The sequence below is a fragment of the Salinivibrio sp. AR640 genome (assembly GCF_001995405.1).
Lineage (GTDB): Bacteria > Pseudomonadota > Gammaproteobacteria > Enterobacterales > Vibrionaceae > Salinivibrio > Salinivibrio costicola.
The window spans coordinates 1-57,671 of the sequence record NZ_MUFD01000009.1; the positions used below are offsets into that span (position 1 = coordinate 1).

Below are 57,671 nucleotides of genomic sequence, written 5' to 3' on the forward strand. Positions count from 1 at the left end.
GAATATATTGATGGCTTTGCTCGATATATTACAAAATTATCATCGGTGAGAGCTGGAACAAATTATCATCGAAAAGATCCTGTAAGTGTTATAAGTACTAATTGGGATATTTTGTTAGATAACTCTATTTATAACACAATTCAAGGTAACCCTACCTATGATGCTGTTGTAGATTATTGTTGTTATATCAGTTCGAAGGATGAAAGCGATACAACTGTAAAGCCAGGATTAGAAAAACTTGGTCAGGGTGGATTTAATGTTAAATTGCTAAAATTACATGGTTCTCTCAACTGGTTGCAATGTCCTCGATGCGCGAGGTTGTATGCAAGATTCTTAATAAAAGATACTATGCGAAATTTTGAAAATCCAGAATCTTGTCGCCATTGTGATAGTAACTTTGAAGAGGATGCTGAAAAGCACGTATTAATATCCAATTTGATTATGCCGACTTTTATTAAAGATTTATCTAATCCTCAGTATAGAATTATTTGGCAAAACGCAGGCATAGAATTATCAGAAGCATCAAAGTTGGTTTTTATCGGTTATTCATTACCTAGTGCAGATTTCGAATTGCGCCAGCTATTATCACGGATGACAAGAAAGAATGCAGAAATTGAAGTGGTTGATTTTTGCTCTGACCCAGAAAGGCAAGAGCAAATTAAAAAACATTGGCATAACTTCTTCGGCAAGAGAAATATTTCATATTATTTTTCTGGAGCAAAGAATTACATTGGTACTATTCAATCATAAAGTTAACAAGGCGAAGCAATTGACAAAATAAATGTCACGAATTTTGCTTCGCAAAATATAGTGCCAAATATTTTGCAACTGTTCTTAGCGTTAACTCTACTAAAAAGTTCATCATTTGAGGTTATATGAATTATATATTTCTTGATACTTGCGTATTTCTTGATATTTCAACGAAAAAGCAAGATCTTGCTTTGGTTTCAGCTTTGGAAGAGCTAGTCGAAACCGATGTGGTGAAACTGGTTGTTACAGACTTGGTTGCAGAAGAATACGAGAGAAATAAAGAAGATGTTGCAAACAAGACGGCAAGACGATTGTCTCAAGAGTTTAAACAAGTAAAAGCTGTCGTAAGTGAGTTTGCTAGCGCAAACCAAGAGCAAACGCTCGAAGTGCTAAATGACATAAATGCACGATTGCCTTTATTAACAGATGCCAATTACAGCACAATCAACAGAGTCGAAAAACTTATCCAGTCTGCGGAGCTAATTAATATTAGTGAGCGTTCAAAAGTTGCAGCGGTTCAACGTGGCTTAGATAAAAAAGCTCCATTTCATATCAGTAAAAACTCGGTTGCAGACGCTGTTATTATCGAGCAATTTTATGAGTTTTCGCTTGATGTTGATGCTACTAATAGCTGCTTCTTTATCACTCACAATCACAATGACTTTTCTGCCAAAGATCATCGAAACCCACATGAAGACTTCGACGATATTTTTAATCGTGAAAATGTCTATTATTTCAATAATCTTGCATCAGCTTTGAACATCATTGATGAGGATGTGTTGGCTGATATCGAGTTTGAGTACGATTACACTGAAGAAACTCGTGGCTTACGAGAAATTCTTGATGTAATGGACGAGTTGGTGGATAAAGTTTGGTACAACAGACACCAGAATAGGATGTGGCAGATCGAACATGGTGAAATTGAAGTTGTGCCGGAGGGTACCGAACGGTACGGAAGTGCTGTCATACATGAACATATCCTAGAGGGTGCAATTAAATCTGCGCAAAAAGTTGAAAGTAAGTATGAAGACACCGGTCCGTGGTCAGACTTTGAATGGGGTATGATCAATGGCAAATTATCAGCCTTACGTTGGGTTCTTGGCGACGAATGGGATATGTTAGACACCTAACCTAGCGTAGAGTTAACAAACCAATTAAAGGCGACCCAAATCGTCGCGCGGCTTTTGGTGATTGCCGCTTCGCGTCAGTGTATCACCAAAAAGCACCCAACAATTTGGGCGCGTGATTGGGGCGTTATACGGATTCTAATATCAAGGAGTTTCAATGAAAGTAGTGATCGGAAGTTTAAAAAGATTTTGGGAGCGTTATAAAGAAGAAAATCCTACTATTCAATTAAGTGTACCAATCGTAGGTGGCTTTGCTGCAAATATTCCCTTGAGTGAGAAAGGGAAAATAAAGCGAACAAGAATTGGCGTTAATACCCAAGATTCAAAAACTTCTTTTGTTGAATCTAAGACAGAAAAATTAATTCAATTTTATAATCAATATGAATTAGAAAAAGAGTATAAATTCAGTCGTTCACCATACGCAGAAACTGTGCCTCTTAAGAAAGGAAATAAGGGGTTTTCTTATGGGAAAGATGTCGATGAGTTAGAGGTGATTTTTATAGATGCTAAATACACACCTCCAGATTACTTGATCGAGCACTCAAAAAAGGCAGTAGATCTATTTAAAGATTTAAATAAAATTAGGTTTAATGAAAAGTCAGGTAAGTGGCAAAATGATTACTCAATTCGTGTCACTAAATTAGATCTAACTGAAAATAAGGTTTATATTCAACCCGCAAATTATTTTGACCAAATAGCTACTAACTTAACTTTAGATTGGGCTTCAGGGGTATTAGGAGAAGATGAATCATTAACGATTAGAAATAATTACGAAAAAGCTCATAATGGATTACTTCCTCCACTAATGTCATCAATACTTGCAAATACTTTGGGTGTGGCAGCTATTGTCGTTAACCCAAAGACAAAAGAAGTACTGATACCTATTAGAGGAAATGAACAAGCAATAATGGTTGAAGGTGCGGGTAAATTCCATTGTTCTGCATCCGGTGTTTTTGCATGGAATGAGTCTGAGAATATTAAGAATACACTATCATTTGATTTTTTCAGCCAAGGTATGGAGAAAGAAATAGAAAGTGAGATAGGGTTGAAACCAGAACAATATGACCTTATCCCGCTGGCTTTTACCAGAGAGCTTGTTCGAGGTGGAAAACCTCAATTATTTTTTATTGCGGAAACACTCTTAGATATTGAAACTATTAAATCTGAAATGAAAATGGCTGAAGAGAGTTGGGAGTTTATTAATATAGGTGATATTAATAAAAGCAATCCTATGTATGAATATATAGCTTCTCCTTTAAATGCACCTCAAGAAATGTTTACATATGAAGGTTGGATGGGGTTAAAAATAGCAATGGCATATTTTTATAGCACAGAGCCCCCCTTTAACGCATGTTAGCCATTACCATATAATTTGGCGTTATGCGATTGGAGAAAATTAACAATGAGAGCACCGTTTCAGGTATTGATATTTCCGTGTCAAATCGTTGATTGTAAGCCTAAATTTCTCATTGCGCGTCGAAGTGATAGTGGTATTTGGCAGGCATTCTCTGGAGGTGGAGAGGATAATGAGTCATGGCTTGAAGCTGCAAATCGTGAACTTGCTGAAGAAGCTCAATTAACAGGTTTTAACTGGCAAAAACTAGACGCGATGTGCATGCTTCCAAAAGTGTATTACAAAGGTCATGAAAGTTGGTCTAATCATTCCTATGTAGTTCCTGAATATTCTTTCTCGGTTCAAGTCTCTGATTCTCCAATATTATCGCTAGAGCATAGTGAATATCGCTGGTGCAGTTTTCAAGAAGCCAGCGAGTTATTGAAATTTGACTCAAATAGGGTAGCTTTGTGGGAGCTTAACGAAAGGCTTTAGGTCACGTTAAAAAATCGCATAATTTGGCGTTAGCTGTCTTGTGATGATGAAACTCAACTTAAAGGAAAGGATATCCGATGAGCAAAATAATTTGGGTAGCATTGATAATATTGATATTTTCAATGTCAGCGATATTTATAACTTTTCAGCATGGAGATGACGGGTACCTTGATTCATTGATCGTGTCAGTTGCTCTATCAATCCCATTATTCATAGCTTTTACTTTTTTGGTCATCATTTGTAGAACTTCGGTTAAAATAAGTCACGCAGTGATTGGAAAAATAGCAATTGGGGTATATCTTTCTATCGCGTTGCTGTACGTCTTTTGGAATGGCTTAATGCTTATTGATGTTTTACAAAAGGATGGGTTGGGTCTTACACAAGGTTATTCAGGTTTAATTTTGTGGTTTGGTAGTATTAAGGCTGCTGTAATTGGAATTTTTGCAGGAATTGTGTTTCACGTTCTCACCAAAATATATCAGAGAGTTGTTTCAACTGATTGATGTTTCATAATATATAGAGAAAACAGCTAACAAATAAGAATAAGTGTCGCGCAGCCGACACTTTATTTGGGTGTTGAACAAGCCCGTTGCTTTATTAAAAAAGCAGCTGTTGTCCAGTGCTACGCAGTGGCCGCAGATGAGCTAATAATTATAAAGTGAGGAGTAATGATCGAACAGAGAGAAATGCCTCGGTGTGCTCCGTGTTATTTTTCTACAAAGAATCGCGAAGTATTAAAAAACATATGAAAGTAGATATAAGACCAGCCAAGGATGACGAACTGGAATCTCTCCATTCTTTGGTTATTTCAAATAATGAATGGACGAAGTTTAATGGCCCTTACTGTCCTTACTCACATCCATCACTAGAACAGTTTGAGAAATCTTCATTTCAAAGATTATTGAATGGTTCAGACTTACAGGTAATCACTGTGGATGATGTACCTCTTGGGACAGTAAATTGTTACTGGGAGTGTGAAGAAACTCGCTGGCTTGAAGCTGGTATCATCATTTACGATTCTGCATATTGGGGGAAGGATGTCGCAGCACGAGCAATTCCTCTCTGGGTTTCACACTTATTTAACACTAGAGAAATTGAGCGTGTTGGTATGACAACTTGGTCGGGTAACCCTCGCATGATGTCGCTAGCATTGAAATTAGGCTTTCAACAAGAAGCTAGATTGCGAAAAGTGCGTTACTACGAGGGCAAGTACTACGATTCAGTTAAATATGGGATGCTGCGTTCAGAGTGGCTAGAACGCAACTGGCAATCAATTTAAGAGTAATTCTGGACTTGAACTGTTTTACTGGACACGGAGCAGAGGTTATCAAAAGTAGGATATTGTTTATTCTTACGTATTCAATGGATAAATCATTCACAAGAGAACACAATAAATATCCAGTATTATAAACATCCTTATGCCGAATTTATCCTTGGTTCGTATCAAGGTAAGCTTTGCTTGTGTGACTTCCGATATCGCAAGATGAGAAGTGCTGTTGATGAGCGCATTAAACGGATTCTTAACGCTGATTTTGTAGAAAAGAGCGATGATGTTTTAGTGGCTACTCAAGCTCAACTCGAGGAATATTTTTTGGGTGAGCGAAAAACTTTCGACCTTCCTTTACTTTTGGCGGGTACCGATTTTCAACGGTCGGTATGGAATGCATTAAGCAACATTCAATACGGTGACAGGGTGACGTATCAAGAGTTGGCAGTATCGATTGGTAATGAAGCCGCAGTACGTGCGGTTGGCAATGCCAACGGGGCAAATGCGTTGGCGATTATTATTCCTTGCCATAGGGTTATCGGCACCCAAGGGGAGCTTATTGGCTATGGTGGCGGTCTGTCACTGAAAAAGCGCCTTTTAGAATTAGAACAGAACTTATTCATTTAAGGATAGAAGTGGGCGCGTATGAGAGCGGAACTGAGAGCGAAAATCCTAGCGGTATGTGAGCAAAAAATCAAAGCGAAAGGTGAGAATGTCGGTGTGTCATTTTATGCGTTCTTCAAAAACAAAAATGACGATCCCGAGCAGTTGATGGAAGCTGCAACCTGGTGGATACAGACCCATCAGTTAGATCATTTTGTTAAGGCAAGAACCATCAAAGAGATGGTGGAAAATAATTTATGACGACTGCAAAAGTCATGGCCTATTTTGCCGACAAGGTGTAATTCAGGTTCACCAAGATGACAATGGATAGCGGGGCACGGGCCCAGATAGTCAGATTGGCTTAGGAACACGGATGTTAGAAATCCCGCCACGGTTGAGGTAGCATTGCCGACTTTTTCTGCGGTGAGAGGCATTTATGTATATCGGCTTTGACTATGGTACAGCCAATTGTTCGGTGGCGAAGATTGAAAACGGTCAGCCGACGCTGTTACGTCTAGAAGGGGACAGCACGTTTATTCCTTCCTCCCTTGCCGCACCTACGCGCGAATCAGTGTCTGAGTATTTGTTTCGTCATCGGGGCATCAAGCCGCTAGATGCGATTGGCGAGCAGATGTTGCGCCGCGCCATTCATGTAAACCGAGAGGAAAGCATTGAACTTGAGGCGGAGGACATGGCGTTTGGTCAAGCGGCGCTCGACCGCTATCTCGATGATCCGCGCGATATGTACTACGTGAAATCGCCTAAATCTTTCCTTGGTGCGTCAGGTTTGCGTGATGCTCAGCTTCGCTTTTTTGAAGACCTCGTATGCGCAATGATGGATAACATCAAAACGCAAGCCGAACACCAAACTCAACAGAGTATTCATGATACGGTGATCGGTCGGCCGATCAACTTTCAAGGCCGTGGAGGCGAGACGGCAAACCGCCAAGCCGAGGGTATTTTGCTCAATGCGGCTAAGCGGGCGGGCTTTAAACAGGTTGAATTTCAGTTTGAGCCAGTCGCTGCCGGCCTGGACTATGAAGCGACACTGAGCGAAGACCAAATCGTTCTTGTGGTCGATATCGGTGGGGGCACCACAGACTGTTCATTGATTGAGATGGGGCCATCATGGCGCGGTAGTAGCGATCGTAGTGCAAGTTTGTTAGCGCACAAAGGTCAGCGTATTGGCGGCAATGACCTAGATATTGCGTTGGCATTCAAACAAATGATGTTCCCGTTTGGGATGGGCAGTAAGATGGAATCTGGCATTGAGATGCCGATTACGCAGTTTTCCAACCCCATCGCGATTAACAACGTACAAGCGCAAAACGATTTCTATGCGTTTGAAAACTTGGCGGTGCTCAAAGGGCTGCACAAGCAAGCGCAAGAGCCACATAAACTGGCCCGTTTGCTTGAGGTATATCACGAGTCGTTGGGTCACAACATTGTCCGTCGTGCGGAAGAGGCAAAGATTGCGTTGTCGGATCAAGCGGCTTATCGAGCGGGCATTCAACTGTTCTCCGAGCGCGTGGACGTTGATGTAACGCGCGATAACATGATTGATGCGATTGAGGCGCCCAAACGTAAGATGATCGCCTTAGTGCACGATGTGGTCGCGCAGGCCGATGTAAAGCCTGACGTGATTTTTATGACAGGTGGCTCGGCGCGCTCGCCCTTCTTACGGGAGGCTGTACAAGCAGAGCTGCCGAACATTCCTGTAGTGAGTGGCGACTACTTTGGCTCAGTCACCGCGGGCTTAGCGCGTTGGGCGGAAGTCTGCTTTAAGTAACCGTCGCTTGACGAACTGGGTTTGACGCTTACTTGTAATACCTTGCGAAAGAAAAAAAGTTGTCAATAATAGGAACCCTACTTAGCGAAAACTTCCGTATTTTGATTAGAAATCATGCACCAAGGTGGGGGTGTTGGCGCGAAATAGCTTGGTTAGGGCAGATTTATATCGCCAACCCAGAGCCAGTAGCCGTTTCGCTAAGCTTTGATTTTGAATGGTGGCGACTTCAATGCCGCGATAGTGATGCGGATGCGCTTGAATGTAGTCGATAAACGCCGTCAGCACCCCTTGGCCGCGAACGCCGGGAGCAAATTGTAGCGAAACAATCGATAATCGCTGACTACCGATCGGACAGTGAACCAGACAATAGCCGAGTGGGTGCTTGATCGCGGTGGAGAGCTCTGGAAAAGCGCGCATCTGGTGACGTTGGGCCAATTGGTCATAGCCGAGGCATAGGTGGTCAAGCAATTGCCGAGCGTTATCATCCATCGAAGTGTCTCTGAAGAGGTCGAAACGTAGCCACCATATTAAGGACTTTATTTTTTCGAAAAACAGAAAAGCGTGAGCCACGTATTTACCCCTTTTGGGGCACAATAATTGCGCAAAAGCCGCGATTTCTACGCCAGACAACCAGCTAGTTTTTAAAACTGTGCGCGAGCTCATGCCGCACCATTGGTCGTTAGTGAATAACGAGTTTTTATAAATTTATCAATCATGTACATTATGTGCTGATTTTTTAACACGGACGTTTAACGATTACGACAATCAACAAGATTATTTCTGCGGTGGCGATGTATAAAGGATTGCACCGCAATATTTACTACGTTGCACTGGCCCGCATGATCCTCGGGATGGGCAACTTTATTATTCCTTTCCTCGTGCTTTTGTTTACCGATAAGCTCGGCTACTCCGCGTCGCTGGCGGGTACATTGGCGATGAGTATTACTGGCTTGTACCTGCTGGGGAGTTTTATTGGTGGCAAGCTTTCTGACTGGATAGGCCATAAAAACACTATGGTGGCGGGGGAAGGTGTCGGCGCTATCTTGCTGCTGGTGTGCGGGTTTGCACCCGATGCCCCGGTGATGGTGCCGGCGTTATTATTCGCCGCGTACTTTTTTATTGGTGTGGCGTTGCCGGCCAGTAATGCATTGGTGGCCGATTTATCTCACGCAGGCAATCGCGATGCGGTGATGTCGCTTAGTTACCTTGCCTATAACTTGGGTTCAGCGATTGGCCCCATCTTAGCGGGCTATTTGTTTTGGCAGCACACTGAGTGGATTTTCTTTGGTAACGGGCTTGCCGTCTTGGTGGGTATTCTTGTGGTTGCCTTTTTGGTCAATGTGACCGAGCAAGCCGTCCCCGAGTCTGAGTCTGACCTTGAGCGCGCGGTAGAAGGCAGTGTGTGGTCGGTGCTTAAATCACGTCCTTATCTCATTGTGTTCACTTTGTTTTGTGGCATGCTTTGGTTTGCATTGAATCAAATGACGATGGCTAGCCCGCTTTATCTGAGTCATTTATTTGGCCAAGAAGGGCCCGTGCGTTTTGGTCAACTGATGACGTATGCGTGCGTGTTGGTGGTGATCATAACGCCACTATTGCTCCGCGCGACGTCTGGACATACTGAGACGATAGGGTTGGCCTATGCAGGGCTTTTGTTTGTGTTGGGTTATGGTCTTGTGATGTTGGCACCTACGATTCCCGTTCACTTTTTAGCGTGGTTCTTCCTTTCCGCTGGCGAGGTGTTGGTCCTGACCAAAGAAGGCGTGTATCTTGCCAACAACTCACCGGCGAGTCATCGCGGTCGTATTCAAGGGGTATTGATCACGTTGCGTAGCTTATTGCTGATGCCAAGCTTTGTATTGATTGGCTATGTCATCGACACGTTCGGTTATTCGGTGACTTGGTCGCTTGTTATCGCTATGGCTATGTGTGCCAGCATTGGTATGTTTTTATTGTCGATGCGCAAGAAAACACGCCTCGCAGCGACGTCCTCATAAGATTGATGGCTTTGTGACCAAGGCGGAGTCATCATCCATGCGGTTAAGGTAGGTTAAAAGGTATACCATCAATACACCTGTGTGGAGGTGAATATGGCCTACTTAACCTTAACCCCAGCATCCTTGGATGATGCGCATATCTGCTGCGCGTTCTCGGATAAAAAGTGCCAGGCCAGCTATCAGGCGAAAAAGCAATGGCTAAAGCAGGAGTATCAGCATGGATATCGTTTTCGCCGTTTAGATGAACGCGCTAAAGTCTTTATCGAATATGGCCCAGCAGAGACAGCTTGGCAGCCCATACAAGCGGATGGTTATCTGGCATTGGGTTGCTTTTGGGTCTCTGGGAAATACAAAGGACATGGACACGGCAAGCAACTGTTAGCTGACGCCATTGAAGCGGCTAAACAGCAAAATAAGCAAGGCCTAGTCGCCGTGGTCGGTAAAAAGAAATACCACTTTATGAGCGATACAAAATGGTTAAAAGGCCAAGGCTTCAACGTGGCGGATGAGGCCCCTAATGGCTTTGTGCTGTTGTATTATCCGCTGAATGATGCAGCTGAAATACCGCAATTTCGGACATCGGTCCATACCGCCAATGTATCAACCGAAGGGTGTGTGGTGTATTACTCCCATCGTTGTCCTTATGCGGAATACCATGTGCTGAATTCGCTACAGCAGAGCTGTGCGCAGCGTGGCATCCCGCTTGAAGTGCATCATTTAGAGACATTGAGCCAAGCACAAGCATGTCCTTCACCGGCCACCATTTTCAGTTTGTATTATCAGGGGGAGTTTATCACCACCGATATCAGTGCCTGTATGGAGAGCCGCTTTGATAAGTTTATTCCTCCTCACCCTTAACCTGTGAAATAGATAGCCCGTATGTTAGAAATCATTACCGCGCCAGATCCAAGGCTGGCCATAAAAGCAGAGCCAGTCACGGATATTACCGCCGTACAGACGTTGATTGATGATATGCTTGAGACGTTGTATGCCACTGACAACGGTATTGGATTGGCTGCCACGCAAGTGGGTCGTAAAGAGGCGATTGTCGTCATCGACATTTCTGAACGCCGGGATGACCCTTTAGTGCTCATTAATCCGGTGGTTGTATCTGGCGTTGACAAAGCCATGGGGCAGGAGGGTTGTTTATCCGTGCCCGGCTATTATGCAGATGTCGAGCGATACTCGTCTGTTGTGGTGTCGGCCCTTGATCGCAATGGTCAATCGATCACGATAGAGCGCGATGATTTTCTTGCCATTGTTATGCAGCATGAAATCGACCACTTATCTGGAAACCTTTTTATCGATTATCTCTCGCCATTAAAACGACAAATGGCCTTAAAAAAGGTGAAGAAGTACTTAAAACAGAGCGCTTAGTAGAATCTTAAACTTACATGGATGTAAGAACAAACGATGAATATTGGTATTTATGTGTATGAGCACGCAGAGGTGCTTGATTTTGCTGGCCCCTTTGAGGTGTTTAGCACCGCAAAACGTTTGGGCGCGGACAGTTGGCAGGTTGGACTGATTGCTGAACAAGACTCACCTTTGCTCGCGCGCGGCGGTTTGCGTATCGTGCCGGATTATCATCTCGCCAACCATCCCACACTGGATGTGCTGCTGGTTGTCGGCGGCGTTCACCATGAGCAAGTCACCAACCCGTCGGTGATCGATTGGGTGAAGCAACAAGATGCGATCACTCAATGTACGGCCTCTGTCTGTACGGGGGCGTTCATACTGGCAGAGGCTGGGTTACTCGATGGTCGAAAAGTGATCACACATTGGGAAGATATGGACGACCTCAGCCGTGCTTATCCGCCATTAAGCGTGGTATCAGAAAAGCGCTGGGTGAGAGATGGAAAATATCTTACCTCCGCGGGCATATCTGCGGGTATTGATATGAGTTTGCAGCTGGTGGATGATCTGCACAGTGAAGCTCTCGCTTTGCGCGTTGCCAAGCAAATGGATTACCACTGGCAGCGAAACGCGTAATATGCTGTGAGGTTAGGTCGTTAAGCGCGATATCAATCAATGTATGCGCTGATAAAATAGGAATTGAACATGTTCCCAGCAACATGGCGGTCTGAACGCCTATGTTTTAGTGCGTTTGAGTACAGTGATGCAAAGCGCGTTAAAGCACTGTTTGAGCAAAATCAGCATCTGCAATATCAAGATCCCACGTTTAAGCCTTGGTCGTTATCCACCTATCAATCATTGATTGCCGACAGTGCGGAGAAAAAGGCGCCTGATGTGGAAGACGCCTTTTATCTTCGTCGCATTCAAACCCATGACGGTAAAGATATCGGCTACTTACAAATCTCGCTCAATGCGCCGGATGCACAGAGTGTTTGGCTGCCCATGCTCACTATTTCTCCAAGATATCAAAAGCATGGCTATGGCAGCGAAGCGGTTGCGAGCGTGATTGAAACCGTGCAAGATTATGGGGACTATCGACGTATGGGTGTGAATGTTTACGCCGAAAACATTCGCGCGTTTCGATTCTGGTATCAGCAAGGGTTTTGTCGTATTACCCATTTTGAACCCGAGCAAGATGAAGGACGAGACTACCACTGTTTGGTGCTCTATCGCGATTTAGACGTGAGGACACCATTACGATAGTAAACAAGGAAAGTGACTGAGTCATATAGGAAAGGAAAATGATAAAAACACCGAAAAAACGTCTGTTACTGACGCGTGTCGCACTGAGTGTTGTACTCGGTATGGGGCTCAGCGTTTCCTCAACCACGGTTCAGGCGACTGACGCTGCACAGGTTCAGGAGCAGCGAGCGTCTGGGCTGCATCTGCAAGATTTTGATCGTTCGGTTCGTCCACAAGATGACTTGTTCCGTCACGTGAACGGTACTTGGTACGACCAAACCCAAATCCCCAGTGATATGTCCAGCTATGGTGCGTTCCGTATCTTAGCCGAAGAGAATGAAAAGCGTCTGAAAGGCATCATTGATGAGCTGGTGGCGCGTGATGATCTCAAGCCTGGCTCCAACGAGCAAAAGCTGCGTGATTTTTATCTTAGCTATATGGACCAAGATAAAATTGATGCCCTAGGGGTCACGCCAATCAAACCTGAGCTTGATCGTATTGCGGCGATTTCCTCGAAGCCTGCGTTGATTTATGCGATGGCCGATTTGCGACAAGTTGGGGTTGGGATCCCGTTTAGTTTTTATGCGTGGGCCGATGCGAAAAATCCTGACTATAACGCCCTGTATCTGAGCCAAAGTGGTTTGGGCCTGCCCGATAGAGACTATTATTTCCGAGACACCGAGGACGCTGAGCGTATCCGCACCGCGTATAAAAGTTATCTCGAAGATATGCTGCGCTTAGCGGGCTACGATCAGGCCACGCAACGCGCGGATCGGATTTATCAGCTGGAAAAAACACTGGCAGAACACCATTGGACACGCGCTAAACGCCGTGACGCGCAAGCAACCTATAACAAAATGCCCATTGAGGCGCTCAACCAGTTGATGGGCGGGTTTGATTATGCACGCTTTGCCAAACGCGCGGGTATCGACAAAGCCGATGAGGTTGTGGTGCGTATGCCGTCTTATTTTGAGGCGCTAGGGCAGGTGTTTGAGCAAACCAGTCTGCAAGCGTGGCAAGATTATCTAACCATCCGTACGCTCAATGCGTTTGCACCGCGTCTAAATCATGAGTTGGTTGAACGTCAATTTGCGTTCTATTCCAAAACCCTTAACGGTATTCCTGAGCAGCGTGACCGCTGGAAGCGCGGCGTGCAAGCCACCGAAGGGGTATTGGGTGAAGCGCTTGGCCAAGAATATGTCGCCCGCTACTTCCCTCCGCAAGCCAAAGCACGTATGGAAACCATGATTGATAACCTGCGTGCCGCGTTTAAAGACTCGATTGAATCATTAGCGTGGATGAGCGATGAAACCAAAGCGAAAGCATTGGATAAGCTGAGTAAATTCACGCCTAAAATCGGCTATCCAGAGCAATGGGAAGATTACAGCGCGCTGACCATCAACGCCGATGACTTGATTGGTAACAGCAAACGTGCCGCACGCTGGGGCTATCAAGATATGCTGTCGCGGATTGGTGCGCCGGTTGATCGCAAAGAGTGGGGCATGACCCCGCAAACGGTCAACGCTTATTACAGCCCAACTGCCAACGAGATTGTGTTCCCCGCCGGGATCTTACAACCACCATTTTTTGATATGAATGCGGATGACGCCGTGAACTATGGCGGTATCGGTGCAGTGATTGGTCATGAAATGGGACACGGTTTTGATGATCAGGGCTCGCGTTATGATGGCGATGGCAACCTATCCAATTGGTGGACGGATGAGGACCGGGCGCGCTTCGATGCACGCACCCAAAAGCTGGCCGAGCAATTTAGCCAGTTTGAGCCATTGCCGGACTTGTTCATTGACGGCAAAGTGTCTTTGGGTGAGAACATTGGTGATTTAGTCGGCTTGACCACCGCCTTCCGCGCCTATCAAAAATCGTTGCAGGGTGAATCGTCTCCAGTGATGGACGGGTATACCGGCGAGCAGCGATTCTTCCTCAGCTGGGGGCAGATTTGGAAAATGAAGATGCGTGAAGATGCCCTGCGTGAGCGCGTGTCGCTGGGTCCGCATGCGCCACCGCAATATCGCGTGCTCGGTGCGCCGCGCAATGTCCCTGCATTCTATGAAGCCTTTGATATTAAGGAAGGTGATGGCATGTATTTACCCGAAGATCAGCGGGTGAATATCTGGTAATCTCTGATGCCGCCGCAAGGGCGGCATTTTTTGCGATAGATGTTGGTACTGTCCGTCGCGCGAACCGATGCAAGGAGGCTCCAAGTGCTAAGCACGCCAAGGACGAGACTGGTTTTACTTCCCCCAGAAAAAGCCGACATGATGGCGCAGTTTTATCAACGAAATCGTGCTCACCTTTCCCCATGGGAGCCCATACGTCCTGCCGCATTTTATCGCGAAGACTATTGGCATAGCGCGCTGCAAGAAGCGAACGATTTGTTTCAACAGCAACAAGCCTTCAAGTTTGTGATTTTGCATCATGAACGGGACGATGTGATAGGGGTGTGCAATTTTACTAATGTCATTCACGGCGCCTTTAAAGCGTGCCTGTTAGGTTATGCCGCTGACAAGCATTATCAAGGGCAGGGCTACATGCACGAAGCCATCCAAGCAAGCATCCGTTTTGTATTTGATCAGGTTGGGTTGCACCGTGTGATGGCCAACTATATTCCGGACAACACGCGCAGTGAGCGGCTACTTACCAAGCTGGGGTTTGAGCGCGAAGGCTATGCTCGCCGTTACCTAAAAATCAATGGCCGCTGGCAAGATCATGTCCTCACCGCCAAACTCAATCCTGCAATGGAAGAGTGAGTCGTGGAATCGCCAGTCGGACATTCCGTTTTATCCATTTAACTGTCAGGAGAAAAAATGAGCAAGTTTACCGAGTACAAAGTCGTTCATATTGTTGAAGGTGGTTGCGGCACCTTATTGCTGGGCTCAAGTGGCTTGCCGTTGCAACGCCTCGAAGCCGAACTCAATCAATACGCGCAAGATGGCTGGCAGGTTGTTTTTCAAGTCATTGAAAAGAAAAGATACATGCTGTTTTGGCAGCGTGAGGCAGTGATTGTCACCCTAGGTCGCTAATGCTCAAGTATTTGTCGCTTACGTTGATCCATCGTTACCAAGCTAAAGGTGGATCAAAGAAACGGTTCAATATTGCGTGTAATTTCGAGCCGAGCTGCTCGGAGTACACGCGCCAAGCGATCGAAAAGTACGGCGCACTTCGCGGCTGGCAACTCGGCTTAGCGCGCATTCGTCGTTGTAATGATCCCGATGCAGTAGAAATAATTCACGATGAGGTGCCTTAGATGCGGATAACGCAACCATGGCAAGAGCTGGAAACACAGGAAGCCTTGCTGCGTGATCAAGTGAATGGCTTAACCCCAAGCCAGAAAAAACGCTATTTTGCCGAGCAAACCAGACAACTGAAAGATCCAGACACCTATGCGGTACTCAATTGGGCTTTCTTAGGCGGATTCCATCATCTTTACTTGCGAAAGTACCGGTTGTTTATCGTAGAATGTACGTTATTGGTAATCGCCATTATTGGCTTAGTGATGAGCCAGCCATATTTCGCTTTGATTTTGGTTGGTTTAGTGCTATTTGAATTACCACAGCTTTTTTTGGCCCAGAAAATTGCCAGGCAGTACAACTACCATGTATCACGCTCAATTTATGAACACGTCCGCCACGGTGATTAATCCATGAAGCGCCGTCGGATCCGTAAACGCCACCAGCATCAATTCTTTTTATGTCAGAAGACATATCGTCGCGCCTTAATTGATTTAATTGAAGCAGATCCTATGAGGATGCGAGCATTACGATGTGTTCAGTCTCTCAATTTACCTCAGTGCTATATCGCCGCCGGGTTTGTGAGAAACCTTGTCTGGGATGCGATGCATAAATATCCGCCAAGTGCGCTGAATGATATCGATGTGATCTACTATGATCCGAGCGATACCAGTCGTGAGCGTGAGCAATATCTTCAAGGGTTACTACAAAAAACCATGCCAGAGATTACCTGGCAAGTCCGTAACCAAGCACGGATGCACGAAAAGCACCAAGACCCCGCGTATGCTGGCACCCTGGACGCCATGCGATTTTGGCCTGAAAAAGAAACGGCCATTGCGGTCCGTCTCGATATGAATCAGCGCTGTGAGATCATTGCCGCGTTTGGGGTTCAGTCGCTGTTCGAGTTGAAGCTGAGCCATAACCCGGCAAGGCCATGGGCGGTTTTTCAGCAGCGTATTGAAGAAAAACAATGGTTAACCCATTGGCCTAAACTGACCGTGACCACTCAGTGCTCAGTCGCTGCCAAGCCGATTGATGAAGAGTAAAGCCAAATAGAGTGCGCCTTGGCACAGATTGGCGAAAACACAAAGGGCATACTATCCCAATCTTCTGATTGGTAAGTAAATGGACGACAATGAAATACCGCATGGACGCAAGCCCGAGTGATGACGATATTACCGCTATCCGTCAGGGGCTAAAACAAAGCAACGCCCCCTTCTTGGCAGGTCTCCCTGAGGGCACGCTTGCCGGCTACGCCTATAATGACAATGATGAGCGCATCGGTGGCATTGTTGCCAATACCTGGGGCCAATGGCTATTGATTAAATACCTTTGGGTCGATGATGCTTTTCGCCACCGTCATGTCGGCAGCCATCTATTAGATAATCTGGAAGAATATGCCAAGGACATAGGCTGTAAAATGGCGTTTGTCGATACCTTCAGCTTTCAAGCCAAGCCCTTCTATGAAAAGCAGGGTTATCAGTGCCAAATGACATTGGCGGACTATCCTGTTGATCATGCACTGCACTTTATGACCAAAGTGCTTAACGAAGCTTAACGAAGCTTAACGAAGCTTAACGAAGCTTAACGGCCACGTTTGTCTTGTTCGTTATGTCAGTAGTAGAGAAATAATAGCTGATTCAATGAAGCAGGCCTAGTAAGTGCCCACTACAGGTGATTTCTACGCTCGCAAGGCTAAGTACGAAAACTTTATACGCATGCTTTACCTCGCAACAAACCACCGTTTCAAAAGGTGATCAACGGAAACGCGCCCTGGCCCATGCGCAATTAAAAAAAGCAAAACGGCCGCCCATACACCATGTGTCGCGTACGCATCTGGGTAGACAAATACCTGTATAACCGCTGTCATTCCAAGTAACGCCAATGCAGAAAACCGCGTAGCAAACCCCATTAAAATAAGCAGTGGAAATAAATGCTCGGCAAAAGCGGCCATGGGGGCGGCGATCTCCGGTGGAATGAGTGGCAATTGATATTCATAGCGGAATAGAGCAAGCAATGAATCAGAATAACGCGGCCACCCTAATTCAAACTCACCAGCAATAAGGTCAATCGACAGTCCTTCTATTTTCGTTTGGCCTGATTTCCAAAAAATAGCCGCAATAGAAAAACGCGCGAGTAACGCGATGAGTGTATTGGGTATGCATGTAAATAAGGTGATGGATGATTGAATCCATCTAACAAGGGTTACTAACATAAGTCACTCTCTCATAGGTCGCACATTGACAATACATTCATTTTTTAGCAGCCACGCTAAGGTGTCAGAAAGTTCAAGCTCACCGGCCCGCTGCACGGCATCAGCAAAGGACAACCCTTCTTTGAGCAGTGAGATAAATCGAACTGTGTGGTGATCAAAGCGTGTCATGTCTACGCGCATATTTTGTCTGATTAATACAACCGCTTCCGATACCGCAAGATCAATGTGAGAGAGATTGACGGTCTCATGTTGATGCGCGGCCCAAAGAGAAGCGACTGGATACTGAGAGCGAAAAGTCGATAAAGAAGGATGTAGTTCAATCGTTGTTTGCGCTAATGCATCACCATTGGCAAGCCATGCTGCTAGCGCTTCCTGTGCCATAGGGGTAGCATCTGCGGCATGCCATGCCGCCACTCTCATCCACTCTAACCGTGCCACGTCAGCGAGATAGGGCAGACTAGACGCGGGCGGAAACGTATAGATAAAATCAGGAAGTTCAGCACCATACCACACTAAAACAGGCGATCTTGGCGGATGTGTGCGAATAAACTCGCGAGCCATTGCAAAGAAAAAATCATCGCCAACTAACGCTTGAACCACTGGAAAGCTATCCGCAAGCGCATCCGTTAAGGAAACAATGACATTGTTTCGATAGACGGCAAAACGCTGTATGGGATCGGATCCATTCCATGTCGTTAATCCTTCTGGACACGAGGGCATTGAGGAGAAAAGATCAGTCATCCACTGGGCTTGTCGATCTATACTCATGCCTTCTCCCGCGTCTGCATCATCATAGATTGTGCGTGTTTCGCTTCCGCCGCTAAGACGGAAAATGGCGGTATGTTATTATCACGCTCGATCAAGGTCGGCGTGGGTCCGATGCGTTCAATCACAAAACGGTACCAATGCCACACGTCTTGGCTAATAGGAGCGTCATGGCTATCAATTAAAAGCGTGGCACCTATCGAGTCCACATCCGCGGCATGACCGGCAAGATGGATCTCCCCGACTGCATGCAAGGGTAACGCTTGAAGATACGAAGCTATGTCGTGTCCGTGGTTCACACAAGAGATGTAGGCATTATTGACATCAAGCAGTAAACCACAGCCTGTGCGCTTGATAATGTCGCCGATAAAGTCTTCCTCAGCCAATGTGGAGTCAGAAAACGCCACATAGGTGGCGGGGTTTTCGAGTAACATTCTGCAACCTAGCTTTTCTTGAACACGATCAATATGGTCACAAACCCGTGATAGTGTTTTTTGATGATAGGGGGCAGGCAGTAAGTCGTTTAAAAACGTACCTTGATGAGAAGACCAAGCAAGGTGTTCAGAAAAAACGGCTGGCTGATAGCGCTCAATTAAGGTAGACAGCCTCTCTAGATGCGCGTCATCCAACGAGTCTTCTCCGCCAATCGATAATCCCACACCGTGAATCGAAAGCGGGTAGTGGGCGCAGATCTGTTCGAGATGATGATGAAATGGCCCGCCAGCCACCATATAGTTCTCAGCATGGATTTCAAAAAAGCCAATATCAGGCTGAGTATCGAGGATGGTTTGAACATGTTCAGGTTTCAAACCAACCCCGACAGACAGAGGAAGGCGGGAGAGCGTTGTCGCAGTCATCGTGTGATCACGCGTTCTTTTCTTCGAAGGATTCCAGCTGACCAAACCCTGTTGGCGACGTTTTCGAAGCTGTTTGTTCACAGGTCCCTTTAGGCACCAGTGACCAGGCATTGCCTTGATAATCTCTGACTGATGTACCGGCACATGAGGTTCCTGGCCCGGCTTTGCAATCATTTTGTCCCTTTAAGGCAACGCCGTAGCATTTTTCTTTGTCTTTCATTCCCGACGCCTCAGCAGGCGCTGCCGCCATGACTAATGCGGTACTCAGAGCAGTGACTAGTGACGCTGAAACTATGGCTTTGTTCATCATATCTCTCCATTGTCTTTAACGATTTTCATTGAATCAATAAGATAGATAGAGACAGAGAGTGCGCAATGTGATGGTCATCATCTCACCACAGCGTGCGACTGTTTCCTTGTCTCTATTGATTTGTCGTGTATACCTATCCGTTTCTTACACATCTTTTGAAATTATTTTTTGGTAATCATTGTTTACTGTAGAAGAGATAAGATAATTTGTATGGTTTTTCATACGTGCGTCACGAATAAGATATGGCAAAACATTATGTGACTAATGATAACTGGGCACTGGCGGCGGGAGGTTGGGAGGTTATGAGTCTTGATTGTTGTCGGGACTATCGCCATTGACAAACTGCTTACTGATTTGTCGGATTGTGCCCATTTGCTTACCAAAATGACGGCACCCCGAACACATCGATGTATGAACAGTGAGCGCTGCTTTTTCTTTTATTGTCAGATCACGATCCAAAGCGTCAGACAGTAAGCGAGTGGCTTGTTGGCAGTTCATCATCATTGCCGTGCTCCTCGAAACCATTTATTTTCTAAACATTCTCGCAATCTTAGTCGTGCTCGATACATTAAAACGTGCAAGTTACTCGTGGTGATCGCCAAATTTTGACATATTTCATCACTCTCTAGCTCGACAAATTCTCTCATCATAAAAACGCGCGCTAAGTTTTCAGGTAATGCATATAAACACGTTTCAAAGACCAGCCAGAACTGCTCATCTTTTACTGACTCCATTGGTGTCGACCATCGCTCTGGGCGCTCATCAGTATGCCAATATCCGCGCTGAGTGAACAGCACTTCATCGAATGCATCTGATTCATCACTGACAGGTTGGCTTACACTGATTTCCCTCTGACCTTTTCGCAGTATATCTATGATTTTATTCTTTAAAATAGCGAAAACCCATGTTTTAAACGCGGATTGACGACTAAACTTTTCGATACTCCGGTAGGCCGCCAATAATGCGTCTTGCACCGCATCTTCCGCTTTAGCATCGTCTCTTAATTGAAGCTGAGCAAACTTAAGCATCTCTTTTCTTAGATTGCTAATAAACTGCGGATCTTTAAATACTTCATCACTGATATCCGATAGAGAGTGCATGTTCAGAACGGTACTCATGATCGGGTATCCTCGCGCATTTCTATCTTGGCTGCGCTGTATGAAGAGACGCAATAAGGAACCAGATAATTGAGTAACACTTGCCCCCATGCAATCGGACTCTCGCCCAATAGAGCATGGCCTTGATTGATAACATTGAGTATCGTTCCAACCACAAAAGCCACTTTAAGCGCTGTTTGTATAATCGGCCATCGAAGCGCGACGGATATGATTTTTATCATCGATTTTCTCTACTTTTATATAGCGGTCTACTTCGACTCTAGTTGAAAAAATCAAGATTTAATAACTGTTGGTGCTCAATGGATGACACCACGCCAAGAAAATCGTGATCAGACTTATGCGCACAAAAGCAAGATCGCGTTTTGAATGCCGTCACAGAAGGCTACACCGCCAGACAATGTCGTTGCGGTATGACCTTTAATCGTCTTGCGGATTAGGGGATATAGAAGGGGTAAAGCGGCGGAGCAGCACTCCGCCTAGAGATATAAATAACCGCTATCGAATCAATAACAGAGGGACGGGCGAATCAATCACAATGCGTGTGGTGGTGCTACCCACAAACAGCTGACGCAGCTTGGTATGACCGTAAGCGCCCATGGTGATTAAGCCCACATTTTGTTGCGCTTGATACGCCAACAGAGCCTGAGCGGGCTCACCCGATAAACGTGCTTGAACAACATCGACACCTTGGGCGGTTAAACGTTGGGCTGCACGTTCAAACGCCTCTGAATGTGCGTCGTTATCCACCATCACCAAATGACAGGTCATGCCCTTGAGAAGGGGCGTGTTCAGCGCTTTCTCCACCAGCTTTTCACTGACCTCACTGCCATCAAACGCGAGAAGGTAACTATCGGGTGGAGTGACATCCCCGGTGGCAATCAAAATATGATTGTGAATACGGCGGACGACGCTTTCGAGTTGCGATCCAATCGCTTTGGCATCGTTCTGGTGCAAATCACCGGACCGGCCAATCACCAGCACCCGCATGGTCGACTCAAGCGCTAGCAAAGATTCAAGCAGGTGACCATGTTGTTGCAAGCGCGTGACCTCGGTCAGCCCCTTTGATAGCGCCACTTCTTCGCACTCATGCAATAGGGCCTTACCATGTTGCAAGGCCAGTTTGGCACGCTTTTCATCCAGCTCGACCAGCTCACTCATGAGCTGATCGCGACTGCCTAAACCAATACTGCCTGATAACTCAGAATCGCTACTCGCGGGTTTTTCCAACACATGTAAAAAGGTCAGCGGTGCAGACAGGCGTGAAGCCGCCCAAACGCTGAGATCTGTCACCGATTGGGTGTACGACGCACCATCAATACAAGCAATAATTTTATTCATCGTGCGCTCCTTAGTGTCCGCCCATCATTTTTTCCACTTCTTCCGGATTATCATGGACGCCAAACTTGTCCACAATGGTGGCGGTTGCTTCATTCATTCCCACTAAATTTACCTCGGTGCCTTCACGGCGGAATTTAATCACCACGCGGTCGAGCGATGAGACGGCAGTAATATCCCAAAAATGCGCATCAGAGAGATCAATGGTGACGCGTTCAACGGCTTCTTTAAAATCAAACGATGTAATGAACTGCTCGGAAGAGGCAAAAAAGACCTGCCCAACAACGCGATAGGTACGCTCGTCAGCTTGGGTTTGCTCGCTTTTAACCACCATAAAGCGACCAATTTTGTTGGCAAAGAACAAGGATGCCAATAACACACCGACCAAAACACCAATGGCCAAGTTATGGGTTGCCACCACCACAATCACGGTGGTGACCATCACAATATTGGTTGATAAAGGATGAGTTTTAAGATCTTTGATAGAGCTCCACGAGAATGTCCCAATCGAGACCATGATCATTACCGCCACCAGGGCCGCCATAGGAATCAACTTTATCCAGTCGCTTAAAAACACCACCATGATCAACAGAAGTGTACCGGCACACAGGGTGGATAAGCGTGAACGACCGCCGGATTTGATGTTAATGATCGATTGACCAATCATCGCACAACCGGCCATACCACCAATAAAGCCGGTGGCAATGTTCGCGATACCTTGGCCTTTACACTCGCGGTTTTTGTCACTGCCGGTGTCGGTCAAATCGTCCACAATGGTGGCGGTCATCATCGATTCGAGCAAACCGACTACCGCTAGTCCCGCTGAGTACGGGAAAATAATCATCAAGGTTTCAAGGTTAAGCGGCACATCGGGCCATAAAAACACCGGTAAGGTATCTGGCAACTCGCCCATATCACCCACAGTCCGAATATCTAACCCAACGCTAATGGCAACCGTCGTTAGGACCAAAATACACACCAATGGCGATGGCAATAATTTACCGACCACAGGAACGTATGGGAACAAATAGATAATGGCTAATCCTGCCAGCGTCATGGCATACACGTGCCACGTCACGTCAGTGAGCTCGGGTAACTGGGCCATAAAAATGAGGATCGCAAGGGCGTTAACAAACCCAGTGACCACCGAGCGTGATACAAAGCGCATGAGATCGCCGAGCTTGAGGTAACCGGCCAGAATTTGCAAAACACCCGTTAGTACGGTGGCGGCCAATAAATATTCAAGGCCGTGCTCTTTGACCAGTGTCACCATCAGTAACGCCATGGCGCCGGTTGCCGCAGAGATCATCCCAGGTCGACCACCGACAAAGGCAATGATCACTGCAATACTGAATGAGGCATACAGCCCCACTTTCGGGTCGACACCCGCAATAATAGAAAAGGCAATCGCTTCTGGAATTAACGCTAGAGCTACCACAATGCCAGCCAGCACGTCACCACGCAGATTGGAGAACCAATCACGTTTCATCGTTTCAATCATGAACAGTCTCAGTCTTTTAAAGGAATATGATTATACAAGGTGAAAAAATAAGGCGGGAACGACTAGGGCGGCGTCATGCGCATGGCAACTCTCCTTTATAAATAAAAAACGTGATGATAGTCACTGACTACTCTCTATTCAAGACCCAATCCCAAATATCGAGGTTTAATCGCCAAGCTCATCATTAAGGTACTACCAAAAGAGGTTTTTAAAGATAAATTTGACGATATAACGATTATTTTGTTAGTTTGGTAGGACCAAAAGCGAGGAGCCATCATGACAGCATCCACAACCAGTCTGTTTCATCCGGTACAAATGGGACGTGCCAGTGAAGACGTTGCCTTGCAGATCGAATCTGCGATTTTATCGGAAGCGCTGAAGCCGGGAGACAAGTTACCCAGTGAACGTGAGCTACAGCAACAGTTTGGGACGGGGCGTGGAGTGGTACGCGAGGCGATTCAATCACTCAAACAAAAAGGCTTGATTGAAATTCGTAAAGGGCAAAAAGGTGGAGCGGTTGTCCGCCAGGTTGACGTGCACAATATTAGCGAGTCACTGGCATTGTTCTTAAAACAAAGTCACGTCAAAGCAGACAAAGTGGCGGAATTTCGTGAAACCGTCGATCACAGCTTAGTACTGCTCGCGATCAGTCGTGGAACAATAGAACAAAAGCAACAGTTAAACGATAAGGTCGCCGAGCTTGCGGCACTTGCCAAAGATGATGAGCCCGATCTCGCTCGCTTAGGGGAGCTCGACCGAGCACTGAACTTGTTGATTGCTACCATGTCGGGAAATCCGATTTTTGAGTGGGTGATGCATGCGATACAGCAAGGGTTTAGCTCACACGACTATGCGCTTTATCAGGCGACAGATTACCGTCGTCTTACAGTGGAAAACTGGCAACAGACCGTTAACCACATTATCGCTGCGGAGCCGTTTAAGGCACAAGCAACGATTAGCCACCATTATCGGTTGCTACAACAATGCATTGATGCACAAGTATCAAGCGAATTATAAAAATCATCAAAAAGGAAACCTCTACACAATCATACCCATCACCCGTGTTGCGATTATTCCGGGCTTATGCCCTGCGCGCGGGAAGGACAAAAACTGGAGGTTTTATGGGACAGCAACAAAATTACGACTACATCATTGTTGGTGCAGGCTCGGCAGGCTGCGTACTGGCGAATCGTTTAAGTGCCAATCCAGATAACAAGGTGCTGTTACTCGAGGCGGGACGCCCTGACTATCGTATTGATTTTCGTATTCACATGCCTGCGGCGTTAACCTATCTGCTAACAGATAGCACCTATAACTGGCTCTATGAATCCGAGCCCGAACCGAATATGCATAATCGCCGCATTGCGCAGCCGCGCGGTAAAGTGCTGGGTGGTAGCAGTAGTATTAATGGCATGATTTATATTCGTGGTAATGCGCTGGATTATGAAAAGTGGGCCAACGATCACGGGCTGAAAAAATGGGATTATGCCCATTGCTTACCGTATTTCCGCAAGTGTGAGACGCGATTAAAAGGCCAAGATGACTATCATGGCAACAATGGTCCGCTGGCGATTGAAACCGCACAATGTGATAACCCTCTGTTTAGTGCGTTCTTTGACGCGACGCAACAAGCGGGCTATCCATTGACCGACGACGTGAATGGTTATCAGCAAGAAGGCTTTGGTATTTTTGATCAAAATATCTATCGCGGCCGTCGTCACAGTGCTGCCCGGGCGTATTTACACCCGGTCATGAACCGTAAAAATCTGACAGTACTGACAGGGGCAACGACCGATAAGATCGTGTTTGAAGGTAAAACCGCGATTGGGGTGGAATACCGTAAGTGGGGTCGCAAAAAAACCGCTTATGGGGCTGAAATTATCAGCTGCGGCGGCGCGATTAACTCACCCAAGCTCTTACAATTATCCGGTGTAGGTGATGAGAATACGCTGAAAAACTTAGGTATCAAACCGGTGCATCATTTGCCAGGCGTGGGAGAAAACTTACAAGATCACTTAGAGCTGTATGTGCAGTACGAATGTAAAGAGCCTGTGAGTATGTATCCGGCCTTGAAGTATCACAATCAGCCCAAAATTGGTTTTGATTGGCTTTTCCGTCGTAAAGGTGCTGCCGCGACTAACCACTTTGAAGCGGGTGGATTTGTGCGCGGTAACGACGAAGTCGCCTACCCGAATTTACAGTTCCACTTTTTGCCGTTGGCGATCCGTTATGATGGTTCGGCGCCGAACAAAGGACATGGTTTCCAGTTACACGTTGGGCCGATGAATACCGATGTGCGTGGCCATGTCAAAATTCGTAGTACCAACCCGGATGAGAAGCCAGAGATCTTCTTTAACTACCTTTCAACGCCACAAGAGCGTAAAGAGTGGGTGGAAGCGATCCGTGTCTCTCGCGATATCATCGCCCAGCCGGCTTTTGATCATTTACGTGGCAAAGAGCTTTCGCCGGGCAGCGAGGCACAGACGGATCAGGAGATCCTCGACTTTGTGGCTCGAGAAGGGGAAAGTGCCTATCACCCAAGCTGCACATGTAAGATGGGCCTTGAAAGTGACGAAATGGCCGTGGTGGATGAATCGCTGAACGTCCATGGCGTGAATAACTTGCGTGTGGTGGATGCCTCCGTGTTCCCGGCGATCACCAATGGCAATTTGTACGCACCGACGATTATGGTGGCAGAAAAGGCCGCTGATATGATCATGGGCCACACGCTTTCGCCGGCGAAAGATGCGGAATACTACCGCTATCTTCCTGAGCATGCCCCCGCACCGGAAGAAGACGCGGCGCTGGCTTAAATTCGGTCTGCGTTAGGCGTTAATCACCAAGAGCCAGCCATGCTGGCTCTTTACTCGTTTACAGCCCCGCCATTTTTTGTCTCTGTGTCTTCCAAATGGGGAGATGCTTGAAGAAACTTGGGTAACGTTAATGTGACCGCCACGCCTTGGTTAACGTCAGAGTCAAATTTGAGCTGGCCTTGCAGCTTTTGATACACCAAATTAAAAACAAGGTTCAGTCCCAATCCTGATCCTCCTTTGCCGCGCTTGCTCGTATAAAAGGGCTCAAAAATGCGTTGATGTAAGTCGGGAGGCACCCCCACACCATTGTCAGTATATACGATGTCAACCTCGTCGTTATGGTCTATCACTTTGATGTGGATATTCGGATTGCTTACCCCTTCAAAGGCATGGCGAACGCTGTTCATCACTAAGTTTGAAATGACTTGCGTTAATACGCCCGGCAAGCTATTCATCAGTAGTTCCGCATCGCCCTCGACAACAGGTGTCACTGGGACTTTTTTCGTTTCAGGATGCAGGCTCCCTACGAGCGCATCCAGGGTTTGTACAGGGCGGAATTGACTGCGGCTCTCAGAGACTTGATCGACTGCGGTTTGTTTAAAATCTCGAATCAAGCGGGCGGCACGATTGAGGTTATTTTCTAGCATGCCAGTGCCGTCTGTGATTTGTTGCATCCATTCTGTGTATTGTTGGCTGGTTAGCGTTTGCTGCTCGAACGCGGTATTTAAGCGTGAAACGGCCTCTTTAATCACTGAGTTGGCGGTTACGGCTATCCCAAGTGGTGTATTGACCTCGTGGGCGACACCGGCGACTAAACGTCCGAGCGCCGCGAGTTTTTCTGATTCGACCAACTGATTCTGTGCCGCTTTGAGATGGGCCATACTGTGTTCTAAATCTTGAGTCCGCGTTTCGACGGTAGCCTCCAAGGTTTGATTCAGTTTTTCTAGCTCAAACTGTGTTTGCTTTAGCTCGGTAATATCAATTGCTGTCCCTCGAAAACCGACAAAGCCTTGATGGTTGAAATGCGCGACGCCCTGGAAAACAAAATAATGGGTATTGCCGTCGAGGGTGATCTGCTCCTCACACATGGTGAAGCTTTCACAGGCATCCATTTTGTTTAGCAGCGACGCGCAATGAATAAGTGCTGGAACCGCTTTTATTTTTGTAGGGGACTCAATCGAAATAGCCAACGCAGACTGCATTGCTTCTGAACAAAAGGTGAGTCGCTGTGTCGCGTCGGTTTCCCAAAGCCAGTCTGACGCAGCGTTAGTAAAGTCCGCTAACCGTTGTTGCTCTAAGATAATATTTTGATAAAGGTTACTTATCCGTAAGGTGATTTTATTGGTTTCGTCAGCGAGCCAGTCCAGTTCGTCATTTTTCTCCATGATAAACTTGCGATGTTTTAGGTTTAGCGGCTCATGAGTCGGTGCTAACGGATCAAACTGACGTAAATGCTTGGCGATGGCGAATACTCGCTGGCTGACACTTTGGTGAAATACCCACAGGATTAACGCGCAGACAATCAGTGTTTTAACGCCATTAAGAAGCAGCGTGACTAAAAATTGTTGTAGTAACACGTCATAGATTTTTTGTGTGTCTGATTCAATCTTTAAAACCCCGAGCTCGATACGACGCTCGGTGTCTGGGTGCACGTAAGTGAGCACTGTTTCGCTCGTGACCGTACTTTGTGTGTTGGGTTGACCGGCATCTAAAACAACCTCATCAAACTCAACGGATAGGTAATCAATATAGGGTAAATTAACCAGGCCGTTGAGGCGGTTCTGCGCACTGACCAGATCAAAGACCCAGAGTGAGGATGCAAGCAGATCTGCATGTACATTCTTGATTTCATATTGGCGTTTATCAACGTTATTGAATGCCTCTTCATAGTCCCATGATAGTTGCAAGAGCGTTGTCATGATGGTGAAAACGCCACTGAGAAGCACCATCAATAAAATGATACGCCGTCCAACAATGCTAAACAGTGGATGACTTAACCCTTGTTCAAATTTTTGCAGCTTTCCCATGCTCTTTTTATCGCCTTAGTGCTTGTCTTTGCTTACGTTTCGCGAGCTGCGAGTCGATAAGCTCAAAGGGATTAAAAACATAAATTTAGCGCCTTTTCCTGGCTCTGATTCAAATTGAAGCTCGCCTTCTAACTTTTGCCTAACCAAATTAAATACCAGATTCAGCCCTAGGCCTGATCCGCCACGTCCGCGTTTAGTGGTATAAAAAGGTTCAAAGATACGATGATGTAGAGTGGGATCAATACCACATCCGTTGTCCTGATAACTGAGGTACAGATGGTCGTCTTGTGTTTCAAATTCAATAATGATTTCAGGCGATTGAGTATCTTCAAAAGCATGATTGATACTGTTCATGACAAGGTTTGAGATAATTTGAGTGATCACACCAGGTAAACTGTACATCCGTATATTGTTATCACCTACAACCTGCGGCGTCACTGGGACTTTACGCGTTTCTGGATGCAGGCTAGCAATCAATGCATCTAAGGTTTGTTTGACATCGAATTCAGTGAGTGCTTCAGAGACTTGATCGACCGCGGTTTGTTTAAAATCGCGAATAAGACGTGTGGCACGTGTTAGGTTATGCTCGAGCATTTGTATGCTCTCATTCGCCTGCTTCATTAAAGAAGCAAACTGCGTGCTGGTCAGGGTTTGGTTTTCAAATGCTTGATTGAGCGTTTTGGTGACGTCTTGAACAACCGAGGAGGCGGTAACCGCGATCCCCAACGGGGTATTAACTTCATGTGCAACGCCGGCGACTAAGCTGCCTAACGCGGCCAGTTTCTCTGACTCAACTAACTGCTCTTGCGCCGCGGTTAGGTGTTCCATACTTTCTTGCAGCTCTCTGGTTCGCTCGTCCACCGTTAACTCTAGATTTTGGTTCAATGCTTCCAGTTCAAATTGCGCGGCTTTAAGCTCAGTGATATCAATGCCGGTACCACGAAACCCCCGAAAGCCATTCACACCATGATGGGCGATCGCTTGAAATACAAAATAACGGCTTTGCTCTCCGAATGGGATGGTTTCTTCACACATGGCAAAGTCTTGTTGATGATTAAGATAAGTCACAAATTGCTGACAGCCAATGCCATGCACTAAGTCTTTGAGGTTGGGAAAGCGATTGGCCCCTAAACCGAATGCTTGTCGCATTGGCTCAGAACAAAAAGTGAGCTTGAGATCGGCATCGGTTTCCCAGAGCCAGTCAGAAGATACATGGGTAAAGTCCGATAGCCGTTCACGCTCTAACATAATATTACGGTAAAGCGTTGACATATTATTGGTGATTTTATTGGCTTCGTCGGCAAGCCAGTCGAGCTCATCCTCTCTTTCCATAATGAAGCGTTTTCGCGGCAAAATGAGTTTGTCGTCCTTGGGATCGAGTGGGTTGTAGTGGCGAAGAAATTGAGCAATTTTAAAGACTCTTTGACTGACGGTATAATGAAAGACTAAGAGAATGAAGAAGCAAACCAGCAAGGTTTTTATGAGGTTGAGTAGCAAGGTAATAAAAAAACGCTGCGTCAATTCGGTATAGATGGTCTGGATATTTGACTCAACATAGACGGTACCGACGCGCTGCGTTTTACCTGTATCTGGGTCATCATATTCCAGTGGGTATTCATTCACCATCTTTTTCAGGTCGACTGGCTTGCCTGCCTCAAAAAGATAGTTTTCGGACCGTATGGCTAGGTAGTCAACATGAGGAAGGTTGACTAATCCATCGATTCGCTCTTGAACACTGGTGAGATCGTAAATCCACAGTGAGCTCGCGATTAATTCGGCGTGGATATGCTCAATTTCATCATGGCGATTTTCCACTTGACTAAAGGCTTCATCATACTGCCAATAGCTCTGTAACACTGTGGTCAATAGCGTGAAAAAACCGCTGAGACAAACCATAATCAGCAGAATTCGTCGGCCTACTAGGCTGAAGAAAGGGTTACGAATGCTGTCATCGAATTTATGGCTTCGGGTCATAGATAGACTGGCGCGCTGTAATGATGATTAAGAGAAAAATCTAAATGTAAATCTTCAGTTCAATCTGGGTACGCTTCCCTAATGGCAACGAAGTCATCCCAATGCTCAAGGAGTAAATCGACGAGCTTGGGTTCAAAATGTTTGCCGCGTTGCGCGAATAACTCATGACGGATATCGTCATCTGTCCACGCTTCTTTGTAAGACCGTTTAGACCCTAGCGCATCAAATACATCGGCCAAAGCTGAAATGCGCCCGCTAATCGGGATTGCCTCTGCGGCTAGCTGGTTAGGATAGCCACTGCCGTCCCACTTTTCATGATGTGTGGCTGCTATTTCCTTGGCTTCTAAGATTAAACGTCGCTTTGAGTGGCTCAGTATTTCTACGCCATATTCAACGTGTTTTTTCATGATGTCCCACTCCTCTGCATTGAGCTTACCGGGTTTATGTAAAATCGCGTCAGGAATGGCGACTTTACCCACATCATGCAGCGGTGAGCTATGTTTCATCAGCATCGTTTTTTGTTCATCCAGCCCATACAGCTCGCCCAGTTTTTCACAAAATAAAGACACACGTTGTACATGAGCGCCGGTTTCTTTACTCCGCGCTTCAACGGCATTGGCAAGGTTGTACACCAGCTCTTTGGAGGTTTCGCGAAGATCCACCATGAGGCTGAGGTTCTCAAAGGTTAAACCAATGTTCTGCATATATATTTTGAGTAAATGCTGATCTAATTCCGAAAGAGTTTTCGCGTGGTTGACGTACAACAGAAATTCGACATCCTCATCATCACGATGGAATAGAACAAACCCATCATCAAACTGAATACTCGTCCGAGTTTCGAGGGCTTGTTTGCATCGAGCTGATACAATAGGAGGCAGTTTTTCAAACGCGCACTCGGTATAGCAGTCCACATATTCACCGGTCGCGGCGAGGGTTAACGCTCTTGTTTCTTCGGCGCCTGGGCGTGGTTGTACCACGCAATAAAAGGCAGAATCGTGAATATGAAGCAGTGAGGTAAGCTGTTCTAACACCGCAGTGGCGTAATGTTGAAGATTAGTGGTGTTCTGTACATTGGCTGATGCCTCAATCACGCGCTTAAGGCCTTGCTTTTGTTCTTCTATCGTACATAGATCGCGATACGAGCGGAGCATCGAGTAGAGTAAGGTTTTCAGCTTTTGTGTCGTCAGCTCGGTTTTTTCTTTGTAGTCATCAATGTCATAGTCACGAATTACGCTATCTTCTGGTGCCTGTCCCGCTTGACCTGTGCGTAGCACTAGCCGAATAACATGATCGTTCATTTCGTTACGGATATAGCGTACCAGGTCAAGTCCAGCATGTTCGGTTTCCATCACCACATCGACAAGCGCTAAGGCAATGTCCTGCTCTCGCTGTAAAATCTCTTTTGCTTCCTGACCTGATAAGGCAGAAAGCAGCTCTAGCGGGCGTCCTTGAAAAGTGAACCCTGTCAGCGCTAACCGTGTCACTTCATGCATCAGATCATCGTCATCAATCAGCAGTATACGCCATGGCGTTGCCGCCGACGCTGTATTTGTGTCAGTAGACTTGGGCGCTGCGCCGTCACGTTGATCTGCAAACAAGTCCATTCAATTCGCCCCTATTAGCGTTTATCTCAATTAGTTAAAGCGTAGTGTAGGTCATTAAAAGTTGCGAGGTGAGAATAAGGATTTGGATGTTGAACGTAATATTCAACTTTTCAGCTTGTTACATTTATCTGATCTGGCGCAGGCAACCCGCTACCATGCCTGTTAAGCTGTGAGTGCGATACAATAACAGTGACCGTAAGCTTAGGTTTGTTGCAGTATGTGGTCTGTTTTATAGCCAGTTAACAACAGACTGAGTAACCCTTTCACAAAAATGTTGTGATGGACCTATCAGTTGTTTGGCGCCCATTTTGCCGGGCGTCAGGAACACTGTTTTACTGAAATTATAATTAATACATTATGACGGACTAACAAGGCAGTTATGTTTAAAAAACTTTCCCTCAAGCACAAGCTGGCGGTCTCTGCCGGGCTTGCCATTATTATCGGTGGCTTTCTGGTCGAGGCGCTTTCTTTTAGAGCCTCTTTGTCGCGACTCGATACAGAAGTGGCGCAACGACTAGAGAGTACAACAGCGTCGTATAATCAGTATGTGTCGGATTGGGTGGCATCCAAAGAGCGAGCCATGACATCACTGACCCGCGAAGCGGATCCAGACAACATGGTTACTCACCTCAAACAGGTTCGCGATTCGGGCGGATTTGATAATGTCTTTCTCGCGTATCCGGACGGTAGCCAAGATAATGCCAATGGGGTGGTGTTGCCGCCGGGTAATGACGATCCTAGAAAATGGGGCTGGTACACCAATGCCAAGGCTTCGCCGTCTAATGTGTTTATGGATAATCCAACGGTAGCTGCAGCAACGGGGGCGAATGTTGTCTCATTGGGTAAGGCATTGCAGTTTAATGGGCAAACCTTGGTGTTGGGCGCAGATGTAGAGATTGGCGATATCATCGAGGGCTTGGAGAAAGTTATTTTGCCTGGTAGTGGTTATATGTTTATTGCCAACCAGGATGGCAATGTTTTTACGCATGCGAACACCGATCTGCTTAATCAATCCATTAGTGAACTAGGGTTATCGTTTAATACGATAAAATCGGCGATGAATTCCGGTGGGAGTGTCACCGCTGAGGTAGGCGGCGCTGAAAGTGTCGTATACGCAAAAGCGATCAAAGATACCGATTTGATCACGGTGACCGTCATTAATTACGACTCCTTAGTGGCACCACTGTTTGATGCGGTATGGGGACAAATTGCGGTCACTATTGCGGTTGTTATTGCATGCACGCTGTTATTTAACTTACTGGTTAATATACTGTTTAGGCCGTTAACCAATGTTTCCAACGCGTTGGAGCAAATTGCTCATGGTAGCGGTGATCTTACGCAACGGATTGAGGTAGAAAGCGACGATGAAGTGGGGCAGTTGGCAAAAAACTTCAACACTTTCGTTGGCAGTATGCATCAGCTCATCAGCCATATTCGTGAACAAGCGCAGCAGTTGACCTCGCAATCAGATAGCAGTACGGAACGCGCTCGCCGTAACGTAGATGATATTAATCAACAGCAACAAGAAGTCACTATGGTAGCCACGGCGGTTACTGAACTGGCCTCCGCCACGCAAGAGATTGCTTCTCACGCGGAGCACACGGCCAGTACAGCGCAAGCGTCGACGGAGAGTACCGATAACGGGCGTGCGGTGGTTGAAAATACCAAAACATCGATCACACGCTTATCGGATGAACTCAAGCAGGCGAGCACCATCGTTGCCGAGTTGGACAAACACTCGCAAGAGATTTCAACCGTATTATCGACCATTCAAGGTATTGCCGAGCAAACCAATCTGTTGGCATTGAATGCGGCGATCGAGGCGGCACGTGCGGGTGAACAAGGTCGCGGTTTTGCGGTGGTAGCCGACGAAGTTCGTATCTTATCGCAACGTACACACGCGTCCACAGAAGAAATTAAATCAACGATCGAGACCTTGCAAACCACAACTGCTAGCGCTGTGTCGACCATGGAAAGCAGTTCATCCCTGGCGGGCGATTCGGTTGCTGATGTTGATAAAGCTACTGCGGCGCTGAGTGAAATTGATGCGGCGGTAAATCAGATAAGTGATATGGCGACGCAAATTGCCACGGCAGCGGAAGAGCAGACTCATGTCACGAGTGAAATCACACAGAATATTACCTCAATCAAGGACGTGTCTGAGCACTTAGTACACAGCGCTAACGATACCTCACAAGAGGCGGATAATCTGCGTCATCAAGCCACCAAACTGAACGACAAAGTCTCGACCTACAAGCTGTAGGTTCGATGATTTATTGGTGTTAAGCTAATCACGTAGGCCAGCGTTCACCTTGGTACCAACATGGTGAACGCTTTTTTTTGAAAAAAATGCAAAAAACAGGGAACTTCTGAGACAGTAGTCAGTCACAAAGGGTACTGAAGCAATTAAAAAAGGTTTTATGTTAACCCTACTGCGACATTTTCGTACATCTTTTATCTTCTTTCTACTCGGCATCGGTTGCCTGCTCGCTTTCAACCTTTCCACACCACAAATAGCTGCAAACAGTTCGATACAAGAGCTATTCGCCTTCATTCCTCTTGCATGGTTGTTTTTAGGCATGAGTGCTGTCACCTTCTTCTTGAATATGGTGCAGACGATGCTGGGGATTAAACGCCAACACATTGACTGTTAATGCCATCGATTATTAATACCAAGGTCCAGAGGAAGCAAATGATACAGCGTAATGGCCGAGAGCTGGATATTGATATTGGTAATAAGCATTTTGCGATTCAGCGTCGTTATGAAGCCTTTGGTGCATTTAACGACCTGTTGATTGCGATCTGGTTTTTGATTGGAAGCTTCTTTTTTCTCAATGATGCATTGATAGAAAGCGGCACCTGGCTCTTTATCGTCGGGAGTGCGCAGCTTCTGCTCAAGCCGAGTATCAAATTAACAGGATTGGTGCACGTCTCACGCGTGCACCAACGTGTTCAAAAGCAAGGTGTTCAAAAGCAACATGTTCAAAATAACTGATGTTCATATGTGAATCACAGATATATTGAAGATGATAAAAAAGGCGGGTAAATGCTCCCGCCTTTTGTTTTTCTATGCGTTAGCCGAACACCTGTAGCTGAAGGGCAACAAAGAAGCCAATCGATATCCCGACGACTAATAACGTTGATAAACGGGTGCACGCTAAGCCAATGGCAACCACCGCTCCTAGCAAATAAGGGTTGGTAGTAGAGATAGCCAGTTTATCTTCGGGAAAGAAGACAATCGGCACCCACAGCGCGGTCAATACCGCCGGTGCTGAGTAGGTAAGCAGCCGTTGCAACCGAGGACCGATGCGCACAGGCACACTGCGTGCAAGCAGAAGGTAGCGCACGGAGAAGGTGATCAACGCCATGGCGACGATCATTAACCAATAGTTCATGATGTCATCCTCCTAGCGGGTAGCGATTCAGCGAGCAACCCCGACGCCATACCAATTCCGGTTGCCATAATCAGCGCATGGGGGATCTGGTAATAGGTGAGTAGCAACATGCTTAAACCGCTCGCTAAGGCGCACAGTAAAACGGGCCGTGTTTTTATACTGGGTACCGTGAGCGCGATGAATGTTGCCGCAATGGCAAAGTCGAGCCCAATAGCTTCCAATGCTTTAAGTTGTGACCCCGCCAAAATGCCCGCTAAGGTGGCAAGATTCCAACCGATGTAAAACGCCGCGCCGGTATAAAGGGCATAATGTTTAGAAAACCTATCGTGCTTGCGAGTATGTGCGGTTGAAAGTGCATACATTTCGTCAGTCAATAAGAAGCCAAGGGCGAGGCGCCACTTGAGAGGCAAAGGGGTAATGTACTGACGAAAGTGTGCGCCATATAACAGGTGGCGTGCGCTGATCACCAAAGTAGAGCCCAACACGGCGGGTAGGCCAGCCGCACTGCCGACCATCATGGTGCCGGACAACTGCACTGCACCCGCGAAAACGAGTAATGACATCGCCTGTGTTTGCAAGGCACTAAAGCCCATTTGCAGCCCTAATGAACCACATAAAATTCCCCACGGGAGAACGGCGAGGCAAAGCGGACTAACATCGCCTAATGCGCGCCATAGCGATGCTTTGGGAGCATGCAGCTCTTGTGCAGCGTTATGCATAGGTCACCTTCTTGTTGTGTTTTTCGTCTAGTCTAACCGACCCAATGATAATGATGGTTAGGTTTTTTGGCGACGAGCCCCTCTTTTTGCAATTGAGTAAAAAGATTATCGACAGTGTCTTGGCTTAGCGCATACTCAGTGCTTACCGCTTTTTTACTACAGCGTATCGTTTTGGCAGCAAGTGCGGTTTTTATATCGGTGTAGGGGAACCCAAGCGTCTCATCGTTAGGCGTTTCAGGCAAGGAGGTTGCCTGGCCTGAGGTCGTCTGGGTCTCGCTCGATGTTGCAGGTGCAGTCGCGTTTAAAGGATCGCTGTGTGGGTGATGGTACCAGTGGCGAAAGCGTTGTTCCTCACCGATGACGCCAACAAAAAAAGCCGCGAATAAATCTAATAATACGGAAAGAAATATCACCAGCCAAGATTGGGCCTGATCCGTGCTCACCCCTAAGGTATTGGCGAGATTACTGATGAGTCCTAAAACGGAGCCTTGAGCCACCGCCGGTAAACTGTCACGCGTTAATGCCAGTTGTTGTTGTTCTTTGCGCAACTGGGTGTTTTCCTGTTGTAGCCGTGCCACACCCGTCGCAATTCTATCTAGTTCAATATACCGTTCAGCGGCCTCGTTATTCAGTGCAATTTGCTGCTCAATTGCTTCAATTTGGCGGTCATAAGCCGCGACCTTGGCTTGGCCTTGTTGCTGCTCACTCTGTGCTGCATTCGTGGCACTGTTAATGCCGCCGATGCTACCGCCAATCGAGATTAGAGCCAAAATGAGATAAAAACCGAGTGCCGAGGCGGCGCCAGTATAGTTACCGTGGGCACGACGTTCGCCAAACTCATACCACGCATAAAACTTACCTGCTTCAAAAATGACAGCAAGCGCGCCAAACAACCACTGCATTAACGGGTTGTCATCAAGCGAGAGAAATAAAAGGAGCGAGAAAATCGTTGAGGCCACAATCGCGGCACTGGTAAAGCTGTAAACACTCACTATCGAAAAGCGGCCCTTTGGGAAACGATAGGTATCTCGAGGGAAAGGCCCGGCAACTGGATTCATGCTGTCTTTTTATCCTGACGAAATGAAGAAGTCGCAAAGCCTAGCGCAGATCGTGGCGTTTGTGTGTTAGTCAGGTGTGAAAATTCGAATGAACGCCTGATTCCTCACCAACCTGCGTTAAAAGGCATCGTCACTCAGTAAGGATCTGCCTATTCGTCACTATCACGGATTATCGAGCCGCACTATTTCCTCTCTATCGAGGAAAATGTCATAGTAAGCCTTTCATTAAGGCAAATGCTTATAGCTGAGGAATACAGGTATGGATCTTGATAATTTTTATGCTCAGTTGTCCGCGTTAGAAGCCGAGCTGTTGGCTGAGCTAGAGGTGGGTGAACAAAATGGGGCGGATAGTACGATCATATTAGATCAACAAAGTGTAGGCCGCTTGTCGCGAATCGATGCGATGCAGGGCCAACAGATGGCGATTGAACAAAAGCGGCGTCGAAAAGAACGCTTATTACAGGTTAGAGCAGCCATTAAGCGGATTGAAGACGAGGACTACGGATATTGTCTCGATTGTGACGAACCGATCAATCCGAAACGCCTCGAATTTGACCCTTGCGCACAACGTTGTGTGGTCTGTGAGGAGAAACAGGCATGAGTATTCGCGTCCTCAAGAAGAACGATTCGTTGAGCTACTTCCAAGTAATTTCAGCCATTAACGGGAATATATGTTAGCGCGATCCTATGCGATTCTAATAAAAAACCAATGGCCATTAATTGCCTTTGGTTTTTTTTCGATTTTCTTTGGCAATATTGGTCAGTCATTTTTTATTAGTTGGTATGGAAGCAGTATTAAAGACGCTCTGTTACTGAGTGATGCGACTTATGGTGGCATCTATGCGGTTGCGACTATGACCAGTAGTGTACTTGTAATTACCTTCGGTGGTGTCGTTGATCGTATTCGTGTCGATAAACTGTTGGTCTTTTTTTCGATATTACTTACGACAGCTTGTCTGTTGATGTATTCGGTAGACAGCATCATCGGGTTATTGATTGTCTTCTTTTTACTACGCTTTTGTGGTCAAGGTTTTTTACCTCATATTGCACAAGCAACCGTGATTAAGCGTGCTGAACAAGATAAAGGGAAAGCGATTAGCCTCGTCGGCAGCGGAGTTGCCCTCGGAGAAGTTGTTTTACCGTCTCTGCTAATTGCGCTTATCGCATTTTTAGGCTGGCGAGAAAGTTGGTTATTTATCGCTGCGGCTATCTTGATTATTTTTCTGCCTTTTATCTTATTTTTGGTAAAAAAAGCCGATCTTAAACAGCCTTACTCTGGCGCTAGTCATGCCAGTAACGCGAGTGATGCAAGCCGTAGGCATGTGATCAAAGATTGGCGCTTTTGGATGATTATACCTCTGGCGCTAATCACGCCTTTTCTTGTCACGGGGGTTTTTATTCAGCAAGATTTTATTTTAGACGCAAAGCATTGGGCCCCCAGTGTATTGGCGGGAAGTTTCGTATTCTATGGCGCTGTGCATTGGTTAAGTTCGGTTGTGTCTGGCAACCTCATTGATAAATATAGATCTAGAAATGTTCTCATCCTCATACCTATCCCGCTTATTCTTGGCTTGATAGTGATTGCTAACGTCCACCATCCGATTGCTGCACCTCTTTTTATGTGTTTATTTGGCTTGGCGATTGGGGCAACCAACCCGGTTATTAATACGTTATGGGCCGAAATGTATGGTGTCTCTCATATTGGTGCCATTCGCTCACTGGTAACTGGCATGATGATTCTTTCGACGGCGCTGGCACCTTGGATCTTCGGCGTCATGATCGATATCGGTTGGACCCTTGATGAGGTTGCTTATGCGCTTATCGGACTTATCTTTTCTTTTTCGCTATTGCTCGTACCAGTATATCCACGTATTTGAATATTCAGTGACAGAAAAGGAGAGTAATACCATGAATCAGTTAAACAAGTGCGAGTAAACATGGTGGCGGGATCAATTTTTTACCGATTTACGCTTTACGAGACGCGTGTGTCTGTCACTATCAATGGCATAGTAGCAAATATGATAAAAGGTTGATCGTTGTCAGCAAATGATTGAGTGAATGGGCAGCGATATTCAACAAAGAGGAGAGAAGGTTTGGAGCAACGGATCCTAGCATGCGTCGATGGCCCGCATTATTCAAAGCCAGTGGCAGCGTTGAGCATTTGGGCGGCAAGCCGTCTGTCTGTACCCTTAACACTACTCCATGTGCTAGATAAATCGTCTCGCCAGCCGGAGCCTGAACTATCCGGTAACTTAGCTGCAGGCAGTCGAGAGCAACTATTACAAGAATTGGTTGAGCTAGATGGTCAGCGCGCTAAGCTCGAAATGAAGCATGGGAAAGTGCTACTTTCTGAGCTGGCAGACGACGCCAAAGCGAAGGGGTTGAATGATGTTAGCACCTTGCAACGTCATGGCAACCTGGTTGAAACCTTGCTTGAGCTGGAAGCGCAAACGCGTGTCTTGGTGCTGGGAAAATCTGGTGAAGTACATCAAAGTGATGCTAGAGCCATCGGTTCACAACTTGAAAGTGTCGTGCGTTCAATTAAGGCACACACGCTGATTGCTAATGGTGAGTTCTCGACACCTGACAGTTATTTGCTCGCATTTGACGGCAGTGACATCAGCGAAAAGCTGGTGGAGAAGGCGCTCGTCACCCCATTATTAGCGGGAATGACTTGTCACTTAGTGATGGTAGAAGATTCGCAAGAGAAATTGGCTGCTTTTAAACGGGCGGCTGAGCGATTGCAAGCGGCAGGCGTCAATGTTGTGCAAGCGCAACTCACGGGTGAAGTACACCGAGCAATCTTAGATTATCAAGCGTCAAATCAAGTGGATATGATTGTGATGGGGGCGTACGGGCATTCAAAACTACGTCAGTTCTTTGTCGGAAGTAACACCACCAAGCTGCTGATTGAATCGACGGTACCCATGTTATTGATTCGCTGAGGGCTGGGCAGAAGCGAACCTTCGTCACTGACAGAAAAACAAAAACCCGCATCAAAGCGGGTTTTTTGATCTTGGCTGTATGGCTATTAGTACTTAAAGCGTGTCGTAAACATAAACTGGTCGCCATACCACTCGTTAACTCGGTATGCCGCGCCTAACGAGAACAGTTCGGTTGCGTGGAATCGACCGTAAGCAGAGCCAAACGTATCTTCTTCATCATCCACGGTGAGTAGACCGATTTCACCGCCCACTTCAACTTGTGGCCCCAACCATTGGCGAATACCAAGATTGATTTCTAAACCCACATCGCTGTTGAAGTTCTCTTTATTGACGCCGCGCGCAAGCAATTCACCGGTCAAGTCTGCCCAGTTATTGATCGGTGCATGAAAACCAATCCCTGCAGCGGTATCCCAATCTGAATCAAACTCGGTATCTGCTTCAACACGAATGTGCGCATTAGGGTGAATAGACATGCTAAATCCTGCACCATAGGTGAGGGGGCTAACACCGACACGTCCTTCCAAGTAATCGTAACTAAAATTACTCATGGTGGTGAGGTTGGCGTCTTCTTCATTGGCCACGGCGCTGAAAGAAGCCAACGCGACAATCGCGCTAGCTAAAAGAGATTTACGCATTATCAATTCCACTTGTTATTGGTGTTGAAATCATTCTATAAGACGATTGCGCGCTGAAACAAGCACATCCGCCCGTCATTTAGGCTTTTTTACGCATTTCTGACCCAATGCGTGGTTATGGCAATAAATTGGGACTATTCGCCGTCCATATTCCATTTGTTGCGGTTAATCGCCTCCACGACACGCGGGGTATCGAGTACGCTAGCCCAAGGGAACAAATTGGGTTCGTGAGCAACCACATAGCTGGTTAACTGATCGGTCACCACGCTCACTAAGATGTCTTTCTGCCACGGTTTTGCGAGATAATAGTGCAAACTGGCATGATTCACCGCTGATACTGTATCTTCCAGCCCTGCTTGACCCGTGAGCAAGACCTTGCGTGCCGAAGCGGTTTGAGGCTGATTAGCCAGCTCAATGAGAAAATCGACGCCTAATTCACCTGGCATAATGTGATCACACAAGATAAGTGCCAGTTGTGTTCCTTCCGTGGCCATATCGCGAATCACATCGCGTGCCTCGGAAACGGACTCGGCGGCTTCGACCTCAAAGTGATCGGTAAAACCTTGCAAATCGTCTATCACGCTATCGAGGACATCGCGTTCATCATCCACACATAAAATTAAATATTGGCTCATGCTTGTGGCTCCTTATTGGCAGAGGCGGGGAGTGCTATGGGCAAGGAGACTGTCATCGTGGTGCCGTTCCCGAGTTGGGAGCGGACCTGAATATCGCCCCCTTGCTGATGAACAATGGTTTCACACATGGTCAGGCCAATACCCAAACCAAAATGCCCCTCGCGCTTGGTGGTGTAGTTTAACGCGAACATTTTTTCTTGCTGTTCTTGCGTCATTCCTATCCCCGTATCCGTCACCGATACTTGAATCATGCCAGATGCTTGGTCGTTAAGGGTTTTAACTGTCACGGTAAGTGTGCCCGGCTCTGGCATCGCATCCAGTGCGTTGGCAATAAGGTTGGTCCAAACCTGTGCCAAAGCTGATGGCTGAGTGATAATGTCAGGCACCCAGTCATAGTACTTTTCTAATTGGTGCGGTTTGAGTCGGTGTTCGAATAACGTCAGGGTGTCATCAATGCTTTCAATAATATGAGTACGCTGGCGCTGTTCGCTGTCTTGGCGCGCATAGGTGCGTAAGCTTTTGACGAGATCGGCGATCCGACCTGCACAGACATGATTAGAGCGTAATAGGCGACCACAACGGGCGTATTGCTTCCAAGTCGCCAATTCAGTGTCAAAATGTGATCCCAAACGTTGTTGCCAGTTGGTCACCGTATCTTGTTGATACAGGCCAATATTCACCAGGTCTTGTGCCGTGCGTTTATTCCCGGTCATTTCACTTAACGTACGTGTATGTGCTCGCGCGGTGGCGGTTGATAGCGGGGTACTGTCGCGGTTGTTTTGCAAAAGGGTAAGGGCTTGTTCGCGGCTGGCAGCATCAAGGGGCGTTTTTGCGACGTGCTCTAAAGCGTCGGCAAGTGCGTCGCTATTGCGTAAAATCGCGGAAACAGGGTTATTGAGCTCATGTGCGACACCGGCGACCAGCTGGCCCAGGAGCGCCATTTTTTCTTTTTCTAACAACTGGCGATTGGCCTCATCCAGCGAAGCGAGTGTTTGCTGTAGCTGGATTTCGGTATCAATGCTGCGCTTTAAGCGTTGGTTAAAATGCAATAGTAGGTATTGAATAAACAGGGGTAACAGCTCTGAGCGGCTGGTCATTATTTTGCTAAATAGCGTATGGTCGATTTTGATCACCCGGGTGCGAGTGAGTGTGCGCCCAGTCGAGAAAGAGACCTCGCCAGTGACAAACGACATGCTACCAATCAAACTGCCGGCAGAGAGGGTAGAGACATGGTGCACTTGCCCTTTATCATCGGTTTTATAGAGCCCAACGTCGCCTTCGGCAATAAACCATAAAAAGGCGTTGTCTTGGTTTTCTTTCGTGAGTACATGGTTGGCGCTGTAGGTTCGGCAGGCACGGCTTTCGTCATTGCCGTCAAAAAAGGCATAAAGGCCAGCAATCACTCGGTCGGCAATGTCTGCTTTATTGCTTTCGGCTGGCGCGAGCAATTGTGACTGAAATTGGTTAATCTCACGTTCGACTTGCGCATCCAGTAAGGTGCGATGATCCAGCACTTCGCTATAACGCAATAGATCGTGTTGGCAATGCCGCAAGACATAGGTTGTGAGTTCTTTCTCTGCGACCCGCCGTAATTCATCTGCTCGCCACGGCTTGTGCATGCAATAATTTAACCGGCCCTCATTGACTGCCTGCAAAATGACATCGTACTGCGGCGCTTCGCTGAGCAAAATAGTACGCGCCCCTTTACTGGCGGCATGGTTGTCAACGTTGACTAATAAATCAATGCCATCATTGTTCCCAGGCGCGTTATGACAAATCAATAACGCCACCTGTTGCTCGTTCGCTTTCAAATCATTTAACAACGCATAGGCATCGTCAGGGGTATCAGTACTGCATAGATCAAAGACATCGCGAAACGGCGCGAGGTCGTGAGAGAGCTTTTCCACCGCGAGAGGGTCTTGGTCGATGCACAATATCACATAAGGGTTCATACACTCTGCCGATTTGTCGCGAATTCGCTTTGATTATAGGCATTTATTCGCTTCAATGATGCGAAATAGTCGACATTCATGAACATATCCTGCTAAACCTCGCAACCTTAATGCGCGCGCCCATCGTGACCTATTCGATGGATAGACACATGATGCTTGCTAACTTAAACCTGTATCTCAATCTATCAGTATATTATCGTCAGCGTCCATTTTTGGTTACACTAATGGTTTTCGTGTCCTTGGAGCAAAAAAGACATGTTTTTAGGAAAGTATGGCGCCATTGCCGGCGGCCTTGCGGTGGTTGCATGTTGGCCATTTGCAACGGGTCAAATTGCTCACTCAATGTATGAGCGTGAAGTGGATCAACGCACAACCGCAGATTTTACGCTCGAGGAACAGAGCTATGAGCGAGGCTACTTAAGCTCACAAGCGGTTACGCGTGTCCAGTTTAAGGGCGAGAGTAAAGTGTTATTGGAGCAGTCAGGGTTACCGGTTGCCTACGAGATCACATCAGAGATATCTCACGGTGTATTGGGGGTCTCGTCGAGCAATACCTTGGTAATGACCCCAGAGCTACAACAAATTACTCAAAAGGTATGGCCAGGTAATCCGACACCGGTTCGCTTAGACCTTGATACGCTGCTGACCGGCGCCTCTGACTATCATCTGACGGTGGCGCCTTTCTCGCTTTCGGAGTCAAACAGTAATCTAACCGCAAGTGAACTGAGTGTTAAAGGCGAGATTGACCGCAAAGGACGCGGTAAAGCAACCTTCTCACTGCCTGCTCTCGCCTTTAATGATGATAATGGCCAGCAGTTGAAAGTTGATACCATCACAGGGAGCGGCCAAGGTTATCTGCAAGAGGGATTATGGATTGGTAATCAGTCGCTCTCGATTGAGCAAGCGCAGCTAGATAACGGCAATGGTCAATCGGTCCAGCTTGCTCAGGTTGAGCTTGAAATTGGCAATGAGCTGGTTGAATCGGCGTCAGCGCGGTCGCTGAATAATACCAATCAACTCACCGTTGGCGAGATAACGTTGCCAGATCAAACCCGTTGGCGCAACTTGGTGGTAGCGTTAGATGCTAACCACCTTGATTATACGGCTATGTCTCAGATCGCATTGCTATCGTCACAGTGGCAAGAGGGCCAGGCGCCGGGAAGTGCGTCTGCGATGGAACAAGCCGTTGTGGATTTGTTGCAGTCGGGGTTATCGGTTAATTTGTCGCCGGCAAGCCTGACGCTTCCAGAAGGGGACGTTAGCGTTGATATGCGCCTTGAGCTAAGCGGTGGCGACGCCACGGGTGAGTTTGGCCTGAATCAGCTGGTGAGTCAGTTGTCTGGCAATCTAGATGTGGCGGTACCAAACGTGTTGCTTTCACGGTCGCCATGGCGAGAAAAAGTCAGTAACTTATCCAGTGCGGGGTTCGTCACGCAGTCGGAAAAAACAACCACGCTTACCGCCCGGATTGAAGGTAATCAAGTGGTTGGATCGAGCGGCAATACGGTACCTTTAATGCAGTTTGTTATGTACCTGCTGTAGCCAACGGCTGTTATCGTTAACGTGTAATAGCTTGATGTGTTGACAGCTTGACGTGTCAATAACGCATTACGTGCGCGTCATGGCTTCCAAGTGGTAACGGGGATTGAATTTGCCGTTACCTTTGTTCTCTTAACCGCAAGAATTTAGAATGATGCAGTCTTTGCCCCAGCTTAAGGCCAAAAAATATAGAACCGTAAGAGAAGACACCGTCATTGGTCTGCGAGCCGTGGCATTCATGAAACACGGAACGACCACCCAGGTACAAATTAAAACCCCGGTGGGGCAAACGTATCGCTCTGACTGTACCTTTATCGGTTTTGATGGCGAAAAACGGTTGTTCTTTTCTCTGCCCACGGAAAACCTCAATCAGGTTAATCAATTTTTTATTGAAGGTTATCGCCTCGCCGTGGATGCCGTTTCTGATGAGGGTGAAGGCGCGAAAGTACGGTTTGCATCCAAAATTTCCACCGTACTCAAAGCGCCCGTTAATTTGGTGGTGGTTGAGTTACCACAGCAAGCCAAATTGATTCAACAGCGCAAAGATAATCGTTATGAATTAAATGTGAAAGGTGAAGTTCCTCTAGGTAGTCGTCGTTTGTCGGTCAATCTTACCGATATTTCTGCAGGTGGCTGTGGGTTTAGTTTTGATGCTATTGCGCCCGTTTTTGAAAAGCACCATCAAATCGCGATACAAATCCAAGCGCCCGATAGCGACGATTGCTTTGTATTAAGCGGGCAAGTGGAAAACCGTCAGCAAAAATGGGGAATGCAACGCTACGGCGTATCGTTTGACCGCGGTGGCCTTAAACACTGCGAAGCCTTGATTAAACGACTTGTTTACGATGGCTCGCACTACATCTTTAATCCTCATACTGAAGACGCTAAGTGACAACGTCACATACATTGATCGTTTCTATTGACGATTAGACCTGACTAGCTGTTTGACGTAGCTGAAGTGACATAGACGACTTTGGCACAAATGCCATTCTGGTGAAAAAACTGAAGCCAGCGGCTTTGATGAGGCTGCAACACATCTCCTGGGCCTTTCACTTCCACCCATTGGTAGGCATCGCCTCGATACATAAACAAATCGGGATGACCGCGTCGATTATGGCGTCGATCGAACAAAATGCGCTTAAAACACGCGCTGAGCTGTGTGTCGCTGAGGGCGTGTAAGGCGGCGTCAAGCAGCGGCCATTCAATCACAGACCAGTTGACCCAATCATTACTGAGCCCCTGTTTTTGTTGATAGTGTTGTGCTATCCAATCGCGTGCTTGATCAATGTTTGCTAAGCGCGCATGAATTTGGGGCTGTCTTTTGGTGACAAAGTCGTCGCTATACAGGTCGCGCGGGCCACGTTGAAATGGATTCACAAAGGCGCCACTGATGGGTAAAAACAGAATGTCCCAAAAAAAGAGTCCGAACAGCGCATTCAGCAAACTGTTTTCGCTATACCATACTTGCCAGCCTCGGCATCGATAATACGCCGCAACGTCCCATTCCACCCGATGTTCAAGGGGGAGTGTCAATGTCTCACTATCCACAATGGCAGGATTGACTGAGTTTGTCGGCACCAAACGGGCATGCTCTCTGAGGGGCTTTTGTTTGGCGATACGACAGGCGACGTCATATTCTTCCTCATCGTGAGGCGCGTCGAGCATGGCCGCAATGATGCGTGATGCGTCATCAATATAACCTTGTTTAATCAACATGCGAGCTTGTCGCTCCCGGCTTGGCGGTTGCGTGGTGGTTTGGTAAAGCAATGTGGCACAAGGGAAGTCATCGTGGCGCTCAAACTCACGTGCAATACGATTAACTAACCGTTGCCGTTTGCGCTCAAGTGGCGGCCACTCAAACGGCTGAGGAAGGTGCGATTGTAGCGCAAGAATCGACGCTGGGCGCTTGGCTTTTTTTGCTTGCCAAACCGTGTCGGTAAGCGCAGACAAGTGCAGCCAATCATCAATGTGTTGGCGGTGTTGAAATAAACGCTCAGACTGACTCACAGGATACGATTCAAATTGCTGAATACCGAGCTCGGCGACGACAAATTGGCTCAAATCTTGGCGTGAATTACCAAAATACAATAATAATAAGACGGGGAGTAGGTCCGGTTGGTGGCAGACGACTAGCGCGTAGGGACTGATGAGCGGATCGTCATAGGTGTCAGTGATCGCTGTTTGCCACTGTGCCTTACTCGCACTTTTCGCTAAGGCCACCGCTGGAAACGCATCGATCAATTGTGCCTTACTCAGTAGGTTAAATAAGACGTCAGCGGGGGCAGTATCGGTGATGCTGACAAATCCGTTATCAGCCAAGTTGTGGAGCAGTGGCCAGGTGTCTCCGAGCTCGGGATAGGTCAGTTTGTCGGCTAAGAAGTAATCATGGCGGCGCATCAATAAACGGACCAGCAAACATTGGGCTTTGAAGCTAAGCTGTTGAAAGCAGGTAAGCCAAGCCCGTTCTTTGCCTGTGAGCAGATCCCAGTCACGTTCAGACACTAAACCGATCAAGCTTTGAAAGTTATGATGGTAATAATAGGGACTGAGAGGGTCTGGCTGTGTCATTCTTTTTCCTTATCTTTTATCAGGACAGGTGCATTCAGGAGCCGCCGAATGAAACGGAGTATCGCTGTACTATTGTCAGTATTTAGTTGGTGGGTGTCGAGTTATGCCTTAGCACAGGGTGACGATACGTTTTCAACGGAGCAAGGGATCGCAGGGATCGCCTGTGTGATTACCGATCCTGCTGGGCGACTACTGTTGATAAAAGATAGAGTCACCGGGCGATATGGTTTACCCGGTGGACGAGTGAATTTGACTGAATCACCGACCCGAGCCCTGGCGCGTGAAGTGTTTGAAGAAACGGCTCTTCGCGTCAACGTGGGGAAGGTCGCTCACAAAGATAAACGTGGGGTATTGTTTGCTTGCCAAAGCCAAACGCCGCTACCGGTTGTCTCGAACGCCAATGGCACAGGCGTGTTGCCGGTTTGGCAGGCACTGCACTTTGGATCTGAAATCGATAAAGCCTTGTTAATACCGCCTGCACAGGCAGGCGACTATCGCTATCGATTTAAAGATCGCGGGGAATTGCTATGGTCTCTGGCGGCAAAAACGCCTAGCAGTGATGTCGCTGCTTTAGCGGATTTTAGTGCCCTAGCGCCTGCCTTTTACGTAAGTCAGTATGGCCTCGTCTCGGGCCTACAAACGGCGGTCGCGCACTTGGGCGATGTCGAGAGCGCGATGACTATACGCTTATTCAGACTGATCAACATTTTAGGAGAAATTGCATTTTACGTTGCCTTGGTACCACTATTTCTTATTTTTCGTGGCCATAAATCGGCGCTGTCGCTGCTTTTTCTTTTGATCAGTGCGGCGACTGTCTCTATCACGTTAAAAACAGGATTTGCGATGCCAAGACCGTTTTACCTATGGCCTGACTTGCAAATCGGTAAGGCAAGTGGCTTTACGGTGCCAAGCGGTCACACCTTATTAGCGGCAGCCGTTGTCACCGCCTGGTACCTAAAGCGTCGTGATACGCATAGAAAGGCATATGGGTCGTTAGTGCTTGCTTTGGCGGTGATGATTTTGATGGGGCTCAACCGCATGTATTTGGGCGTTCACTTTGCTAGTGATGTGGTGATTGGCGCCTTATTGGGAAGCAGCCTAGCCTGGATAACCGTGAAAATAGATGCAGTGACCATAGGGAAAGATCGGCCGCTACTGACCACCGGCCGGCTATGGCTATTGGTCTGTGTGTTGTTAGCATTATTGGCGTTAGCATTAAAGTTACCCGATCTGCTCTACTTAGCCGCATTAAGCGCTGGGATATATACCGGTCAGATCTGGCACAAGCTTTTCCCCAGTCATAAACCGGCTGCGAGCATGATGGGAAAACTATTGACCTTGGCCTGGATTTTCTTGGGGGTCGCTGGGCTGCTTCTGGCCGCTTGGGGCGTGGTGCAGGTGACGGGAATGAGTTGGATTGTATTGATCGTTGTATCCATGGCAGCGTGGAGTTTAGGGCCTTGGGTTTTGATTGCGAGCCCAGAGCTTGCGAGATGGTCAAGCACTAGGCTCGGTTGGCAGGAATGGTGATAAGGGTTTAAGGATTGACTCGCGAAGGATTTACCCTGTGATCGCTTTGGCTGTGCCAAGAGTTAAGGTAAAGTAGGCGCATAACTAAAATTGCACCAGGCATGGTGATACTCGCACAGGAACCGCAATGATACCGGCAATACACCCACAGGCGGGCTTGTCGTCCGCCGTCGTTGATTTTCTTACCGCTTTGCAAGACGCGGGTTTTCAGGGCGATATCGAATCGACCTACGCAAGCCGTCTGGCGGTAGCGACGGATAACAGTGTGTACCAAGCACTGCCTCAAGCCGTTCTTTTCCCATCGTCGGTTGATGATCTGCGCATCATTGGTGAGACCGTTCAAGCCCCACCTTTCAGTGACATTAAGTTTTCGCCACGCGGCGGCGGCACAGGAACAAATGGTCAGTCACTGACCCAACATGTGGTGGTGGATATCTCCCGTCATATGAACCAGGTTTTAGAGGTCAACCCTGAACAAGGGTGGGTGCGTGTTCAAGCCGGGGTGATCAAAGATCAGCTCAATGATGTGTTGCGTCCGTATGGCTACTTTTTCTCGCCGGATTTATCGACCAGTAATCGCGCCACGATCGGTGGGATGATCAATACCGATGCATCGGGGCAGGGGTCGTTACGTTACGGCAAAACATCGGATCATGTGCTGGGCTTAAAAGCTGTATTGATTGATGGCAGTGTGTTGGAGACCCAACCGCTTAAGCCGGAGCCGCTCAAGCAAGCGATGGCGCGAGGTGATTTAGCCGGACGTGCTCTGGAAACCGTGTCGTCCGTATGTCGCGAACATCGTGATCTGATCACTGACACCTTTCCGCCACTCAACCGATTTTTGACTGGGTATGATCTTAAACATGTTTACGATCAAACCGTAACGGAGTTCGATATTGGCCGTGTGCTCTGTGGCGCCGAGGGGTCTTTAGCCTTCATCGCCGAAGCCAAGCTCAATATTACGCCCATTCCAAGTGTACGCACCTTGGTAAATATTAAATATGACAGCTTCGATTCAGCGTTGCGTAATGCGCCCATGATGGTAGAAGCTAAGGCGCTTTCAGTTGAAACCATTGATGCTAAAGTCCTTGATTTAGCGCGTAATGATATTGTGTGGCATACCGTCAGTGATCTGCTGGAGGATGTGCCGGGAAAGGTCATGCACGGCATTAATATGGTCGAGTTTGCTGGCAATGATGCCGATGATATTGAGGCACAAATTACGACCCTGTGTGAGCAACTCGATCGCTTGATAGCGAAACAGCAAAAAGGCGTGATTGGTTATCAGATCTGCCGTGATCTGGCGTCGATTAATAAAATCTATGCCATGCGCAAAAAATCGGTTGGATTACTGGGCGCGACGAAAGGCAAGGCCAAACCTGTTGCCTTCACCGAAGACACCTGTGTGCCACCAGAAAACTTGGCGGACTTTATCAGTGAGTTCCGCGCATTACTCGATAGCCATCATCTGCACTATGGCATGTTTGGCCATGTTGATGCAGGGGTATTGCATGTGCGCCCCGCGCTTGACTTGTGCGATCCCGAACAAGAGCGGGTGATGAAAACCATTTCTGATCAGGTCGTAGCACTGGTGGCGAAATACGGCGGATTGATGTGGGGCGAACATGGTAAAGGCTATCGCTCTGAGTACGGTCCTGCCTTTTTTGGTGAGACTCTGTTCAGGCAATTGCGTCGGGTAAAAGCGGCCTTTGATCCGCAAAACCGGATGAATCCTGGAAAAATTTGTACCCCGATTCACAGCGACGATGCTTTGGTGCAGGTCGATGATACCAAGCGCGGTTTTTATGACCGCCAGATCCCGGTTGAGGTCAGAGATAGCTTTAAAGGCGCGATGGAATGCAATGGCAACGGGTTGTGCTTTAACTATGATACGTCGTCACCCATGTGTCCGTCGATGAAAGTCAGTTATGACCGTCGACACTCACCTAAAGGCCGGGCAGGGATTGTGCGCGAGTGGTTACGTTTGCTCGCGGAGCAGGGCGTTGATCCGTTGGATGTCGAGCAAGCACTCATGACGCAATCTCCCTCAGTCCGTGAAATGATGGCGAAATTCGGGCGTTACTTTACCCGCCAAAAAGAGGCGGATGACTTTAGCCATGAGGTCATGGAAGCGATGAGTGGCTGCCTGGCGTGTAAAGCGTGCGCCAGTCAGTGTCCGATTAAAGTCGATGTTCCCAGCTTTCGTTCCCGGTTTATGCAGTTGTACTACAGCCGTTATCCGCGTCCGATTAAAGATCATCTGGTCGCAAATATTGAAAGCTTGCTGCCATTAATGGCTAAAGCGCCTAGGTTAGTCAATGCCGCAACCCAACCCCAGTGGGCACAAGGGTTAACAGCCAAACTCATTGGTTACACCGATACACCCGCTTTATCGGTGCCGACATTGGCCCAGGCATTGGCAGGCGATCATGCCCTCAAATTTGATCTCGAGTGGCTACAAGCCTTGTCCACGCAAGAGCGTGAAAACTATGTGTTGATCGTGCAAGACCCGTTTACCAGTTTTTATGAAGCGCCACTGATTCACGACTTGATCAAGTTGGTCCGTCGACTGGGAAAAGTGCCGATGCTGATTCCCTTTAAGCCCAACGGTAAAGCACAACACGTAAAAGGTTTTCTACGACGTTTTGCCCAAACCGCGCGTAATACCGCTGGCTTTTTAAATCAGCTAGCGGCGCTGAATATTCCGATGGTGGGTGTCGATCCTGCTTTAGTGCTGTGTTACCGCGATGAATATCAAGAGGCGCTGGGCCGTTATCGTGGTGATTTTAACGTCCTACTGAGCCATGAGTGGTTAACGAATGTGGTGCCTAGCCTACCAGCAAAGGCTGAGCATACGTCCGAGCCTTGGTACTTATTTGGTCATTGCACAGAAAAAACGCAGTTACCTCATGCAGAGCAACAGTGGGTTGATTTATTCGCCCATTTTGGCGCAGAGCTTAAACCCGTCTCTGTAGGATGCTGTGGCATGGCGGGTACCTATGGCCATGAAGCCGATAAGCGCGATACCTCAGAAGCCATCTATGATTTAAGTTGGTCACCTAAACTGGCTGACTTACCCAAAGAGCGGGTTGTCGCAACTGGGTATTCGTGCCGTAGCCAAGTGAAGCGATTTAGTGAGACACCGCTGTTGCATCCACTGCAGGTATTATTGCGACTTGCGCATACGCGCACTGATCTTGCGTGCTCTGGCAACGTATAAATTAAAGGATTGCACCTGTGGTTATTTCGCGTACAGTAAAATAAAGAGCTAAAAGCTAAGGCAAACAAATGCTTAAAACAGTTGTTATTATCTTGCTAGTTTTACTCGGTATTACCGCTGCGCAATACTTGGAAGAGAGCACGCAGAAAAAAATTGCTTGGGTCATTGGGGCCATTGCATGCGTGCTGGCATTGGGCGTCATCGTTATGGAGCTTATCCGTTAGCCAAGGCCGTAATCACCATCGCTTATATTGGCCTAACGCCGACACGTTATCGTAAACGCCCCATTGTTGGGGCGTTTTGCTTTCTATTTTCTGTTCTTTGTCTTTTGTCCTTGAGCCTTGAGCCGTATAGTGACGTTTGACTACAAATCTTAAGTCCGTTTATCTCGACGCTTGGCGTTGGAACCCGCTTGTTTATGTGTCTTCGGTTTGTGCCTGTTAGGCTGGCGGATATCGGGCTGCTTTGGATGCTTAGTGGCAAAGCGCTGAGTGCCGTGACGCCCTGAGCGACGCTGGCGACCTGTTGTCGCTGCGCTATCTTCTGTGGGGACTAAGCATTTCGGGCCGTTACCAATTAAATGTTTTTTACCCATCGAGACCAACGCCTCACGGATCAGTGGCCAGTTCGCCGGATCGTGATAACGCAATAAGGCTTTATGTAAGCGACGTTGGCGCTCTCCTTTAGCGACGGTCAGTGCTTCGCGTTTTTTATAACGTACCTTTTTGAGTGGATTGGTCTCTGAGTGATACATCGCTGTGGCGTTACACATTGGCGATGGGTAAAAGTTTTGCACTTGGTCGCACTCAAAGTCATTCTCTTTCAGCCAGCACGCCAGATGCACCATATCCTCGTCGGTACAGCCAGGATGAGCGGCAATAAAGTAGGGGATTAAATACTGCTTTTTCCCCGCTTCTTTACTGTATTTCTCAAACAAGGCTTTAAATCGATCGTACGCCCCCATGCCAGGCTTCATCATCAGATCGAGGGTGTTTTTCTCAGTGTGCTCGGGCGCGATTTTGAGGTATCCACCGACATGATGCGTGACCAGCTCTTTGACATATTCTGGAGATTCGATCGCGAGGTCGTAACGCACGCCTGATGCGATCAGCACCTTCTTAATCCCTTCGACTTGACGGGCTTTACGATAGAGATCGATGGTATGACGGTGATCGGTATTGAGCTTGTCACAAATTTTTGGGAAAACGCAGGACGGGCGACGACAGTTTCGCTCAGCTTTCGGATCGGCACAGCCTAAGCGATACATGTTGGCTGTCGGTCCACCTAAATCTGAAATGGTACCTGTAAAGCCGGGCACTTTATCGCGGATATCATTAAGCTCTTCAATGATCGACGCTTGCGAGCGATTTTGAATAATCCGGCCTTCATGCTCGGTAATTGAACAGAACGAACAGCCACCAAAACAGCCGCGCATGATATTCACCGACGTTTTAATCATATCGTAAGCCGGGATCTTAGCTTGGCCGTATTGCGGATGTGGCACGCGGGCGTAAGGTAAGCCAAAAACGTAATCCATTTCTTCTGTGGTCAGCGGCACCGGAGGGGGATTAATCCAAAGCAGTTGGTCACCATGCTGTTGCGCGAGCGCACGTGCAGAGTAGGGATTCGCCTCTAAATGCATCACTCGACTGGCATGCGCATATAAAATCCGGTCGTTTTTGAGTTTTTCAAACGAGGGTAAGCGAACAAAGGTGTTTTTGGCATCGTGGCGAGAAGGGCGAATACTAATCGGTTTCGCCGCGTCAGGTTCCGTTTTTTTGCTGGTCTCGCATTGGGTCTCAGTGGCATAAGGGTTAGGCATCGTCATTGCTTTACCCGGCTTATCGATGCGGGTTGAGTCTACTTCTGCCATTCCCTCAGGCGGTGACTTCATCATTACGGCTGTGCCCGCGATACGCGTCATATTGGCCAATGAATCTCCGCGTGACAAGCGGTGTGCAACGTCAATCAATGCACGTTCCGCGTTACCAAATAATAAGATATCGGCTTTTGCATCACACAACACAGAGCGACGAACTTTGTCTGACCAATAATCGTAGTGAGCCAGGCGGCGTAAACTTGCTTCAATGCCTCCGAGCACGATGGGTGTCTGTTTGTAAGCTTCTCGACAACGTTGAGAATACACCAAGACAGCACGATCAGGTCTTTTACCCCCCTCATTATTCGGGGTGTAAGCATCATCATGGCGCAGTTTACGATCCGCTGTGTAGCGATTGATCATCGAGTCCATGTTACCCGCGGTGACACCAAAAAACAGGTTAGGCTCACCGAGTGCCATAAAGTCTTCTTTAGTGTGCCAATTGGGTTGCGAAATGATCCCGACTCGAAAGCCTTGTGCTTCTAAGGTGCGTCCAATCACGGCCATACCAAAACTGGGGTGATCGACATAGGCATCGCCCGTGACAATGATGATGTCACAGCTGTCCCAACCAAGAATATCCATCTCTTCTCGGCTGGTTGGCAAAAAAGGCGCAGGCCCGAAGCAAGCAGCCCAGTAGGGGGTATAGTCGTATATAGCAGTCGGTGTCACGTCTTTGTCTCTTGGTCTGCCGCGCGTGTGAGCAAATGATTTGCAGTCATGCGCCAAAGCGGGCGATTAATTGGCCAGCGATTTTAGCGATATTCCTGCATAGAGTATAGGGGCAATATGTGATGTTCGGCATTGTGACGCACTAATAGCTGACAATGAAACTAACTTAACGTGAATCTATTTTATTACGCACATTGCCGTTGCTAGTATAGGGTCATCTGACTAAACGGTGAGGTTGTCATGATTGAGCTTGGCTCATCACGTTATCGGCTGACGGCATTTGCACTTGCGTTCGGCTCTTTTCTGATTTTTTGTAACCTTTACTTGTTCCAACCGATGTTGCCTGTGTTTGCGGCCAGTGATGGGATCAGTGAAACGCGTGCGAACTGGTTGCTTGCGGCGGCAACGCTAGGATTATCTTTTTCCTTGGTGCCTTGGGCGGTGCTCTCTGAACGTATTGGGCGTCGGCCTGTGATGCTGACCAGCTTATGGATGCTGCCGCTTGTTGGGCTTGCGATGGCGAGTACCTCATCATTTTGGATGATTGTTCTGCTGCGCGCGTTGATGGGCTTGTCACTGGGTGGATTTGCGGCGGTGGCGGTCGCTTACATGGCCGAAGAGTTTTCTCCCAAGGCGTTAGCGATCGCCGTGGGCAGTTACATCAGTGCTAATTCACTGGGTGGCATTTCTGGTCGCGTTGCTGGTGGTATAATGACCGATTGGTGGGGCTGGCATGGTGCGGTCCTCGCCATGGCGGCCTTCACACTGGCGGGAGTGATGATCGTGACAAAATTGCTGCCTCGTCAACGCTATTTCTCCCCAGGTAGAACATCGTTGCTCACCCATTCACGTGGGGTCTTGTCGCATTTACGTACGCCAAGTTTGTGGATAGCCATGCTTATTGGTGGGGTAAACTTTGCATTGTTTGTTAATTTATTTTCGGTCACCGCCTTTCGACTTGTAGCGCCTCCTTATCAGTTACCGGTAAGCTTGGTGTCATCGGTATTTGTTTGTTATCTCGCCGGTACGGTGACATCACGGCTCAGTGGCCGGTGGGTGCTCAAGTATGGTGCAATCAGAGGCATGGCCTTTGGCACCTTGGTGGCGATGCTAGGCGTATTAGTGACATTAAGTCATGATATACCTTGGATAGTGATTGGGTTGTTGGTGGTTAGCGGTGGGGCTTTTTTCACTCACTCTTTAGCTTATGGGTGGGTGAGCCGCCAAGCTGCACAAGGCAAAGCAACCGCAACGGCTTTGTATTTGGTACATTATTATGTCGGTGGCAGTCTTGGCGGCTTTTATCTCATCGCGGCTTGGCAGCATTATGCATGGTTCGGCGTGGTCATTGCCGCATTAGCGTTGGGACTGGTTTTATTAGGTTTGGTGTTTGGGTTATCCCGGGTGGTGAGTCGAAGCCGCGCTCGCAAAATACACCAGCAAACGGCGGCCCCATGAGCACGGCCTCGTATCATACTGAGCCATGAGCTTGCCGTACGATGGGCTTATGGCATGAACGCCGTCGACTCACCGTGCGGCTGATTTAAAGTGATGCTTCGGTCGGCATATCAATGTTGTCGCGGCTCACTGAATTTCGTGCATCAACACTGGTTTGATGACCCGGTTGGTAGGCACGAACACAATTTCGTCCTTCGGCTTTGGCTTGGTAAAGCGCACTGTCCGCTCGTTCAATCAATGATGAGAGTGTGTCACCGGGTTGAAAGGTGGAGATACCAATCGACGCGGTCACCTTGAGCGGCGTTCGGCTTTCATCAATTGGCACATCCATACTTTCGACTTCTTCGAGTAATCGGTTAGCGATTTGTGCCGTGACCTCACCACTGCATTTAGGTAAGAATACGATAAACTCTTCGCCACCAAAACGACCAAAGATGTCAGATTTTCTTAGTCGCTCTTGCACTGTACGGGTAAACGACTGTAAAACAACGTCGCCAGCGTAATGGCCCCATTTGTCATTAATGCGTTTAAATTTATCCAAATCAAGTAACAACACAGAAAAGGGAGAATGTCGTTCCTCGCTCACGGCGAGTGCGCGCATTGCCAGTTGAAGCAGCATTCGGCGATTATAGATCCCAGTGAGCGGATCGAGTGTCGCCTGGCGATAAAGGCGCAAAATCATATGTAATTGCGAAAGCTGTGACCAGACCACCATGAAGGCAATCACTGTCTGTAACCAGTATGAGGCAATATTGTCGGGACTGGTCATGGTGCCACCGAACGAATCCACCCAGAGATGGCAAGCTAATGTAATTGTCATTAACGATAAACTTTCGCGCATGGTGAGCGGAAAGATAGTGAGCATGACTATCTGAATGATCGGCAATAGCGTGTAGCTATAGGAAAACGCGGTGTTCTCCGTAGGGAAATGAAGGGTGTGGCTGGCAGAGAAATAAAAGGCGTTGGTGGCAATCACCATCGCGACGAGACCGAGTTTAGCCGATTTTAGATTGTTAGCTCGACTCACTGCATAACCAATCGTTATCAGCACCCCACCTAATAGCAAGCGTTGCAATGAGAGTTGGGCGGCGGCGGTAGTGTCCGATAGGAATAGAAAATCAGCGACAGACCAAGCGATCGTGAGCCCAGCCCAAACGTAACACAGTACACATAAGCGACTGCGCAGATAGGTACTACGCGTGTTATTAAAACTGTTGGCGTGTTTTTTTGCACTCCAAAGTTCAAAAAATGATATTTGGAGCTTATAAATAATGTGCCCTAAGGTCTCACTCATCATTGCACCCATTGTCCTTTCCGTTTGTGCAAAGGTTCCCGCTGCTCGCGCCACTTTGTTATTATCGCGTCGTGCGGTCATGTTGTTTTTATCTGTCATAAAGGTTGGTATAAGTGTACAAACATGCCAGTTTATTGGCGGTTTTGAGTCTGTTTCGTGCATTCAATGTGATCGATGGCGCTTTTTAATGTAATCAGTTCAATAGTTGACTCTTTTTTAATGCTTTATGTAAGGTAATTTTTGTTATGTACGTGTTACTTGTTCCCGCGATCGTGTCTGCTGTTTTGGGGGCACAACTCGTGTTGTCGTTAGCCCTTTTGAAGGGCGATATTTGCCCCGGCCAGCGAGGGCGTTTTCATCATGCTTTTTGGGTGCCGACTTTTGCTTGGTTGATCTTGGTTCCATCTAGTTTTTTCGCCATCTTACCCTTCTTAACGTTAGGGATA

General features: G+C 47.4%; 58 protein-coding genes and 1 pseudogene (1 of these 59 running past the window's edge). 37 read left to right on the forward strand and 22 right to left on the reverse strand.

Annotation, left to right across the window (positions count from 1 at the left end):
• The 9 genes from BZG75_RS06435 to yegD form a co-directional block, all read left to right on the forward strand.
• Positions 1-750 (forward strand): hypothetical protein (locus BZG75_RS06435; RefSeq protein WP_077576554.1); only part of this gene is annotated, 750 nt, incomplete at its 5' end.
• Positions 751-875: 125 nt separating this feature from the next.
• Entirely contained in the window at positions 876-1,880 is a 1,005-nt protein-coding gene (locus BZG75_RS06440) for a PIN domain-containing protein (RefSeq protein ID WP_077576498.1), read from the forward strand.
• A gap of 154 nt (positions 1,881-2,034) precedes the next feature.
• Positions 2,035-3,234, forward strand: a complete 1,200-nt coding sequence (locus tag BZG75_RS06445) for a hypothetical protein (RefSeq protein WP_077576499.1) — start codon at positions 2,035-2,037, stop codon at positions 3,232-3,234.
• Between the two features lie 45 nt (positions 3,235-3,279).
• Positions 3,280-3,705, forward strand: a complete 426-nt coding sequence (locus BZG75_RS06450; protein WP_077576500.1) for an NUDIX hydrolase — start codon at positions 3,280-3,282, stop codon at positions 3,703-3,705.
• Between the two features lie 77 nt (positions 3,706-3,782).
• Positions 3,783-4,208, forward strand: coding sequence for a hypothetical protein (locus BZG75_RS06455; RefSeq protein WP_077576501.1), 426 nt, complete (start codon positions 3,783-3,785; stop codon positions 4,206-4,208).
• 242 nt (positions 4,209-4,450) lie between these two features.
• The gene (locus BZG75_RS06460; protein WP_077576502.1) at positions 4,451-4,984 is read left to right on the forward strand and encodes a GNAT family N-acetyltransferase; all 534 of its coding nucleotides are present in this window, start codon (positions 4,451-4,453) and stop codon (positions 4,982-4,984) included.
• Between the two features lie 204 nt (positions 4,985-5,188).
• The gene (locus BZG75_RS06465; protein WP_242413582.1) at positions 5,189-5,599 is read left to right on the forward strand and encodes a methylated-DNA--[protein]-cysteine S-methyltransferase; all 411 of its coding nucleotides are present in this window, start codon (positions 5,189-5,191) and stop codon (positions 5,597-5,599) included.
• 18 nt (positions 5,600-5,617) lie between these two features.
• Positions 5,618-5,836: a DUF6500 family protein gene (locus BZG75_RS06470; protein WP_077576504.1), complete on the forward strand. Its 219-nt coding sequence runs from the start codon at positions 5,618-5,620 to the stop codon at positions 5,834-5,836.
• 175 nt (positions 5,837-6,011) lie between these two features.
• Positions 6,012-7,364 (forward strand): molecular chaperone, encoded by a 1,353-nt coding sequence (yegD, locus tag BZG75_RS06475; RefSeq protein WP_077576505.1) that lies wholly within the window; start codon positions 6,012-6,014, stop codon positions 7,362-7,364.
• Between the two features lie 105 nt (positions 7,365-7,469).
• On the opposite strand, the gene BZG75_RS06480 is transcribed toward yegD, so the two are convergent.
• Entirely contained in the window at positions 7,470-7,853 is a 384-nt protein-coding gene (locus BZG75_RS06480) for a hypothetical protein (protein WP_077576506.1), read from the reverse strand.
• Between the two features lie 115 nt (positions 7,854-7,968).
• Here BZG75_RS06480 and BZG75_RS15540 point away from each other — a divergent pair.
• The 13 genes and pseudogenes from BZG75_RS15540 to BZG75_RS06545 all read left to right on the forward strand — a co-directional run.
• Positions 7,969-8,067: pseudogene (locus BZG75_RS15540) on the forward strand (cytidine deaminase); the annotation flags it as partial.
• A gap of 88 nt (positions 8,068-8,155) precedes the next feature.
• Complete coding sequence (locus tag BZG75_RS06490; RefSeq protein ID WP_077576507.1) at positions 8,156-9,361, forward strand: MFS transporter; 1,206 nt, start codon at positions 8,156-8,158, stop codon at positions 9,359-9,361.
• A 93-nt stretch (positions 9,362-9,454) separates the two neighbouring features.
• Positions 9,455-10,219, forward strand: a complete 765-nt coding sequence (locus tag BZG75_RS06495; protein WP_077576508.1) for an N-acetyltransferase — start codon at positions 9,455-9,457, stop codon at positions 10,217-10,219.
• Between the two features lie 21 nt (positions 10,220-10,240).
• A complete protein-coding gene (gene def / locus BZG75_RS06500; protein WP_077576509.1) occupies positions 10,241-10,738 on the forward strand; it encodes a peptide deformylase in 498 nt (165 codons plus the stop codon).
• A 36-nt stretch (positions 10,739-10,774) separates the two neighbouring features.
• Positions 10,775-11,353, forward strand: a complete 579-nt coding sequence (locus tag BZG75_RS06505; protein WP_077576510.1) for a DJ-1/PfpI family protein — start codon at positions 10,775-10,777, stop codon at positions 11,351-11,353.
• A gap of 69 nt (positions 11,354-11,422) precedes the next feature.
• Positions 11,423-11,980: a GNAT family N-acetyltransferase gene (locus BZG75_RS06510; protein ID WP_077576511.1), complete on the forward strand. Its 558-nt coding sequence runs from the start codon at positions 11,423-11,425 to the stop codon at positions 11,978-11,980.
• A gap of 38 nt (positions 11,981-12,018) precedes the next feature.
• Positions 12,019-14,097 carry a M13 family metallopeptidase gene (locus BZG75_RS06515; protein WP_077576512.1) on the forward strand — a complete coding sequence of 693 codons (2,079 nt, stop codon included), beginning with the start codon at positions 12,019-12,021 and terminating at the stop codon, positions 14,095-14,097.
• 84 nt (positions 14,098-14,181) lie between these two features.
• Positions 14,182-14,727, forward strand: a complete 546-nt coding sequence (rimJ, locus tag BZG75_RS06520) for a ribosomal protein S5-alanine N-acetyltransferase (RefSeq protein ID WP_242413583.1) — start codon at positions 14,182-14,184, stop codon at positions 14,725-14,727.
• Between the two features lie 57 nt (positions 14,728-14,784).
• A complete protein-coding gene (locus tag BZG75_RS06525; RefSeq protein ID WP_021022754.1) occupies positions 14,785-15,000 on the forward strand; it encodes a DUF4177 domain-containing protein in 216 nt (71 codons plus the stop codon).
• Entirely contained in the window at positions 15,000-15,224 is a 225-nt protein-coding gene (yidD, locus tag BZG75_RS06530) for a membrane protein insertion efficiency factor YidD (RefSeq protein ID WP_077461263.1), read from the forward strand. Before BZG75_RS06525 ends, yidD begins: the two co-directional genes overlap by 1 nt.
• Entirely contained in the window at positions 15,225-15,617 is a 393-nt protein-coding gene (locus BZG75_RS06535) for a hypothetical protein (RefSeq protein ID WP_077461264.1), read from the forward strand.
• Between the two features lie 102 nt (positions 15,618-15,719).
• The gene (locus tag BZG75_RS06540) at positions 15,720-16,253 is read left to right on the forward strand and encodes a nucleotidyltransferase family protein (protein WP_242413584.1); all 534 of its coding nucleotides are present in this window, start codon (positions 15,720-15,722) and stop codon (positions 16,251-16,253) included.
• Positions 16,254-16,342: 89 nt separating this feature from the next.
• Entirely contained in the window at positions 16,343-16,765 is a 423-nt protein-coding gene (locus tag BZG75_RS06545; protein WP_077576515.1) for a GNAT family N-acetyltransferase, read from the forward strand.
• A gap of 165 nt (positions 16,766-16,930) precedes the next feature.
• Here BZG75_RS06545 and BZG75_RS06550 read toward each other — a convergent pair whose 3' ends face one another.
• The 9 genes from BZG75_RS06550 to BZG75_RS06590 form a co-directional block, all read right to left on the reverse strand.
• Complete coding sequence (locus BZG75_RS06550; RefSeq protein ID WP_077576516.1) at positions 16,931-17,422, reverse strand: DoxX family protein; 492 nt, start codon at positions 17,420-17,422, stop codon at positions 16,931-16,933.
• Positions 17,423-17,425: 3 nt separating this feature from the next.
• On the reverse strand, positions 17,426-18,190 hold the full coding sequence (locus BZG75_RS06555) for an HvfC/BufC N-terminal domain-containing protein (RefSeq protein ID WP_077576517.1): 765 nt from the start codon (positions 18,188-18,190) through the stop codon (positions 17,426-17,428).
• Entirely contained in the window at positions 18,187-19,044 is an 858-nt protein-coding gene (bufB, locus tag BZG75_RS06560) for an MNIO family bufferin maturase (RefSeq protein WP_077576518.1), read from the reverse strand. Before bufB ends, BZG75_RS06555 begins: the two co-directional genes overlap by 4 nt.
• A gap of 7 nt (positions 19,045-19,051) precedes the next feature.
• Positions 19,052-19,351, reverse strand: a complete 300-nt coding sequence (locus BZG75_RS06565; protein ID WP_108742892.1) for a BufA1 family periplasmic bufferin-type metallophore — start codon at positions 19,349-19,351, stop codon at positions 19,052-19,054.
• 303 nt (positions 19,352-19,654) lie between these two features.
• On the reverse strand, positions 19,655-19,858 hold the full coding sequence (locus BZG75_RS06570; protein ID WP_199878854.1) for a zf-HC2 domain-containing protein: 204 nt from the start codon (positions 19,856-19,858) through the stop codon (positions 19,655-19,657).
• On the reverse strand, positions 19,855-20,472 hold the full coding sequence (locus BZG75_RS06575) for a sigma-70 family RNA polymerase sigma factor (protein ID WP_077576520.1): 618 nt from the start codon (positions 20,470-20,472) through the stop codon (positions 19,855-19,857). Before BZG75_RS06575 ends, BZG75_RS06570 begins: the two co-directional genes overlap by 4 nt.
• Positions 20,469-20,693, reverse strand: coding sequence for a nitrate/nitrite transporter NrtS (nrtS, locus tag BZG75_RS15385; protein WP_077576521.1), 225 nt, complete (start codon positions 20,691-20,693; stop codon positions 20,469-20,471). Before nrtS ends, BZG75_RS06575 begins: the two co-directional genes overlap by 4 nt.
• A 274-nt stretch (positions 20,694-20,967) precedes the next feature.
• A complete protein-coding gene (locus tag BZG75_RS06585; protein WP_077576522.1) occupies positions 20,968-21,810 on the reverse strand; it encodes a universal stress protein in 843 nt (280 codons plus the stop codon).
• A gap of 10 nt (positions 21,811-21,820) precedes the next feature.
• Positions 21,821-23,308, reverse strand: a complete 1,488-nt coding sequence (locus BZG75_RS06590) for a SulP family inorganic anion transporter (protein ID WP_077576523.1) — start codon at positions 23,306-23,308, stop codon at positions 21,821-21,823.
• 276 nt (positions 23,309-23,584) lie between these two features.
• Between BZG75_RS06590 and BZG75_RS06595 the strand changes: the two genes are divergently transcribed.
• Together BZG75_RS06595 and betA are read left to right on the forward strand one after the other, a co-directional pair.
• Complete coding sequence (locus tag BZG75_RS06595) at positions 23,585-24,325, forward strand: FadR/GntR family transcriptional regulator (protein WP_021022761.1); 741 nt, start codon at positions 23,585-23,587, stop codon at positions 24,323-24,325.
• A 104-nt stretch (positions 24,326-24,429) separates the two neighbouring features.
• The gene (betA, locus tag BZG75_RS06600) at positions 24,430-26,121 is read left to right on the forward strand and encodes a choline dehydrogenase (protein WP_077576524.1); all 1,692 of its coding nucleotides are present in this window, start codon (positions 24,430-24,432) and stop codon (positions 26,119-26,121) included.
• Between the two features lie 50 nt (positions 26,122-26,171).
• Here betA and BZG75_RS06605 read toward each other — a convergent pair whose 3' ends face one another.
• The 3 genes from BZG75_RS06605 to BZG75_RS06615 are packed head-to-tail and all read right to left on the reverse strand — an operon-like array spanning position 26,172 to position 31,726.
• Positions 26,172-28,148: a sensor histidine kinase gene (locus BZG75_RS06605; protein WP_077576525.1), complete on the reverse strand. Its 1,977-nt coding sequence runs from the start codon at positions 28,146-28,148 to the stop codon at positions 26,172-26,174.
• 15 nt (positions 28,149-28,163) lie between these two features.
• Positions 28,164-30,122: a sensor histidine kinase gene (locus tag BZG75_RS06610; protein ID WP_077576526.1), complete on the reverse strand. Its 1,959-nt coding sequence runs from the start codon at positions 30,120-30,122 to the stop codon at positions 28,164-28,166.
• 59 nt (positions 30,123-30,181) lie between these two features.
• Positions 30,182-31,726, reverse strand: coding sequence for a DUF3369 domain-containing protein (locus BZG75_RS06615; protein ID WP_077461278.1), 1,545 nt, complete (start codon positions 31,724-31,726; stop codon positions 30,182-30,184).
• A 379-nt stretch (positions 31,727-32,105) separates the two neighbouring features.
• On the opposite strand from BZG75_RS06615, the gene BZG75_RS06620 reads away from it, so the two are divergent.
• The 3 genes from BZG75_RS06620 (at position 32,106) to BZG75_RS06630 (ending at position 34,721) form a co-directional block, all read left to right on the forward strand.
• Entirely contained in the window at positions 32,106-33,989 is a 1,884-nt protein-coding gene (locus tag BZG75_RS06620) for a methyl-accepting chemotaxis protein (RefSeq protein WP_077461279.1), read from the forward strand.
• Positions 33,990-34,146: 157 nt separating this feature from the next.
• Positions 34,147-34,380 (forward strand): DUF3955 domain-containing protein, encoded by a 234-nt coding sequence (locus tag BZG75_RS06625; protein ID WP_021022767.1) that lies wholly within the window; start codon positions 34,147-34,149, stop codon positions 34,378-34,380.
• A 38-nt stretch (positions 34,381-34,418) separates the two neighbouring features.
• On the forward strand, positions 34,419-34,721 hold the full coding sequence (locus BZG75_RS06630; RefSeq protein ID WP_077461280.1) for a YrhK family protein: 303 nt from the start codon (positions 34,419-34,421) through the stop codon (positions 34,719-34,721).
• Between the two features lie 79 nt (positions 34,722-34,800).
• On the opposite strand, the gene BZG75_RS06635 is transcribed toward BZG75_RS06630, so the two are convergent.
• The 3 genes from BZG75_RS06635 to BZG75_RS06645 are packed head-to-tail and all read right to left on the reverse strand — an operon-like array spanning position 34,801 to position 36,898.
• Positions 34,801-35,121 (reverse strand): AzlD domain-containing protein, encoded by a 321-nt coding sequence (locus BZG75_RS06635; RefSeq protein ID WP_077576527.1) that lies wholly within the window; start codon positions 35,119-35,121, stop codon positions 34,801-34,803.
• Positions 35,118-35,840 carry an AzlC family ABC transporter permease gene (locus BZG75_RS06640; RefSeq protein WP_077576528.1) on the reverse strand — a complete coding sequence of 241 codons (723 nt, stop codon included), beginning with the start codon at positions 35,838-35,840 and terminating at the stop codon, positions 35,118-35,120. The genes BZG75_RS06635 and BZG75_RS06640 overlap by 4 nt, the downstream gene beginning before the upstream one ends.
• Before the next feature lie 32 nt (positions 35,841-35,872).
• Positions 35,873-36,898 carry a Preprotein translocase subunit SecY gene (locus BZG75_RS06645; protein WP_077576529.1) on the reverse strand — a complete coding sequence of 342 codons (1,026 nt, stop codon included), beginning with the start codon at positions 36,896-36,898 and terminating at the stop codon, positions 35,873-35,875.
• A 259-nt stretch (positions 36,899-37,157) separates the two neighbouring features.
• Between BZG75_RS06645 and BZG75_RS06650 the strand changes: the two genes are divergently transcribed.
• From BZG75_RS06650 to BZG75_RS06660, 3 genes are all read left to right on the forward strand, one after another.
• Entirely contained in the window at positions 37,158-37,499 is a 342-nt protein-coding gene (locus tag BZG75_RS06650; RefSeq protein WP_077576530.1) for a TraR/DksA family transcriptional regulator, read from the forward strand.
• A 70-nt stretch (positions 37,500-37,569) separates the two neighbouring features.
• Positions 37,570-38,775 (forward strand): MFS transporter, encoded by a 1,206-nt coding sequence (locus tag BZG75_RS06655; protein ID WP_077576531.1) that lies wholly within the window; start codon positions 37,570-37,572, stop codon positions 38,773-38,775.
• 216 nt (positions 38,776-38,991) lie between these two features.
• On the forward strand, positions 38,992-39,843 hold the full coding sequence (locus BZG75_RS06660; protein ID WP_077576532.1) for a universal stress protein: 852 nt from the start codon (positions 38,992-38,994) through the stop codon (positions 39,841-39,843).
• An 86-nt stretch (positions 39,844-39,929) separates the two neighbouring features.
• On the opposite strand, the gene BZG75_RS06665 is transcribed toward BZG75_RS06660, so the two are convergent.
• The 3 genes from BZG75_RS06665 to BZG75_RS06675 all read right to left on the reverse strand — a co-directional run bounded on the left by BZG75_RS06665 (position 39,930) and on the right by BZG75_RS06675 (position 43,053).
• Positions 39,930-40,478 carry a hypothetical protein gene (locus BZG75_RS06665; RefSeq protein WP_021022772.1) on the reverse strand — a complete coding sequence of 183 codons (549 nt, stop codon included), beginning with the start codon at positions 40,476-40,478 and terminating at the stop codon, positions 39,930-39,932.
• 134 nt (positions 40,479-40,612) lie between these two features.
• The gene (locus BZG75_RS06670; RefSeq protein WP_077576533.1) at positions 40,613-41,113 is read right to left on the reverse strand and encodes a response regulator; all 501 of its coding nucleotides are present in this window, start codon (positions 41,111-41,113) and stop codon (positions 40,613-40,615) included.
• A complete protein-coding gene (locus BZG75_RS06675; protein ID WP_199878855.1) occupies positions 41,110-43,053 on the reverse strand; it encodes an ATP-binding protein in 1,944 nt (647 codons plus the stop codon). Before BZG75_RS06675 ends, BZG75_RS06670 begins: the two co-directional genes overlap by 4 nt.
• A 267-nt stretch (positions 43,054-43,320) precedes the next feature.
• On the opposite strand from BZG75_RS06675, the gene BZG75_RS06680 reads away from it, so the two are divergent.
• Together BZG75_RS06680 and BZG75_RS06685 are read left to right on the forward strand one after the other, a co-directional pair.
• A complete protein-coding gene (locus BZG75_RS06680) occupies positions 43,321-44,607 on the forward strand; it encodes a DUF945 family protein (protein ID WP_077576535.1) in 1,287 nt (428 codons plus the stop codon).
• Positions 44,608-44,755: 148 nt separating this feature from the next.
• Complete coding sequence (locus BZG75_RS06685; RefSeq protein ID WP_021022776.1) at positions 44,756-45,496, forward strand: flagellar brake protein; 741 nt, start codon at positions 44,756-44,758, stop codon at positions 45,494-45,496.
• A 44-nt stretch (positions 45,497-45,540) separates the two neighbouring features.
• On the opposite strand, the gene BZG75_RS06690 is transcribed toward BZG75_RS06685, so the two are convergent.
• Positions 45,541-47,172, reverse strand: a complete 1,632-nt coding sequence (locus BZG75_RS06690) for a VRR-NUC domain-containing protein (protein WP_077461289.1) — start codon at positions 47,170-47,172, stop codon at positions 45,541-45,543.
• A 48-nt stretch (positions 47,173-47,220) separates the two neighbouring features.
• On the opposite strand from BZG75_RS06690, the gene BZG75_RS06695 reads away from it, so the two are divergent.
• The 3 genes from BZG75_RS06695 to BZG75_RS15315 all read left to right on the forward strand — a co-directional run bounded on the left by BZG75_RS06695 (position 47,221) and on the right by BZG75_RS15315 (position 52,146).
• The gene (locus BZG75_RS06695; protein ID WP_199878858.1) at positions 47,221-48,702 is read left to right on the forward strand and encodes a bifunctional NUDIX hydrolase/phosphatase PAP2 family protein; all 1,482 of its coding nucleotides are present in this window, start codon (positions 47,221-47,223) and stop codon (positions 48,700-48,702) included.
• A gap of 127 nt (positions 48,703-48,829) precedes the next feature.
• Entirely contained in the window at positions 48,830-51,922 is a 3,093-nt protein-coding gene (gene ydiJ / locus BZG75_RS06700; protein WP_077576537.1) for a D-2-hydroxyglutarate dehydrogenase YdiJ, read from the forward strand.
• Positions 51,923-51,990: 68 nt separating this feature from the next.
• Positions 51,991-52,146 carry a hypothetical protein gene (locus BZG75_RS15315; protein WP_021022780.1) on the forward strand — a complete coding sequence of 52 codons (156 nt, stop codon included), beginning with the start codon at positions 51,991-51,993 and terminating at the stop codon, positions 52,144-52,146.
• Positions 52,147-52,295: 149 nt separating this feature from the next.
• Here BZG75_RS15315 and BZG75_RS06705 read toward each other — a convergent pair whose 3' ends face one another.
• Entirely contained in the window at positions 52,296-54,386 is a 2,091-nt protein-coding gene (locus tag BZG75_RS06705) for a YgiQ family radical SAM protein (protein ID WP_242413585.1), read from the reverse strand.
• A gap of 327 nt (positions 54,387-54,713) precedes the next feature.
• Here BZG75_RS06705 and BZG75_RS06710 point away from each other — a divergent pair, with 327 nt between their 5' ends.
• Complete coding sequence (locus BZG75_RS06710) at positions 54,714-55,931, forward strand: MFS transporter (RefSeq protein ID WP_077461293.1); 1,218 nt, start codon at positions 54,714-54,716, stop codon at positions 55,929-55,931.
• Between the two features lie 85 nt (positions 55,932-56,016).
• On the opposite strand, the gene BZG75_RS06715 is transcribed toward BZG75_RS06710, so the two are convergent.
• Entirely contained in the window at positions 56,017-57,324 is a 1,308-nt protein-coding gene (locus tag BZG75_RS06715; RefSeq protein WP_158009967.1) for a GGDEF domain-containing protein, read from the reverse strand.
• Between the two features lie 146 nt (positions 57,325-57,470).
• Here BZG75_RS06715 and BZG75_RS06720 point away from each other — a divergent pair, with 146 nt between their 5' ends.
• A protein-coding gene (locus BZG75_RS06720) for a hypothetical protein (protein ID WP_077576539.1) crosses the window boundary here: on the forward strand, positions 57,471-57,671 show its 5' end (the start). 477 nt of this gene lie beyond the right edge of the window; the window shows 201 of its 678 coding nt (coding positions 1-201); the start codon lies at positions 57,471-57,473; the stop codon falls past the right edge of the window.

Bases quoted from the DNA above. Each gene is read 5' to 3' on its own strand.
- BZG75_RS06545 (WP_077576515.1), top strand. From the start codon at position 16,343: ATGAAATACCGCATGGACGCAAGCCCGAGTGATGACGATATTACCGCT.
- BZG75_RS06565 (WP_108742892.1), bottom strand. From the start codon at position 19,351: ATGAACAAAGCCATAGTTTCAGCGTCACTAGTCACTGCTCTGAGTACC.
- betA (WP_077576524.1), top strand. From the start codon at position 24,430: ATGGGACAGCAACAAAATTACGACTACATCATTGTTGGTGCAGGCTCG.
- BZG75_RS06655 (WP_077576531.1), top strand. From the start codon at position 37,570: ATGTTAGCGCGATCCTATGCGATTCTAATAAAAAACCAATGGCCATTA.
- BZG75_RS06705 (WP_242413585.1), bottom strand. From the start codon at position 54,386: ATGGATATTCTTGGTTGGGACAGCTGTGACATCATCATTGTCACGGGC.
- BZG75_RS06540 (WP_242413584.1), top strand. From the start codon at position 15,720: ATGAGGATGCGAGCATTACGATGTGTTCAGTCTCTCAATTTACCTCAG.
- BZG75_RS06440 (WP_077576498.1), top strand. From the start codon at position 876: ATGAATTATATATTTCTTGATACTTGCGTATTTCTTGATATTTCAACG.
- BZG75_RS06670 (WP_077576533.1), bottom strand. From the start codon at position 41,113: ATGAGCCAATATTTAATTTTATGTGTGGATGATGAACGCGATGTCCTC.
- BZG75_RS06470 (WP_077576504.1), top strand. From the start codon at position 5,618: ATGAGAGCGGAACTGAGAGCGAAAATCCTAGCGGTATGTGAGCAAAAA.
- BZG75_RS06570 (WP_199878854.1), bottom strand. From the start codon at position 19,858: ATGATGATGAACTGCCAACAAGCCACTCGCTTACTGTCTGACGCTTTG.
- BZG75_RS06490 (WP_077576507.1), top strand. From the start codon at position 8,156: ATGTATAAAGGATTGCACCGCAATATTTACTACGTTGCACTGGCCCGC.
- yidD (WP_077461263.1), top strand. From the start codon at position 15,000: ATGCTCAAGTATTTGTCGCTTACGTTGATCCATCGTTACCAAGCTAAA.
- BZG75_RS06710 (WP_077461293.1), top strand. From the start codon at position 54,714: ATGATTGAGCTTGGCTCATCACGTTATCGGCTGACGGCATTTGCACTT.
- BZG75_RS06445 (WP_077576499.1), top strand. From the start codon at position 2,035: ATGAAAGTAGTGATCGGAAGTTTAAAAAGATTTTGGGAGCGTTATAAA.
- BZG75_RS06615 (WP_077461278.1), bottom strand. From the start codon at position 31,726: ATGGACTTGTTTGCAGATCAACGTGACGGCGCAGCGCCCAAGTCTACT.
- BZG75_RS06575 (WP_077576520.1), bottom strand. From the start codon at position 20,472: ATGAGTACCGTTCTGAACATGCACTCTCTATCGGATATCAGTGATGAA.
- BZG75_RS06460 (WP_077576502.1), top strand. From the start codon at position 4,451: ATGAAAGTAGATATAAGACCAGCCAAGGATGACGAACTGGAATCTCTC.
- BZG75_RS06635 (WP_077576527.1), bottom strand. From the start codon at position 35,121: ATGAACTATTGGTTAATGATCGTCGCCATGGCGTTGATCACCTTCTCC.
- BZG75_RS06630 (WP_077461280.1), top strand. From the start codon at position 34,419: ATGATACAGCGTAATGGCCGAGAGCTGGATATTGATATTGGTAATAAG.
- BZG75_RS06610 (WP_077576526.1), bottom strand. From the start codon at position 30,122: ATGACCCGAAGCCATAAATTCGATGACAGCATTCGTAACCCTTTCTTC.
- BZG75_RS06480 (WP_077576506.1), bottom strand. From the start codon at position 7,853: ATGGATGATAACGCTCGGCAATTGCTTGACCACCTATGCCTCGGCTAT.
- BZG75_RS06535 (WP_077461264.1), top strand. From the start codon at position 15,225: ATGCGGATAACGCAACCATGGCAAGAGCTGGAAACACAGGAAGCCTTG.
- BZG75_RS06680 (WP_077576535.1), top strand. From the start codon at position 43,321: ATGTTTTTAGGAAAGTATGGCGCCATTGCCGGCGGCCTTGCGGTGGTT.
- BZG75_RS06525 (WP_021022754.1), top strand. From the start codon at position 14,785: ATGAGCAAGTTTACCGAGTACAAAGTCGTTCATATTGTTGAAGGTGGT.
- BZG75_RS06555 (WP_077576517.1), bottom strand. From the start codon at position 18,190: ATGAGTATAGATCGACAAGCCCAGTGGATGACTGATCTTTTCTCCTCA.
- BZG75_RS06685 (WP_021022776.1), top strand. From the start codon at position 44,756: ATGATGCAGTCTTTGCCCCAGCTTAAGGCCAAAAAATATAGAACCGTA.
- BZG75_RS06695 (WP_199878858.1), top strand. From the start codon at position 47,221: ATGAAACGGAGTATCGCTGTACTATTGTCAGTATTTAGTTGGTGGGTG.
- yegD (WP_077576505.1), top strand. From the start codon at position 6,012: ATGTATATCGGCTTTGACTATGGTACAGCCAATTGTTCGGTGGCGAAG.
- BZG75_RS15315 (WP_021022780.1), top strand. From the start codon at position 51,991: ATGCTTAAAACAGTTGTTATTATCTTGCTAGTTTTACTCGGTATTACC.
- BZG75_RS06650 (WP_077576530.1), top strand. From the start codon at position 37,158: ATGGATCTTGATAATTTTTATGCTCAGTTGTCCGCGTTAGAAGCCGAG.
- BZG75_RS06495 (WP_077576508.1), top strand. From the start codon at position 9,455: ATGGCCTACTTAACCTTAACCCCAGCATCCTTGGATGATGCGCATATC.
- nrtS (WP_077576521.1), bottom strand. From the start codon at position 20,693: ATGATAAAAATCATATCCGTCGCGCTTCGATGGCCGATTATACAAACA.
- BZG75_RS06715 (WP_158009967.1), bottom strand. From the start codon at position 57,324: ATGACAGATAAAAACAACATGACCGCACGACGCGATAATAACAAAGTG.
- BZG75_RS06665 (WP_021022772.1), bottom strand. From the start codon at position 40,478: ATGCGTAAATCTCTTTTAGCTAGCGCGATTGTCGCGTTGGCTTCTTTC.
- bufB (WP_077576518.1), bottom strand. From the start codon at position 19,044: ATGACTGCGACAACGCTCTCCCGCCTTCCTCTGTCTGTCGGGGTTGGT.
- BZG75_RS06550 (WP_077576516.1), bottom strand. From the start codon at position 17,422: ATGTTAGTAACCCTTGTTAGATGGATTCAATCATCCATCACCTTATTT.
- BZG75_RS06455 (WP_077576501.1), top strand. From the start codon at position 3,783: ATGAGCAAAATAATTTGGGTAGCATTGATAATATTGATATTTTCAATG.
- def (WP_077576509.1), top strand. From the start codon at position 10,241: ATGTTAGAAATCATTACCGCGCCAGATCCAAGGCTGGCCATAAAAGCA.
- BZG75_RS06590 (WP_077576523.1), bottom strand. From the start codon at position 23,308: ATGATTGAAACGATGAAACGTGATTGGTTCTCCAATCTGCGTGGTGAC.
- ydiJ (WP_077576537.1), top strand. From the start codon at position 48,830: ATGATACCGGCAATACACCCACAGGCGGGCTTGTCGTCCGCCGTCGTT.
- BZG75_RS06645 (WP_077576529.1), bottom strand. From the start codon at position 36,898: ATGAATCCAGTTGCCGGGCCTTTCCCTCGAGATACCTATCGTTTCCCA.
- BZG75_RS06585 (WP_077576522.1), bottom strand. From the start codon at position 21,810: ATGAATAAAATTATTGCTTGTATTGATGGTGCGTCGTACACCCAATCG.
- BZG75_RS06450 (WP_077576500.1), top strand. From the start codon at position 3,280: ATGAGAGCACCGTTTCAGGTATTGATATTTCCGTGTCAAATCGTTGAT.
- BZG75_RS06515 (WP_077576512.1), top strand. From the start codon at position 12,019: ATGATAAAAACACCGAAAAAACGTCTGTTACTGACGCGTGTCGCACTG.
- BZG75_RS06640 (WP_077576528.1), bottom strand. From the start codon at position 35,840: ATGCATAACGCTGCACAAGAGCTGCATGCTCCCAAAGCATCGCTATGG.
- BZG75_RS06510 (WP_077576511.1), top strand. From the start codon at position 11,423: ATGTTCCCAGCAACATGGCGGTCTGAACGCCTATGTTTTAGTGCGTTT.
- BZG75_RS06625 (WP_021022767.1), top strand. From the start codon at position 34,147: ATGTTAACCCTACTGCGACATTTTCGTACATCTTTTATCTTCTTTCTA.
- BZG75_RS06465 (WP_242413582.1), top strand. From the start codon at position 5,189: ATGAGAAGTGCTGTTGATGAGCGCATTAAACGGATTCTTAACGCTGAT.
- BZG75_RS06605 (WP_077576525.1), bottom strand. From the start codon at position 28,148: ATGGGAAAGCTGCAAAAATTTGAACAAGGGTTAAGTCATCCACTGTTT.
- BZG75_RS06690 (WP_077461289.1), bottom strand. From the start codon at position 47,172: ATGACACAGCCAGACCCTCTCAGTCCCTATTATTACCATCATAACTTT.
- BZG75_RS06595 (WP_021022761.1), top strand. From the start codon at position 23,585: ATGACAGCATCCACAACCAGTCTGTTTCATCCGGTACAAATGGGACGT.
- BZG75_RS06505 (WP_077576510.1), top strand. From the start codon at position 10,775: ATGAATATTGGTATTTATGTGTATGAGCACGCAGAGGTGCTTGATTTT.
- BZG75_RS06620 (WP_077461279.1), top strand. From the start codon at position 32,106: ATGTTTAAAAAACTTTCCCTCAAGCACAAGCTGGCGGTCTCTGCCGGG.